This is a genomic window from Ruminococcus sp. YRD2003 (genome assembly GCA_900109435.1).
GTDB lineage: Bacteria > Bacillota > Clostridia > Oscillospirales > Ruminococcaceae > Ruminococcus > Ruminococcus flavefaciens_G.
The window spans coordinates 1-57671 of record FNZT01000007.1 but is presented as its reverse complement, the minus strand read 5'-3'; the positions used below and the strand labels follow the sequence as shown (position 1 = coordinate 57671).

44 protein-coding genes and 2 pseudogenes (1 of these 46 running past the window's edge) are annotated in these 57671 nt (G+C 47.9%); 22 read left to right on the top strand and 24 right to left on the bottom strand.

Annotated elements, in window-relative coordinates; genetic code table 11:
* The 4 genes from BMX22_RS06555 to BMX22_RS06540 all read left to right on the top strand — a co-directional run.
* Window positions 1-3239, top strand: partial view of a hypothetical protein gene (locus tag BMX22_RS06555; protein WP_074741683.1) — the 3' portion only. The gene continues 2731 nt to the left of window position 1, outside the view; only the last 3239 of its 5970 coding nucleotides appear in the window; the start codon falls outside the window, past its left edge; the stop codon is at window positions 3237-3239.
* A 365-nt stretch (window positions 3240-3604) separates the two neighbouring features.
* On the top strand, window positions 3605-4678 hold the full coding sequence (locus tag BMX22_RS06550) for a hypothetical protein (RefSeq protein ID WP_074741682.1): 1074 nt from the start codon (window positions 3605-3607) through the stop codon (window positions 4676-4678).
* A gap of 3 nt (window positions 4679-4681) precedes the next feature.
* Window positions 4682-6052 (top strand): DNA repair protein RadA, encoded by a 1371-nt coding sequence (radA, locus tag BMX22_RS06545; RefSeq protein WP_074741681.1) that lies wholly within the window; start codon window positions 4682-4684, stop codon window positions 6050-6052.
* 372 nt (window positions 6053-6424) lie between these two features.
* Complete coding sequence (locus tag BMX22_RS06540) at window positions 6425-8137, top strand: phospho-sugar mutase (RefSeq protein ID WP_074741680.1); 1713 nt, start codon at window positions 6425-6427, stop codon at window positions 8135-8137.
* 169 nt (window positions 8138-8306) lie between these two features.
* Here the strand turns inward: BMX22_RS06540 and BMX22_RS06535 are convergent, their stop codons facing one another.
* The 15 genes and pseudogenes from BMX22_RS06535 to BMX22_RS06465 form a co-directional block, all read right to left on the bottom strand.
* Window positions 8307-9920: a recombinase family protein gene (locus BMX22_RS06535; RefSeq protein ID WP_074741679.1), complete on the bottom strand. Its 1614-nt coding sequence runs from the start codon at window positions 9918-9920 to the stop codon at window positions 8307-8309.
* Window positions 9921-10017: 97 nt separating this feature from the next.
* Window positions 10018-10179 carry a hypothetical protein gene (locus tag BMX22_RS16390; protein WP_177172980.1) on the bottom strand — a complete coding sequence of 54 codons (162 nt, stop codon included), beginning with the start codon at window positions 10177-10179 and terminating at the stop codon, window positions 10018-10020.
* A gap of 423 nt (window positions 10180-10602) precedes the next feature.
* Entirely contained in the window at window positions 10603-11592 is a 990-nt protein-coding gene (locus tag BMX22_RS06525; protein WP_074741677.1) for a sensor histidine kinase, read from the bottom strand.
* A complete protein-coding gene (locus BMX22_RS06520; RefSeq protein ID WP_074741676.1) occupies window positions 11589-12263 on the bottom strand; it encodes a response regulator transcription factor in 675 nt (224 codons plus the stop codon). The genes BMX22_RS06525 and BMX22_RS06520 overlap by 4 nt, the downstream gene beginning before the upstream one ends.
* Before the next feature lie 83 nt (window positions 12264-12346).
* Window positions 12347-15739, bottom strand: coding sequence for an FtsX-like permease family protein (locus tag BMX22_RS06515; RefSeq protein WP_074741675.1), 3393 nt, complete (start codon window positions 15737-15739; stop codon window positions 12347-12349).
* Window positions 15726-16439: an ABC transporter ATP-binding protein gene (locus BMX22_RS06510; protein ID WP_074741674.1), complete on the bottom strand. Its 714-nt coding sequence runs from the start codon at window positions 16437-16439 to the stop codon at window positions 15726-15728. Before BMX22_RS06510 ends, BMX22_RS06515 begins: the two co-directional genes overlap by 14 nt.
* A 313-nt stretch (window positions 16440-16752) precedes the next feature.
* Window positions 16753-17916: a S41 family peptidase gene (locus BMX22_RS06505; protein ID WP_074741673.1), complete on the bottom strand. Its 1164-nt coding sequence runs from the start codon at window positions 17914-17916 to the stop codon at window positions 16753-16755.
* A 378-nt stretch (window positions 17917-18294) separates the two neighbouring features.
* Window positions 18295-19650, bottom strand: a complete 1356-nt coding sequence (locus tag BMX22_RS06500) for a murein hydrolase activator EnvC family protein (protein ID WP_074741672.1) — start codon at window positions 19648-19650, stop codon at window positions 18295-18297.
* 788 nt (window positions 19651-20438) lie between these two features.
* The gene (locus BMX22_RS06495; RefSeq protein WP_074741671.1) at window positions 20439-21344 is read right to left on the bottom strand and encodes a permease-like cell division protein FtsX; all 906 of its coding nucleotides are present in this window, start codon (window positions 21342-21344) and stop codon (window positions 20439-20441) included.
* 152 nt (window positions 21345-21496) lie between these two features.
* A pseudogene (ftsE, locus tag BMX22_RS06490) lies at window positions 21497-22165 on the bottom strand (cell division ATP-binding protein FtsE); the annotation flags it as partial.
* A 453-nt stretch (window positions 22166-22618) separates the two neighbouring features.
* Window positions 22619-23704 (bottom strand): helix-turn-helix domain-containing protein, encoded by a 1086-nt coding sequence (locus BMX22_RS06485; RefSeq protein WP_031559540.1) that lies wholly within the window; start codon window positions 23702-23704, stop codon window positions 22619-22621.
* Between the two features lie 276 nt (window positions 23705-23980).
* Window positions 23981-25747 carry an arginine--tRNA ligase gene (argS, locus tag BMX22_RS06480; RefSeq protein WP_074741670.1) on the bottom strand — a complete coding sequence of 589 codons (1767 nt, stop codon included), beginning with the start codon at window positions 25745-25747 and terminating at the stop codon, window positions 23981-23983.
* Between the two features lie 137 nt (window positions 25748-25884).
* On the bottom strand, window positions 25885-26301 hold the full coding sequence (locus BMX22_RS06475) for a DUF1934 domain-containing protein (RefSeq protein ID WP_074741669.1): 417 nt from the start codon (window positions 26299-26301) through the stop codon (window positions 25885-25887).
* Entirely contained in the window at window positions 26301-27374 is a 1074-nt protein-coding gene (locus BMX22_RS06470) for a D-alanine--D-alanine ligase family protein (protein ID WP_074741668.1), read from the bottom strand. Before BMX22_RS06470 ends, BMX22_RS06475 begins: the two co-directional genes overlap by 1 nt.
* A 381-nt stretch (window positions 27375-27755) precedes the next feature.
* A complete protein-coding gene (locus BMX22_RS06465) occupies window positions 27756-28775 on the bottom strand; it encodes a glycoside hydrolase family 130 protein (RefSeq protein WP_074741667.1) in 1020 nt (339 codons plus the stop codon).
* 435 nt (window positions 28776-29210) lie between these two features.
* Here BMX22_RS06465 and BMX22_RS06460 point away from each other — a divergent pair, with 435 nt between their 5' ends.
* The 5 genes from BMX22_RS06460 (at window position 29211) to BMX22_RS06440 (ending at window position 36128) form a co-directional block, all read left to right on the top strand.
* Window positions 29211-30497, top strand: coding sequence for a galactokinase (locus BMX22_RS06460; RefSeq protein ID WP_074741666.1), 1287 nt, complete (start codon window positions 29211-29213; stop codon window positions 30495-30497).
* Window positions 30498-30679: 182 nt separating this feature from the next.
* A complete protein-coding gene (gene cls, locus BMX22_RS06455; protein ID WP_081349110.1) occupies window positions 30680-32248 on the top strand; it encodes a cardiolipin synthase in 1569 nt (522 codons plus the stop codon).
* Window positions 32249-32363: 115 nt separating this feature from the next.
* On the top strand, window positions 32364-34439 hold the full coding sequence (gene glgX, locus BMX22_RS06450; RefSeq protein ID WP_074741665.1) for a glycogen debranching protein GlgX: 2076 nt from the start codon (window positions 32364-32366) through the stop codon (window positions 34437-34439).
* A gap of 376 nt (window positions 34440-34815) precedes the next feature.
* Window positions 34816-34995, top strand: coding sequence for a hypothetical protein (locus tag BMX22_RS06445; protein ID WP_074741664.1), 180 nt, complete (start codon window positions 34816-34818; stop codon window positions 34993-34995).
* Window positions 34996-35027: 32 nt separating this feature from the next.
* Window positions 35028-36128, top strand: coding sequence for a M15 family metallopeptidase (locus BMX22_RS06440; RefSeq protein WP_074741663.1), 1101 nt, complete (start codon window positions 35028-35030; stop codon window positions 36126-36128).
* 44 nt (window positions 36129-36172) lie between these two features.
* Here BMX22_RS06440 and BMX22_RS06435 read toward each other — a convergent pair whose 3' ends face one another.
* Window positions 36173-37681, bottom strand: coding sequence for a YdcF family protein (locus tag BMX22_RS06435; RefSeq protein ID WP_074741662.1), 1509 nt, complete (start codon window positions 37679-37681; stop codon window positions 36173-36175).
* Between the two features lie 362 nt (window positions 37682-38043).
* Between BMX22_RS06435 and BMX22_RS06430 the strand changes: the two genes are divergently transcribed.
* Window positions 38044-39123: a GGDEF domain-containing protein gene (locus BMX22_RS06430; protein ID WP_074741661.1), complete on the top strand. Its 1080-nt coding sequence runs from the start codon at window positions 38044-38046 to the stop codon at window positions 39121-39123.
* A 69-nt stretch (window positions 39124-39192) separates the two neighbouring features.
* On the opposite strand, the gene BMX22_RS06425 is transcribed toward BMX22_RS06430, so the two are convergent.
* The 3 genes from BMX22_RS06425 to BMX22_RS06415 form a co-directional block, all read right to left on the bottom strand.
* On the bottom strand, window positions 39193-39828 hold the full coding sequence (locus BMX22_RS06425; RefSeq protein WP_074741660.1) for a manganese catalase family protein: 636 nt from the start codon (window positions 39826-39828) through the stop codon (window positions 39193-39195).
* Window positions 39812-41275, bottom strand: coding sequence for a recombinase family protein (locus tag BMX22_RS06420; RefSeq protein ID WP_074741659.1), 1464 nt, complete (start codon window positions 41273-41275; stop codon window positions 39812-39814). Before BMX22_RS06420 ends, BMX22_RS06425 begins: the two co-directional genes overlap by 17 nt.
* A 229-nt stretch (window positions 41276-41504) precedes the next feature.
* A complete protein-coding gene (locus BMX22_RS06415) occupies window positions 41505-43829 on the bottom strand; it encodes an NACHT domain-containing protein (protein WP_074741658.1) in 2325 nt (774 codons plus the stop codon).
* A 331-nt stretch (window positions 43830-44160) separates the two neighbouring features.
* On the opposite strand from BMX22_RS06415, the gene BMX22_RS06410 reads away from it, so the two are divergent.
* The 8 genes from BMX22_RS06410 to BMX22_RS06375 all read left to right on the top strand — a co-directional run bounded on the left by BMX22_RS06410 (window position 44161) and on the right by BMX22_RS06375 (window position 49598).
* Window positions 44161-45300 carry a tyrosine-type recombinase/integrase gene (locus BMX22_RS06410; RefSeq protein WP_074741657.1) on the top strand — a complete coding sequence of 380 codons (1140 nt, stop codon included), beginning with the start codon at window positions 44161-44163 and terminating at the stop codon, window positions 45298-45300.
* Window positions 45301-45524: 224 nt separating this feature from the next.
* A complete protein-coding gene (locus tag BMX22_RS06405; protein WP_074741656.1) occupies window positions 45525-46460 on the top strand; it encodes an ATP-binding protein in 936 nt (311 codons plus the stop codon).
* Between the two features lie 13 nt (window positions 46461-46473).
* Entirely contained in the window at window positions 46474-46824 is a 351-nt protein-coding gene (locus BMX22_RS06400; RefSeq protein WP_074741655.1) for a hypothetical protein, read from the top strand.
* Window positions 46825-46839: 15 nt separating this feature from the next.
* Window positions 46840-47217 (top strand): hypothetical protein, encoded by a 378-nt coding sequence (locus BMX22_RS06395; RefSeq protein ID WP_074741654.1) that lies wholly within the window; start codon window positions 46840-46842, stop codon window positions 47215-47217.
* Window positions 47214-47636: a hypothetical protein gene (locus BMX22_RS06390; protein WP_074741653.1), complete on the top strand. Its 423-nt coding sequence runs from the start codon at window positions 47214-47216 to the stop codon at window positions 47634-47636. Before BMX22_RS06395 ends, BMX22_RS06390 begins: the two co-directional genes overlap by 4 nt.
* Window positions 47637-47640: 4 nt before the next feature.
* Window positions 47641-48027, top strand: a complete 387-nt coding sequence (locus BMX22_RS06385) for a hypothetical protein (RefSeq protein ID WP_074741652.1) — start codon at window positions 47641-47643, stop codon at window positions 48025-48027.
* Between the two features lie 26 nt (window positions 48028-48053).
* Entirely contained in the window at window positions 48054-48953 is a 900-nt protein-coding gene (locus BMX22_RS06380) for a hypothetical protein (protein ID WP_143055489.1), read from the top strand.
* Window positions 48954-49391: 438 nt separating this feature from the next.
* Window positions 49392-49598 carry a hypothetical protein gene (locus BMX22_RS06375; RefSeq protein WP_074741650.1) on the top strand — a complete coding sequence of 69 codons (207 nt, stop codon included), beginning with the start codon at window positions 49392-49394 and terminating at the stop codon, window positions 49596-49598.
* A 42-nt stretch (window positions 49599-49640) separates the two neighbouring features.
* Here the strand turns inward: BMX22_RS06375 and BMX22_RS06370 are convergent, their stop codons facing one another.
* From BMX22_RS06370 to BMX22_RS06355, 5 genes are all read right to left on the bottom strand, one after another.
* Window positions 49641-50153, bottom strand: a complete 513-nt coding sequence (locus BMX22_RS06370; RefSeq protein ID WP_074741649.1) for a hypothetical protein — start codon at window positions 50151-50153, stop codon at window positions 49641-49643.
* Between the two features lie 268 nt (window positions 50154-50421).
* Window positions 50422-50580 (bottom strand): hypothetical protein, encoded by a 159-nt coding sequence (locus tag BMX22_RS16385; protein WP_177172979.1) that lies wholly within the window; start codon window positions 50578-50580, stop codon window positions 50422-50424.
* A complete protein-coding gene (locus BMX22_RS06365; protein WP_074741648.1) occupies window positions 50573-51091 on the bottom strand; it encodes a hypothetical protein in 519 nt (172 codons plus the stop codon). The genes BMX22_RS16385 and BMX22_RS06365 overlap by 8 nt, the downstream gene beginning before the upstream one ends.
* A 616-nt stretch (window positions 51092-51707) precedes the next feature.
* Window positions 51708-53018 carry an MATE family Na+-driven efflux transporter gene (locus tag BMX22_RS06360; RefSeq protein ID WP_081349107.1) on the bottom strand — a complete coding sequence of 437 codons (1311 nt, stop codon included), beginning with the start codon at window positions 53016-53018 and terminating at the stop codon, window positions 51708-51710.
* Between the two features lie 22 nt (window positions 53019-53040).
* The gene (locus tag BMX22_RS06355; RefSeq protein WP_074741647.1) at window positions 53041-54219 is read right to left on the bottom strand and encodes a hypothetical protein; all 1179 of its coding nucleotides are present in this window, start codon (window positions 54217-54219) and stop codon (window positions 53041-53043) included.
* 483 nt (window positions 54220-54702) lie between these two features.
* Between BMX22_RS06355 and BMX22_RS06350 the strand changes: the two genes are divergently transcribed.
* From BMX22_RS06350 to BMX22_RS06335, 4 genes and pseudogenes are all read left to right on the top strand, one after another.
* Window positions 54703-55641 carry a WYL domain-containing protein gene (locus BMX22_RS06350; protein ID WP_177172978.1) on the top strand — a complete coding sequence of 313 codons (939 nt, stop codon included), beginning with the start codon at window positions 54703-54705 and terminating at the stop codon, window positions 55639-55641.
* 69 nt (window positions 55642-55710) lie between these two features.
* A complete protein-coding gene (locus BMX22_RS06345; RefSeq protein WP_074741645.1) occupies window positions 55711-56235 on the top strand; it encodes a hypothetical protein in 525 nt (174 codons plus the stop codon).
* A 181-nt stretch (window positions 56236-56416) separates the two neighbouring features.
* Window positions 56417-56893, top strand: a pseudogene (gene tnpA, locus BMX22_RS06340) (IS200/IS605 family transposase).
* Window positions 56894-57292: 399 nt separating this feature from the next.
* Window positions 57293-57671: hypothetical protein (locus BMX22_RS06335; protein ID WP_143055488.1), on the top strand; the 379-nt coding region annotated here is incomplete at its 3' end.

Below are 57671 nucleotides of genomic sequence, written 5' to 3'. Positions count from 1 at the left end.
CGCTTAAAGCTACAATAGGCGATACAATAGAGGTCAAAGGCGGAGTAAAGATCGACGTTACACGTAAGATAACAGACTATATGTTCAAGCATTCTGTCACTGAGGGAGCTCCCAAGTTCAGCGAAGATTTCAAAGACATCTTTACAAAGGAGGAACTCAAGCACAAGGAAGTACAGGAATATGTCAAGAAGCTCAACGAAACATTCCTGTTTGAACCCGACGGAAAAAGAACACTCGAATACGGCAAGATAAATGTCAACAAAAAGGAAGTAAGCGTAGAAGAGCTCAGCGACAAGCTTATCAATTACGCCAACAAATTCTGCAAGCCCGATAAGAGCGGTAAGATACACATTACCGAGTATGACAACGAAAAGGGATTTGACGGATTCTTTGAAGAAAACGGCTTCACAAAGGAAGATCTCGAGGATTCTATCTTAGGAGACTTCGCCACGGCTATCAAGCGTAACCTCAAAAACGCAGGCTTCTGTAAGGAGGCAAAGATGCGGAATGATATCCCCAGCGGCTATAACGAGGGCATCGCGAAGGATCTTGTCTACAAACTGGCTCCGGGAGTATATCCCAAGGTAACGGTATATGACGACATAACCCTGCCTTTCTATATGGGTCAGGCTCAGCCCGACCAGCTTTCTCACGTAAAGGTCGCACGTGTTGACAACAACTTCAACCGCGTGCTCAATTACAAGATGAAAGATAGATATTACAAAGAGGTAAAAAACAAGGAAACCGGAAAAACAGAAAAAGTGCCCGTTCCTGTGGTGTACGACAAGGACGGCAAACTGTTGACTGACCTCAAAGATGTCAAGAAAGAACAATATGCGGAAGGTCCGATGGTACATACCACAGTCAAGGACTTCCGAAAGAGTGCATTCGTCGGAGATCTCCCCAACAGGAATAAATTGGCGAATCCTAAGAATTTTGAAGGCAAGTCCGATGCCGAGATAGATGAAATGATAAGCCAGGGCCTCGATCAGAGCGACAACAGCGCATCTCCCCGTACCAATAATGTGCGCAGCTTCAAGTCGTTCGATGACCCCTCAGTGCTCCAGACAGCTGCCGACATTCAGGTAATGGACTATCTGCTCGGTATCCCCAAGCGCGGTGTCGATGATCTCCGTATAGACTTCTCTACCAATGTCGTGAACGGGAAAATCGAGCCCTCTGTCGAAGGCATAAGTGCCGCCGACAACGGAAAGCTTCCCTTTACCGCAAAGGACGATAAAGAGCTCATTGACCCCATGGAGATGCGCATTATTACACAGTCGATGGCGGACAGGGTAGAAAGATGGGCTCAGGGAAAGCTTGCCCCTGATGAAGCGGAAAAGTTCAATCAGCTCCCGAAGGTATGCTATGATAAATTCGTGCAGCACGCCAAGATCCTCGATGAGGTTATCCGGAAATCCAAGAATGTACAGTGGAGTGACCCGCCGATAAATCCCGAGACCAACGAGATAATCCCGTACAGTATCTACGACGTTCATAAGGGTCATATCCGTATACTCAATGAAGATCAGCTCTACAAAATGAGTATGGACGACCTTGCCGCTGCAAGAAATGAAGCCAAGACCAATGAGGAAAGGGAGAATTGCGAGCCTAAGAATATTTTCGATACTCTCGCAAAAATGCCCAAGGCGTGCAATGAAGCGCTCATCGACAAGGCTCTCCACCACCTTGACATATCAAACACGAGCGAGGAGTACGGCTCATACAGCCGCGGCACAGAGACATTCCTCGGCAAGAATAGCGATGACAAGACCAGAGACGTCCTTACAAGACGCTTCAATAAACTTGAGACCGAGCGTCTGTTCAACAAGATCCACCGTCTCAATCCCGAATTCTGGATAATGGACAAGGACCGCTCAAATGAATACCTTGGTCACAAGATCCTGGGAAGCAGCCGCGAATACGTTGAGGTCAGAAGTTCTGTCTATGAACTGAACAAACTGATACACGACGAAGTACAGTTTGCAAAGAAGGAAGAGATGTATGACGCAGGCAATCAGTCGAAGCTCAAGCCGAATGAGATCGCTGAAATAAAGCAGAGAAAAATTGAGCGTCAGGAATTAAGGAATAAGCTTGCTGCCGAAAAGGGCAATGATAAGGTATTGAGAAATGTTCCCGCAAAGGAAGACCCGCTCATCTACTACAAGGTGCAGCAGAAGGCTGTTGATACCATAAAGAAGATCGAGGACTACCTTGACAAGGACAAGACCGTATCGAGCAGATTCGGTAAGCAGAGACGCGAAACGATGGTCAGCATTTACAACAAGCTCAACAAGCAGCTTGACGAGTATGCTCAGCTCACGGGAGATACCTCCTATGCTCCGAAGCAGATAACGCTCGACAAGAAGACGTACGCTGTCACTTACTCGAATATGTACGAAAACCGTCACGACTTTGAGATGTCCCTGCCCATTTCCGTAAACCGCGAGTATCAGGAAAACACAATTGAGCGCAGAAAGCGGGACGAAGAGATCCGCGATCCCCAAAAGGGTGCTGCCGCGCAGCTGAAGCAGATGCGTAAGGCTTACGAAAAGGATATAAAAGATAAGATAGACGAGGTTGAGAGCCGTCCCGAGAAGTACGTAGAAAACGGAATAGAAAAAGAGTCGGACAGATCACTGTATGCCAATGTCAAGCATGATCCGAATGCAAAGGGCGAAGATAAGGTCATGTATGCAGAAATCCCGATCAACGGAGGAGCAGAGACGCGCAAAGTTCCTGTTGTCAACGACAGTCTCAAGAATGCAAAATATTATATAGACGAGATGAATAAAAATATCGACACCACAGGCAAGACAAATGAGCAGATCAACGCAGAAAAGAAAGCGAACGAACTGCATTTCGGCAATGAGTTCACTGTTCTCGATGCTGCGGCAAAGCGTCAGTTAGCACAGGATGAAGCAGAAGCATACAACAATGATCCCAAAAACAAAGGAAAAGAGAAGAAAGTGGTTCGCAAGACAGATTCCGATCTGTATAATAATATAGATATCATCACCGGTGAGGAAGCACGCAAAATGACCTCCAAGTACGCTGACCCCAATACCAAGAAGGGCAGAAATGAGCCGAATCCCACTTTCGTCAGCAAGAAGAGGGTGGAAAAAGCAGCTAAAAAAGCATCTCAGATCAAAGAAGCAGAAAAAAAGCGGAAGCAAGAAGAATATGAAAAGGCATTCGATCCCAAAAAGAAAGTGAAAAAAGCTCCGGGTAGGAACTGATCTTGTTTCTCGGAAGTTCTGCAAATAACCTGTTTTATCTGCACAGAGTCAATGTGGGATAATAATTTCGGGAGACCATGAAATGGTCTCCCGAAAACTTTTTCAAGATAAAAAAGGCAGTGCCCGAGGGGGTTCCTCTCCGTCACTGCCTTTTGAACTGTTTACGTGAAAGAGAAACGGTGTCTGTCCGCAGGCTCGGTCATTTGCTGCGCGAAGGAGCTGTCCCCACGTACTGTCAGCAGATATCCTTATTCGCTCGGCAGAAGAAAATGCGAACTGTTCATATAATCTCATTGACTAAATAAGCATAATATGCTAAAATAAAAGTTATGATATATACAGAACAAAAAACGGAGGTCTTAACGTTGAAATCACTGAAAGCACTAATTCTTGCGGCTGTATTCACTGCCACGGCGGCAGCGGCGGGCTGCTCGGAGTCAAAGACGAGTTCCTCTTCCTCTCAGACGGACGCGCCAGAGCAGGCGATATCCCCCGAGAGCATATCGTTTGAATGGCAGAAGTCCTATCAGAGCAAGCTCGACGAGTTCAAGGGCTCGGAGAAGTTCAGCTCCGACTCCGCATTTGACCTGTACGACATGACCGGCGACGGCAATCCCGAGCTCATCATCTCAGAGGGTACGGATAAGCAGGCAGTCTGCGAGATATATTCATATTCGGGCGGAGTCCTCTCAGAGCTCGGCACAGCAGGCTTTGACGGGGAATTCGACTATCTTCCCGAGTTCGGGCTCACTCGCGAGGAATACCACGGCGACGGCTTTCTCCTCGGCAAGTTCAGAAAGTTTGAGGGCAGCGAGCTGACCGATTTCCTTACCTACAGCGATAATTCCGAATCCGCCTCATCGGGTGCTTCGATAAAGCATGAGATAAACGGCAAGGAGGTGCTCCTGCCCGAGTACGAAGCCGAGCTCGCGCAGTACATCGGCACACTGACCATGCACCTCGGAAGAAAGTACACATTCGGCGACGACTCGCTCAACTATGCGATACGCCGCTCCCAGAGCTGGGGAGCTGTCCTCGGCTCGGGCAGGAAGCAGCTTTGCAGGAAAAAGCTGCTCGAGATAGCGGACGCAATGGGAGAGGACAACAAAGACGCCGCATTCGAGCTGTGTGACCTTAACGGCGACGATGTTCCCGAGATAGTCGTATCATCGGGCTCGGCAACGGATTCTGCCTGCACGATATACTACCTCAGCGGTGACACTATAGAGCAGCTCGACGGCGAGTACGGCAGATACGGAAGACTTCTTTTTGATATCGGCAGCCTCGTTTTCTACTCTGAAAACGAAACGGGCATGACCTACTGGAGCCTCGCAGACAGTGAATTCTCGGCAGACAGCTACAACAGCTCGGGCAGCATAATGGAGGTCGGAAGAGAATTTGCGCTCAACGGTGTCGGCATAGACGCCTCGCTGGTATGAGCCATGGCTAAGTCGAAATACGTTTACACCTGCAACCAATGCGGGTACGAGAGCTCGAAGTGGAACGGGAAATGCCCGTCATGCGGCGCATGGAACAGCTTTGAGGAGGAGCTTGCGGATACATCTCCCGCAGGGGGAGGAAGCTCGCTCGCGAATGTCCCCGACCTGTACGACAGTATAGTCGAGCTCGCGGATATAGGTGCGGACAGCGACGTCCGCTACGATACGGGTATCGGCGAACTAAACCGCGTGCTCGGCGGCGGGCTTGTCAAGGGTTCGCTGGTGCTGCTCGGCGGCGAGCCGGGCATCGGCAAGAGCACGCTGCTGCTGCAAATATGCCAGTTTCTCGGCGAGGAGCATTCGGTCCTCTACGTGTCGGGCGAGGAATCGGCGCGTCAGATAAAGCTTCGTGCGAAGCGTCTCGGCGTGGACACCGAGAATCTTTACCTCCTCATAGCCAATGACGCAGAGGCTATCGCCGCGACGATAGCGGGCAGCAACATCGACATCGTTATCATCGACTCGATACAGACGATGAGCATAAGCCGCATAGGCTCGAGCCCGGGAAGTCTGACGCAGGTCCGCGAGTGTACGAATCTCTTCATGCGCACCGCCAAGTCGCAGGAGATCCCCGTCATCATCGTCGGACACATCAACAAGGACGGCGCTATCGCAGGTCCGAAGGTCATGGAGCACATAGTAGACGCGGTGCTCTATTTCGAGGGCGAGCGTCATCAGAGCTACAGGCTCCTGCGCGCCGTGAAGAACCGTTTCGGCTCGACCAACGAGATAGGCGTGTTTGAAATGCTCGACAAGGGGCTCGCGGAGGTAGCAAATCCCTCGCAGATGCTGCTCTCAGGCAGACCGCACAATGTCTCGGGCACCTGTGTCGCCTCTATTATGGAGGGCAGCAGACCTGTACTTGCAGAGGTGCAGGCTCTCGCCGCAAAGACGAGCTATTCCGCACCGAGGCGAATGGCAACGGGCTTTGATTTCAACAGACTGAACATAATCATAGCAGTGCTGGAGAAGCGTCTCGGCATAATAATGGGAAGCCTCGACGTGTACCTTAACATCGTGGGCGGCTTTCGCCTTGACGAGCCTGCGGCGGATCTGTCCGTGGCAATGGCGCTTTACTCGGGCATAATGGATAAACAGGTAAACGAAGAACTCGTGGCATTCGGAGAGATAGGTCTCGGCGGAGAGGTACGTTCGGTCCCTCACGCCTCACAGCGAATACGTGAAGCCGAGCGAATGGGCTTCAAACAGGCAGTGATACCGAAGCAGTGCATATCCTCGCTCGACAGGGACAGCACCGACATCGAGCTGATACCCGTATCGAACCTGAAACAGGCGTTTTCGGTCATAAAGTAAGTTCGGATATGCCGCATGGGAGGGCATATTGCGGCAAACGGGAGGCAGAGAAGCCCTTGCAATAAACAAGAACGGAAAAAGTGAGATACCGAGCCTGAAAACACGGGCTCGGTATTCCTTTGCAATGGAATATCGTGGCAGCTGTCTCAGCAAAGTCTCCTACGGAGCAATCATAATTGGATAAATTTGAGAGTAAATAAGTTGTCAACAGCTAACAATTTTATAAATTATAGTTAAATAAACAAAATATATCCTTTCCCCCTTTTCAACATAGGGAAATCGTGGTATAATTAATATGTGTATTTGTAAGAACATAATTACAGTCTGCTATAGCACGGCAGACTTGAAGGTATATTATTGGAGGGTATTGACATGAATGAAAAAGAGCTCTATCGCGTATGGTGTGAAAATGCCACCGCTGACCCCGACCTTGCCGCAGAGCTTGCGGACATCAGGGACGATGAGGAAGCGATAAACGACAGATTCTACCGCGACCTTGAATTCGGTACTGGCGGTCTGCGCGGTGTCATTGGCGCAGGTACTAACCGCATGAACATATACACCGTTAAGCGCGCTACTCAGGGCTTCGCAGACTACCTCAACCAGGAGTACAAAAACCCAAGCGTCGCTATCTCTTACGACAGCCGCATCAAGAGCGATGTCTTCTCGAAGGCGGCGGCAGAGGTGCTCGCGGCTAACGGCATCAAGGTGCATATCTACAGCGAGCTCATGCCTACTCCCTGCCTGTCGTTCGCAGTTCGCAGGCTGAAATGTCAGGGCGGTATCATGGTCACAGCAAGCCACAATCCCGCCAAGTACAACGGCTACAAGGTATACGGCGAGGACGGCTGCCAGATAACACTGCGCGGCGCTGAGATAATCCTCGACAAGATAAACTCCCTCGACATCTTCAATGACGTAAAGTCCTCGGATTTCGATGAGGAGCTCGCTAAGGGCAATATAAGCTACATAGGTCAGGACGTTATAGAGGACTTCTATCAGCGCGTCCTCGCCGAGGGCATCAACACCGACCTTTGCGCTTCAAGCGGCTTAAAAGTCGTTTATACACCGCTCAACGGCACAGGTAACAAGCCTGTCCGTGAGATACTCAAGCGCATCGGCATCACTAACGTGACGATCGTAAAGGAACAGGAGAACCCCGACGGTAACTTCCCGACCTGTCCCTACCCCAACCCCGAGATACGTGAGGCTCTCGAAGTAGGTCTGAAATACTGCCGTGAGGTCAAGCCCGACCTCCTGCTCGCGACCGACCCCGACTGCGACCGCGTTGGTATCGCCGTTCCCGACGGTGACGACTACGCTCTCTTCAGCGGCAACGAGGTTGGAGCACTCCTGCTCGAATACATATGCAGCCAGCGCAAGGCTAAGGGTACGATGCCCGAGAACCCCGTCGCTGTAAAGACAATCGTTACCACTGATATCGTCGCTTCTATCTGCAAGGAGTACGGAGTCGAGATGATAGACGTTCTCACAGGCTTCAAGTTCATAGGCGAGCAGATAGGCTTCCTCGAGGCTAAGGGGGAGGAAAAGCGCTATATCTTCGGCTTTGAGGAGAGCTACGGCTACCTTTCGGGCGGGTATGTCCGCGACAAGGACGCTGTTGATGCTTCCATGCTCATCTGTGAAATGGCGGCTTATTACCGCACCAAGGGAATAACGCTCCTTCAGGCGCGCGAGAATATGTACAAGAAGTACGGTATGTTCTACCAGACTCTCTACAGCTTCACTTTCGAGGGCGAGAGCGGTATGAAGAAAATGGACGAGATAATGACCACCCTCCGCAACACTCCTCCCACGGAGATAGGAGGACTCAAAGTCGTTAAGTTCGAGGACTACAAGACCTCTGTCCGCAAGGATATCATCACAGGTCAGGAATCCGAGATCACTCTGCCGAAGTCGAACGTACTCGCGTTCTACCTCGAGGGCGGCTCGAAGGCTATAGTACGTCCTTCGGGTACCGAGCCCAAGATAAAGACCTACCTCACCGCCAAGCAGCCCAACCTTGCTTCGGCTCAGGCGCTCGAGAAGAAGCTCTGCGAGGATTTCTCCAAGAACTTCAAGTGAGCAGAGGATTGTAGATAATAACGAAGCCCGATACAGTAAGGACTGTATTCATACAGAAGCAATACTGATATTAATTGCTCACGTTCCTTAACGAACATTAATATGTATGGTATCTCCGAGGGATTGTCCCTCGGAGATTTTGTTATTAAAGGGTTATAATTTCACCATTCTAGGATATCATCCTGTCAATAGCTATTGCCTTGTCGGGCATGAATGTGAAGTAGATGACTATGTGATTACCGCAAGTCCTTGAATGCTTGACTGCCTTTTCGTAGACCTCGATGCGCCAGATAAAAGTTTTCAGTATCTCAGGAGTGAGCATATGTATCTCTGTGTACTGCTTGGCGTTGTTAATGAAGTCTCTGACACACTTCTCTCGCACTTTCATCTTGTCCATCTGAGAATCGAGAGTGCTGAGCTTGGCTTTTATCTCTGACTGCTCCTTCTCGAAGTTAGCGGAGAGAATATCGTAGCGCTCATCCGTGATCTTTCCGTTTGACCTGTCCATGAATAGAAGCTGTATCGCATTGTCGAGCTGACTAATTTTGGATTCATATTCGCTTCTAAGCTTTTCATTCTCCTTAAACTGCTTTTGAGCTTCAACCTCACCATTTGCCATTGCCATTGCATAAAACTCATCGGATTTGTCTCGTGCGTATCCGACTACCTGTCTCAGATACCGAAGTACAATACTGTCAAGCACCTTTTCTCGAATGTAGTGAGCGGTACAGTCCGTGACACGGCTTTGATAGCCGCCGCACATATAGTTATTCTTCTTCGGGTCAAGCGTTCTCGCTCGGTGTAGGTAGAGCTTTGAACCGCACTCCGCGCAGTAAAGGAAACCAGCGTACTTGTCGGTCTCGCCATACTTGTCCGATTTCTTTCTACCCTCATAGTGCTTCTGTACGACATCAAACAACTTTCTCGAAATGATTGCTTCATGCGTGTCCTCAAAGATAAGCATATTCTCAGGCTCATTCTTGAGCGTCTTTTTGAGCTTGTAGGACTTTGTGTATGTGCTGAAGTTGACCGTGTCGCCGCAGTAGATTCGATTCTTCAGCATCTCCCTGACCGTTTTCAGCGACCAACGGTACGGCGAGCTTGTTTTCTGCTTACCCGACTTTCGTGCCGCATACGCGCTCGGAGTAAGAACCTTATCTGCGGTCAGTATGTCACATATCTTTCGGACACCTTTACCCTCAGCACTCATTTCAAATATCCGCTTGACGACAGGTGCGGTCTCAGGATTTGGCATCAGATGTTTGTTCTCGTCCTTCATATAGCCGTATGGAGTTGTTGTTCCGACGCGCTCTCCTCGCTCACCTTTAGCTCGCTGCACTGCACGTATCTTCTTCGAGCAGTCACGGGCATACATATCGTTGAACAAGTTTTTGATACCTGACATCTCATTAAACCCGTTCGCGCTATCAACGTTGTCAGTTACCGCAATGAAACGAACATCATAAGCGGGGAACACCAACTCCATGAGCCTGTCTGTCTCCAAGTGATCACGTCCAAGTCTCGACTGGTCTTTCACAATTACAGTTCCGACCAATCCATTCTCAACATCGCTTAGCATATGAACGTACTCGGGACGTGTGTTATCGGTGCCGCTGTAACCGTCATCGACGTAATACTGACAATTGCGGAAGCCGTTCTTGTCTGCGTATTCCTTCAGCATAAGTCTTTGATTTTCAATTGACAGCGACTCTCCTGCACGCAAGTCCTCCTGACTGAGACGGCAATAGAGCGCTGTTATCTGTTCCGTGTTTGATTCTCTCATCATATCCTCCTGTTCCGAAGCGGCTGCTTCTTGGAATCAAACCGAATAGGATACACCCACAGTATATCACTACTCGGCTTGAAAGTCCAGAACTTTTTCAGCAGATCCTGTCGCCGTTTATCAAGTGTTTGATCTTATCCTCAACGGTTTCGCTCGGCTTTTCAGGAGGTTTGAAAACAAGCGTCACGTCAAAGGTTTGTCCGTTAATGGTAATCTTCTTGTCAACGCAAAGATTTTTTTCATTAGTTTCAGATTTCATATGAACTCCTTTCACGTCACACTTTTTCAAACTTACTATTCAGTTTTAAAAGAATCTCTGACTCCGGTCACACCTCCCTGATTATAGGCGATAATTGTAGTTTTTTCTTTTTCTGACCCCAAGATTTTTCTCGTTTTCTTATTTTGACCTCAATTTGCAAATACTGTAAGTTCCGATTTTTCGGCGGGCACTGCCCGTCCGAGGTGAATTGGATGGCGATTTGACGCCAGCCTTTTTCCTGCAAACCAAAAATGGGCACGGGTTCTCCCGTTTCAGCGGCAGGGTGGAATGCCGTCTGCGATGCTTGTCTTCCCAAAAGGGAAGACTTTTTGTCACCGCCGCCACTTTTTCTTTGCCAATAGTATTTGTGTGGTAACTGTAACAAAACAGGCAGATATTTCTCAGAATGAAAATCTGCCTGTTTTATATTGTCGTTTTGTAGAAATGAATATCAAATACCGCACCGTGAGGCTTGCGGTTGGATGCTTTCAGGCTTCCGTCCTGTGCTGAGATGACCTTTTTTGCAAATGCAAGACCGATACCGAATCCGTTTTTCGTGTACTCGGAAGAACGATAGAAACGCTCAAATATATGCGGCAGTTCCGCTTCAGGTATGCCTTCGCCTGTATCGGTTATCGTGATCTCTGTCGCTATATTGCTGCCCTTTGCGCTCACAGTGACCATGCCGCCTTCGGGTGTATGTTCGATCGCATTTTTCAGCAGGTTCACGACTGCCTCGGATGTATAATGCATATCGCCGATGAATTCGGGGTCTTCATTGATTTTTGTCCTGATCTCCACGCCTTTCAGTTCTGCCATTACCGATACCATTTCAACAGACTTTTCTATTAGCTCGCGGCATGAAACCGTGTTCTTTTCGAATTTTACCGCATTGGCTTCTATGCTTGAAATGCTCAGCATGGTTTCTATGAGCCATTTCATGCGTGCCAGCAGCTCATACAGGTCGCGCAGATACTCAACGCGTTCCGTGTCCGTCAGGTCGGAGGAGCGCATAAGTCCGAGTATCATCATGACGGAAGTAAGCGGTGTGCGCAGCTGGTGAGAGATGTCCTCCAGTGCTTCTTTTGCGAACTGCTTTTCGTTTTTCAACTCTGCATTCTGCTCGCGCAGACGAATCGTCATTTTATGAATTTCCGCAGAAAGCACACTCAGCTCGCCCTCTTTGTATTCGTCAAACGAGATGATGTCATCGCTGCGAAGGATACGGTCAATGTTATCGCACAGCTTCATAACCTGATCCCGTCTTTGGGAGAGAATCACCTCATAGAACAGCATAAAAGCCACCGATGTGATGACGACTGTAACGGCGCACGGGATACTGAAAAATGTGCAGATTGCGGCTCCTGCGGCGGTCAGGAGAATGTTGATAAGCCTGCGTTTTTTATCTCTCATTCATCCACCGCCTTGTAGCCGAGACCTCTGACAGTGACGATGATATGCGGATCCTGTGGTTCTGTTTCGATTTTTTCACGAAGACGGCGAATATAAACGCTCAGTGTGTTATCGGAAATGAACTCCTTTGTCAGCGACCAAAGCTCCTCCGCAAGCCTGTCACGGGAAAGCAGTTGATTCTTGTTGGAGAAGAATACCAGCAGCAGACGGTATTCGAGCGCGGACATTGCTATCTCGCTGCCATTTTTTCGGACAATGCCCTTGATCGGGTCTATCGTCACATTGCCGCAACGCAAAAGCGGAGAGGTCTTCTGTGCCCTGCGCATGACATTTTTCATACGTGCAAGCAGCTCGCGTGTGCCGAATGGTTTTCCGATGTAATCGTCTGCTCCTATCTCAAATCCGGCGACAGTGCAGGCTTCGTCTGCTGATGCTGTTATGAATATTACAGGGGTATCGTTCTGCGCCTTTATCGCAGCACAGACTGAGTATCCGTTGCCGTCCTTCAGAGAAATATCGAGCAGCACGCAGTCATATGCGTTTTCTTCAAACAGGCGCATGGCGCCCTTTTGTCCGTTTGCATAATCTGTGGTATAGCCCTCAGAATTGAGGAATCTCATAAGAAATCTCGCAAGCTGTTCATCGTCTTCTATAAGCAGAATTTTCGGCATTTCCGTCACCTCCGATCATGTTATATTATATCATTAAACTCTTATGAATGCAAGCGGACGGCAGGAAAACCGTCCGCTTCGTGTTATTCTGTTGTCTCTGCAAGGAAGCCGAGTATGGAGTTTGCTATTTGTTCAGGCTCCTGTGCGTAGAAAATGCCATGGTCACCCGCAACGTATTCCAGCCTGCAATTACCGATCTTATCCATAAAATCGTCCTCTTCTGTTTGGGCTTGTTCTATCTCCCATTCTATCTGTTTCCATTCTGCTCTTGCGGCAGTTTCAGGATCAGTATTAAACGCCTTGCCTTCTGCCTCATGATCCGCCTTCATGCGTTCAAGTGAAGCACGTACATCTGCTTCGCAGGTGTAGAGCGTGGAGAAATAGAGCTTCGGGGTGTCGGTCGGGTGCAGGATCTCTCCCATATGCGTTACCTCCTGCTTTTCAAGGAATATTTCTGAAGCAAAGGCGGCAGTCCAGAAGCGGTTATTGCATAGCTTTGAAAGTCTGAGCTGCTCTTCTGAAAATGTCGCAGCGCCCTGTGTTGCTCCGCCGTCGTAGTTCCTATCGGGAAAGAGTCTGTTCATCCCGAGCCATGTACGCAGGACCAGTCTGCGCATAGCTGTACGTCCTGCATCTTCGGAAGGGAATTCCTCCTCGACGGTATAGGTTTGCCAGAGTTCGCTTTTCGGCGGAATCGAGCCGTCAAGAATGACTATCGCTTCCACTTCATCGGGGTACTGCATTTCCCAGTACAGCGCATAAAAATCGGCGATGGAATGTGCCATCAGCACATAAGGTGCTTCAAAGCCTGCATTTTTCAGTCCCGTGCGGTAATCCTCGACTATCTGTTCCACGGTCCGCGGTTTCAGAGAATCGCCGCTGAATCCGTAGCCTGCTCGGTCGGGATAAACGAGAGTATTCTCCTTGCCGAGCAGCTCGTTCAGCTCAGCCGTCTCAACAGGAAAGGCATAACTTGCCTGTCCTGCAAGCCCGACAATAGTATGCCTGCCGTGTTCCGCACCAGTGGAGTAAACGTTCATCTTAAAGCCGTTTGAGTCCACAAGGTTGAGATAGCCTGCCTTTTCGTATTCTTTCCTGTCCTGCAAATACGATACAACAGAATAGGTACGCAGTCCTGTGATAGCGATAACAACTGCACTCAGAACTGCTATCACACTGTTTCGGAGAATATGCGATCTCTTCGTGTCGAGCTTTAGCTCCGAACCTCTGATCTGGTCGGAGAGGCTCTCTGTGTTCTGCGTTCTCAGCATCACAAGCGATGTGACACAGCCTGCTGCAAATGCGGCAATGGAAGAGAGGACAATCCGGACAAACGGCTTGACAGGATCGATCTGAACCATAGAAATCAACATTTTTCTGGTTCCCGCACTCTCGTCAACCATGGAAGCATTGATGAGTGCAGTCATACCGAATTTCGTGCCAAAAATGATGATTGCACAGATCAGAGCCGAGATGATCGCTGCCGCTCCCGTAAATTGCAGACATTCGATCATCGCCATGCGGTCAAGCTGTCTGTCTGTCATGCCCATGCATTGCAGGGATGCCAGCTCACTGCGGCGGTTTGCAATGCCCGTAGAGATAATGTTCAGCAGATTGATGAGTGCCGCCAGCGCAATGAGCACATTCAGTATCATCACACCTGCTCTGACGGACGCCATTAAATTTTGCGTTTTCCACCTTGTTTCGTAGAGATCGGCTTCGAGGCTGACCGTATCGGAATGCTCCTTGAACCAGTCCAGAGCTTTTTTGTGGTCGGCAGCATTGTAATTGCCCTTGCCGTTGTAGGAAAACGCAGCGGAAATTCCGTAGATATTATCCCCGTACCACTCTTCGGCAATGTCTTGGTAGGTTTCGATCGCACCGAACAGCACAGCACCGTCCTGCTTGCGGTTTACATTCCCGAGCACGCTGACTTCATGTGCCTGCGGTTCGTCATATTCACAGACCTTAGAAAGCTCATTGTTCATCATACCTGATGTGTCCAGTCCGGCAGGAAGCGTTCTGCGCGAGGTATTGATCTGCAAGGTGTCCTGCATTATCGCTTCCGATACTTCCGACGAATCCTTGCTTTCCTGATTTAACACATACCCGCCCGTGCGGACAAGCTCGTCATAGCTGACAGATGTACTGTTGCCGAAATATTCCGCATAGGCTTCTCTGTTGAGATAGCGGACAATGAGCTTCTGCTTTGAGTCTTCAAGCGAATACTGTTCCATGACTTCCACGCTGATATCCTTGAATAATCCGCTGTCTGCAAGCTGCTGCACGGAGTCCTCAAACGATATGTCGCGGTTGTTATTTCCGATGTCTGCGGAATAATCATAACTCATATCCTCACCGTACAGATAGCTTGTCTGATAGGTGAGGAAGCTCTTTTCAACAGTGTTTGCGATAGATGTGAACAGCGCAAACATTGTGATAGAAACGGTCAGCGTCAGCACCGTGATGACAAAGCGCTTTTTCTGCCGCCTTGCATTTCGGGAAGCTATACTGCCTGAAACGCCGAACAGCAATCCCGAAAGAGAGTGCCGCTTGACATTCTCCACATTGTTTGCACGAGTCGTAATTGCTTCCATAGGTGTCTTTTTGATGATGCGCATTCCAACGCCGTAAGCGGAGAGAAATACCCATACCACGCCGACTGCTGCTGCAACAAGCAGCATTTTCCAGTCAATGCTGAACGGCAGATAGATCTTAGCATTTGTCATTCCCTGAAACAGATCGGAAAGTCCCGATGCAAGCAGTACGTTATACATCAAATATGCAAGCCCGATACCCGCCATTAGTCCGAATGGTACACCGATGATACACAGCCGCAGTCCTTCGTAGGTGATGATCCTGACGATCTGCTCGGGCGTTGCGCCGATGGACTGCAAAACGCCGTAGTGACGCTCACGCTCCTTTGACGAGACTTCAAACGCCGTGTCGATAATGAGACGAAGCGCAAATGCGATAAGCACGGCAAAAATGAAGAAGATACAGAAGATTCGCAGCTTGAAGAGGTGTGCGCCGTCACCAATACCGTCTATCATCATGAGGTTGTCGTTCCATTCATAGGCGCCGTGCATACTGTTGTTTTTGCTTCTTTGATATTGCTGAGACGCGCCGATCTGCTCGGCTGCATTCATCAGCCATGTTTCGCGATTGCCGATATCGCTGCCGAATAACACAGCAGCCCTAACAGTGCCGTCCTGTGTGCGGCTGAGCTTCACAGAGCGGACTTCCTCGAAATCCGCCATTGCTTCGCCCTGTTCTTCGGTCAGCTCGCTGAAAACCAGATGATACGGCGCACTGCTGTAAAAGGCGTTTTTGAGACAGTTCATACACACGCCGTAAAGAGTAAAGATCATCGTAATGACCGCCACAGCAGCGATGATGCTGACACAGGTAAATACCGACTGCCGCTTTTGCACTTTGATATATCTGGAAGCAAGCAGGCTTTCATATCTCATCATTGCTGTCAGCCTCCCCATGTGTGGAATTGCCCTCGTCCGATATGATCTTGCCGTCACTCAGTACAATGACCCTGTCGCATTGCTCGGCTATTTTCTCATCATGCGTGATAATGATGATAGTCTGCTTTAACTCCTTATTAGAGCGGCGAAACAGTTCCATGATCTCAGCGCTGTTCTTGCTGTCGAGGTTGCCTGTCGGCTCGTCAGCGAGAATAACCTGCGGCGAGGTGAACAGCGCTCTGCCGATGGAGACACGCTGCTGCTGACCGCCTGACATCTGCGAAGGAAGATGATCTCTGCGTTCTTTCAGTCCGAGCATATCGAGTGTTTTTTCGAGGTGTTCCTTGTCCGGCTTTCTGCCGTCCATCATAATCGGAAGCGTAATGTTTTCTTCGGCAGTCAGAACAGGAATCAGATTGTAGAACTGGTAGATCAGCCCGACCTGCCGTCTGCGGAAAATTGCAAGTTCACGGTTGTTCTGCTGAAATACATCCTGCCCGTCAAGATAGATTTTGCCGGAGGTCGGGCGGTCAACTGCACCGATCATATGAAGGAGCGTGGACTTCCCCGAGCCGCTCGCTCCGATAATTGCGACCATCTGCCCCTTCGGAACACTGAACGACACACCGTCCACCGCTTTGACTTCATTTTCACCTTTACCGTATACCTTGTAAAGATTTTCAACTTTTAACAGTTCCATAACGATACCTCCTGTTCTTTTGATTCTATTATAGCACGTTTATATGACAAAGCCATTATCTGAATCTTACAGTTTTGTCATCTTTACACAACAGTTCATTTATTATACTGACAAAGAAAAATCCCGACACTTACTGTATCGGGATTGTTGTCCTATTCGGTTTTAGTATGTTTTCTTCGTTAAGGACCGTGAGCATTGAGGAAGAACCCTTTTTCAAAAGGGTTTCCCTCAATAAATATCCGTATTGCTTCTGTATGAATACAGTCCTTACTGTATCGGGCTTTTTCATATTCTGAGCGGAGCTGGCTTAAAATCATTCACTTGTAAGAAGGAGCTCCACAGCCTTGTTGTACTGGGCGTCGACGTTTTCGTCCTCGTTCTCGACCTGATAATCAGGCGTAAGACCGATACCGTCGTAGCAGTCGGAAACAGTCGTTCTGTAGCGAGCCACAGTGAGTATGACCGCACCGCCGTTCTCCATTTCGTTTGTTTCCTGCATAACGCCCTTGCCGTAGGTCTGCGAGCCCACGACGGGAGCCTTGCGGAAATCGCGCAGGGAAGCTGCAAACAACTCTGCAGCGCTGGCTGTATCGGAGTCCACGATAGTCACCATAGGAAGGTCGAGCTCTGATTCGTCGGAGTAGATTATAGTTTCGGTGTGGCCGTCCTTGTACTCGGCCTCAGCGATAACGCCCTCTGGGAGGAGCGGGTCGAGGCATTCCTGAAGTGCCGTCATAAGTCCGCCGCCGTTTCCGCGGAGGTCGAAGATAAGCGATTTAGCACCGTTTGTAGTGAGCCGTTCAAGAGCGTCTATGAACTGCTGAGGCGTATTCTGTTTGAAGCCTGTTATCTTTATATAGCCAATCTGACTGCCGAGCATTTCCGCTTTGACAGTTTTTATCTCGATAGAGCGGCGCACGAAGGAGTATTCCTGCTCCTTGCCATCGCGGCGGACGGTCAGCGTCACGGGCGAGCCCTCGGTGCCGCGCATAGCGTCCATAGCCTCGCTGAAGCCTGCCTCCTTGACGTCGAGCCCGTCGATAGCAGTGATGATGTCGCCGTCGAGCAGACCGGAATCGAAGGCAGGGGAGTCCTCCATTATCTCGGAGATACGCATATAACCGCTCGCGTCCTCGGCGAGTGTAAGACCGAGACCGACGAGCTCACCGGAGTTCTCGTTCTTTTCGGTGAGGTATTCAGCGGCGGTAAGGTAGCGGCTGTACTTGTCGCCGATACCCGAGACATAGCCCTTCATGAGCCCGTCGCTGAGCTTGTTTTCGTCGATATCGCCGTAGTAGTTCTCGCGGATATAGCCGTCGAGTGTCTGCAATGAGGTATATTTCTTTGATTTCTCGGTAACGTCGACGACCTTCTTGTTGAAGCTTTGCAGCGAGAAGAAGGAGGTAAGTATGAAGGTCACCGCCATTGAGACTGCGATAAGGCTGAGCGCAAGACCGAGGCTTATCTTTTTATTCATAGGTTATCACTTTCTTTGTGGATTTGAACATCGAAAAGGAACGCCGAAGGCGGCGTTCCCTAATAAATGTCCGATAAAGGTGTTTGTGTAGGGGCGCCCTTCGGGCGTCCGCAGGCATACGCGAAACTATCGGACCGCCAAAGGCGGCCCCTACAAAATGTCTGATAAAGGTGTTTGCGTAGGGAACGGCGTCCTCGGCGTTCCGCTCGCCCGAATATGCGCGTTCGTTTTCTTTTGCGGGCGCTCGGAAAGCGCCCCTACGGAATATCCGTTGATACGCATTGTGTGTAGGGGCGAGTTCCGCTCGCCCGAATCATCACATTTTCGGTATTTCCTTGCGGGCGGCGGGACGCTGCCCCTACGATTCATTTCAGAGCGTTACGGGCTGACGTAGCCCATCGGGTCCTGACGGACGCCGTTGACGTATACCTCGAAGTGGAGATGCTCGCCTGTAGACCAGCCTGTCGAGCCGACGTAGCCGATCACTTGTCCCTGCTCGACGTAGTCGCCGACCGAGACTGCCGCAGACGTGAGGTGACCGTAGAGGGTCGAGTAGGTGCCGTCGTGGGATATGGCAACGTAGTTTCCGTATCCGTTTCCGCAGCCGCAGGAACTTGATTTTCCGTAGTTATGACTGCATGAGTTGTTCATTCTTATGACAGTTCCGGAGCGTGCAGCCACGACAGGAGCTCCCATGATACCACCGTCGCTTATGTCTATGCCTCCGTGTAAAGTACCCCAGCGGTAGCCGTAATAGCTCGTTATGCCGCTGTGACCGGGAACAGGCCAGGCAAGACCTGCCGCACCGGAATTGACAGTAAAGTTCATAGGGCCTGTGTAATTGCTGGTATAGCCGCCGCTCTGCTGCTGGAGCGAGCGAAGCCTTTCCTCCTCAAGGCGCTGAGCCTCGGCAGCCGCAGCTGCTATCTCAGCCTCTATCTCAGCCTGCTCGGCTGCGAGAGCAGCGTTATCGGCTTCGACAGCGGCTTTGTCGCGTTCGAGGTCAGCCTGCTCGCGTGCGAGGCGGTCTATCTCGGACTGAGTCTTCATTAGCTGTGTATTGAGGACAGCCACCTCGTCCGCCTTTTCCTTTTTACGTTTTTCCTGCTCTTCGAGCTTCATCTCGAGTGAGAGCTTTTCGGTTTCCATTTCGCTCTTGGACTGTTCGAGCGCATCGATCTCGCCGAGGATATTCTCGATGAGCTCGTCATCGTACTCGGCGATGCGGTTTATCATCTGTACGCGCGACATCATGTCGTAGAAGCTGTCAGAGCCGAGGATAACGGACGCAGACGACTCGTTGCTGCTGATATACATAGCGCAGAGACGCTGCTTGAAGAGTTCGATATTGCTGTCTATCTCCTCCTGCTGAGTATTGATGTCCTCGTCGAGGAGGAAAATGTTGCCCTGAGTGGCGTTGATATCGGTAGCAATGGTATCGAGCTCCTGATTGAGGAGGTTGATATTGTCCTGAATGCAGCCTATCTGCTTGTTGAGGCTTTCCTGATAGGCACGCTCGTTGTTCTTGTCACCTTCGAGGCTGTCTATCTCCAGCTGAAGAGCGGCGATCTTCTCATTATTAGCCTTGCGCTCCTCCTGTATCTCCTGTATGGTCTTAGCGGAGGCGTCCTGACAGTTGTCCGTCACAGCGGGATATGCTGCTACAGCTCCGACCGATACGGCAGCACAGCACAGGAACGTGAGGATCTTCTTTGTTACTGTAAGCTTTCTCATATCTGATGAACTTACTCCCTTTCGTATTTTTATGTAGGGGACGGCGTTCACGGCGTCCCGTATTTTCGGTTTTCTGACGTATTGCACGTCCGCCGACCACGTACCTCGGTACGTGATTCGCGGATATGTAATGGTCGTTGGATATCATATTGTAGGGAACGCCGCCCTCGGCGTTCCGCAAGTTTTTCTTTAGCTCACGGACGCCCAAAGGGCGCCCCTACGGAATATCCGTTGATACGCATTGTATGTAGGGGCGAGTTCCGCTCGCCCGAAATGAAGTCGTCTTTATGCGGGTGCTCGGAAAGCGCCCCTACAAAATGTTCAATGACCGATTGCGTAAGGAACGCCGCCCTCGGCGTTCCGCAATTTTTTCTTTAGTTCACGGACGCCCAAAGGGCGCCCTACGGAATATCCGTTGATACGCATTGTATGTAGGGGCGAGTTCCGCTCGCCCGAAATGAAGTCGTCTGTATGCGGGTGCTCGGAAAGTGCCCCTACAAAATGTTCAATGACCGATTGCGTAGGGAACGCCGCCCTCGGCGTTCCGCAAGTTTTTCTTTAGCTCACGGACGCCCCTACGGAATATCCGTTGATACGCATTGTATGTAGGGGCGAGTTCCGCTCGCCCGAAATGAAGTCGTCTGTATGCGGGCGCTCGGAAAGTGCCCCTACAAAATGTTCAATGACCGATTGCGTAGGGAACGCCGCCCTCGGCGTTCCGCACGAATAATTAACGGCATTTTATTACGCGGGGCGATGTAAGCATCGCCCCCTACAAAAAAGTTCGTTTAAACGTCGATATGACGGCGTGTGCTGACAACGCTTCCGACAGCGCCGACGAGCGAACCTACCACAAGGTAAGCGATCGCCACCCAGAGCTGGATCCTCTCGAAGGGGATGATGCTTCCCACGCCGAATGCACGCATGAGCGTGCCCTGCTCCATAAGTATGCGGAATATGGAGCGGTAAACAGCCATAGTGATAAAGAACGCACCTGCACCTGCGAAGAAGCCCGTCACCATACCCTCAACGAAGAAGGGGAACCTGATGAAGGAGTTCGTTGCACCAACGTACTTCATTATCTGAATTTCCTCGCGGCGTGCGAAGACGCTCGCCTTGGTGGTATTGGAGATCATTATCATCGAGACAGCCGACAGCGCGATGATGACAGCGATAGCGATCACCGAAACTACTTTTCTCAGCTCGCGGAGGAATTCCGCTACCTGCGGTGACGAACTTGCGCTCTGGACCTCTTCTATCCTGCCGATATCGAGAGTAGTCTCTTCAATGTGGTCGTTGTTGAGGACAGTCACCTTAAAGCCGTCGGGCATGAACTCGTAGCTGTCTATGTAGTCGAAGATAGCCTTGCCCTGCTGTATCTGGTTCTGCATACGGTTGTATGCTTCCTCCTTGGAGATATATTCAACAGTGTCAACGTTATCCATATTCTGGAGCTGCGCCTGTATCTGCTGAACTCGCAGGACTTCCGTAGCTGGGTCGAGGTAAACGGCAATCTCGTTCTGATTGCCGAGGCCGAGTATCATCGAGTTCATATTGAAGTAGAACAGAGCCGAGCCACCGACGAGCAGGAGGGAAATGAGCAGTACGCAGAACGTCGCGAAAGCCATCATTTTATTCTTCCAGATATTCTCGATACCCTGATTTGCGAGGTATTTGATACCGCTTATCTTCATTGCTGAACACCTCCGTTTCCGTTGGTGTCTGCAAATCCGCCGCTTGGAGTCACTATCCTCTGGTCGGGGAGAACGATATTACCCGTATTGCTGACTGCGGCGGCTTCCGACATAGCCTGAGCGAGCTCCTCCTCGGGGAGGACTTCGTCCACGCCCGAGATGACCTCGTCGAATACTATCTCGCCGCCCGTGATATTGATGATACGTCCGCCGAAGTGACGAACGAGGTCATGCTCGTGAGTGACCATGAGTATCGTAGTACCCTGGTCGTTAATGCCTTTCAGCAGCTCGACTATCTCGTAGGAGAGCTCGGGGTCGATATTACCCGTAGGCTCGTCCGCGATGATGAGCTGAGGGTCATTGACGAGCGCGCGCGCGATAGCGACTCTCTGCTTTTCACCGCCCGAGAGCTCGTCGGGGTATGAGTTGGTCTTGGAGTGGAGCCCCACCAGACTGATAACGTATGGGACTCTCTTTCTGATATATTTGAGCGGAGCGTCGATGACGCGGAGAACGAAAGCGATGTTCTCGTACACGGTCATTGACGGGATGAGGCGGAAGTCCTGAAAAACGAAGCCGAGAGTGCGGCGGAATTCGGGGATCTTCCTCTTTTTGAGCTTGCCGAGATTGTAGCCGTTGACGGTGACAACTCCGCTCGTAGCGTCTATCTCCTTGAGGAGAAGCTTTATCATGGTACTTTTTCCCGCGCCCGATGAGCCAACGACGAAAGCGAAGTCGCCGTCGTTGATTTTCAGGCTGACGTTGTTCAGTGCGTCAACGCCGCTTGAATAGGTCACGGACACGTTCTGAAGCTCTACCAAAGGTTACACCTTCCTTATTGTTCATGTGTCTGTTTGAAGCCATTAGCCTTTAGCTATTGGTATCGCCTTGCGGCGATAATTTTTGTAGGGGCGCCCTTCGGGCGTCCGTGCCATACAATAAAATGGCTGCAACAACGTGTAGGGGCGGATACTATCCGCCCTTGCGTATGTTTTTGTTTTGTAGGGGCGAGTTCCGCTCGCCCGTTTATTAGTGTTCATTTTCTTTCGCGGGCGCACGGATAAGCAGCACACCAAATCTTTGATTTGGATTGTGATGCTATATGCAGCTTTGCTGTAATGCGCCCCTACGATGGTATTGTGTAGGGAACGCCGCCTAACTGGCGCCCGTCCCCTCTGTCAACTTCGCTGACATCTCCCCGCACTGCGGGGAGTCACCCTCGGCGTTCCGTGAATATGCGTGTAATTGTCGGGCGGATGATATCCGCCCCTACATCAGAACTTAACAGGGTTAGCCGAGAGGTACTTCTTGACCATGAGCGCGATCTTGAAGATGATAGCGTGGTCGAACTCGCGGAGGTCGAGACCTGTGAGCTTCTTGATCTTTTCAAGTCTGTAAACGAGGGTATTTCTGTGAACGAAGAGCTTTCTCGAAGTCTCGGACACGTTGAGGTTGTTCTCGAAGAACTTCTGTATAGTGAACAGCGTTTCGTGGTCGAGCGAGTCGATAGAGCCCACCTTGAACACCTCATGGAGGAATGTCTCGCAGAGAGTTGTCGGGAGGTGGTAGATAAGGCGAGCGATACCGAGGTTATCGTAGCTCACGATGACCTTGTCGGTGTCGAATACCTTGCCGACTTCGAGAGCCATCTGAGCCTCCTTGAACGAGCGTGCGAGGTCCTTTACGCCTACAACGGCAGTACCGATACCAACGTTCACGCGGGTATAGAACTCGCTGCTGAGCGTATCGGCGATAGAGCGAGCGAGCTTTTCGAGGTCCTTGGAATCGACGGTGCTCTTGAGCTCCTTGACGAGAATGATATCGGACTCGGTGATGTTGAAGACGAAGTCCTTGTTCTTGTCGGGGAAGAGGTTCTGGATAACGTCATAAGCGGAGATATCGTTTGCCGAAACTATCCTGATGAGGAAAACAGCGCGGCTTATCTCGGCGTTGAAGTGGAGCTCTCTTGCCTTGATGACGATGTCACCTGGGAGGACATTGTCGAGGATAACGTTCTTGATGAAGTTGTTGCGGTCGTACTTCTCGTCGTAGTACTGCTTGATATTGGAGAGGGTGATAGCGAGTATCGAAGCATACTTTGCAGCAGCGTCGTCAACGCCCTCTACGAATACCGCATAGTCGGGCTTGACACGGGAGCCGAAGGGCTTGTAGGTGAAGCCGTCGCGGATGAAGATATCGTGTGAATCGCTGAGGTCGAGAGAAACGAACTCATTGGTAGTGCCCACGCGGGTAAGGTCGCTGCAGGCGATGATAGTGGCTGTCTCGTCGACAACGCCGATAGTAGCGTCGATAGTATCGCGCATCTGATGAACTAAGCCCTGAAATAATCTGTTTGACATAATTTGCACCCTTCTTTTAATTTTATGATTGTTTCCGCTTTCAAAGGTATCGTTCAAACTGCGAGCCTGTAGAGACAAGCTCCGAATATATTACAAATTGTAACATATGAAGATGAACATTCAGTTAATAAATTGTTAACTTTTCTTTAAAAGCCTGAAATATAAACAAGAATTATGTGTTAGCATTGTGATAAACTGCTAAACGAGCGAAAACATTTGTAACCGAAATGTAATTATTGGTTCTAAGCTGTCAGCTATTAGCTGAAGGCGTCTGCTTCACATCTTCTCGGGCTGTTCTATCTTGAGGATAGTCAGCACGTTGCGGAGTGTCTGCCTTACCGCAATACTGAGAAGTATACGCGCATTCATGAGCTCGTCCGAGCCTGCGTTCTTTACGCTGCAAGCGTCATAGAAGCGGTGGAAGAGCGTCGCGAGGTCTATCGCGTACTTCGTGAGCTTGGCGGGGTCGTAAGTCTTTGCCGCGAGCTCTATCTCATGCGGGAGCGACGCGATGTGGCGGATAAGCTCTATCTCGCGCGGGTCGCTGAGGAGCGTGAAGTCCGCGCTCTCGGGAACAGTGATGCCCTCTGCTTCGAGGTTTCGGAGCATACTGCATATTCTTGCGTGAGCGTACTGCACGTAGAACACGGGGTTCTGCGAGGACTTCTCCACCGCAAGGTCGAGGTCGAACTCGAACTGCGAGTTTGCTTCGCGGAGGTTGAAGTAGAAACGTGCCGCATCTATCGGAATCTCATCGAGCAGCGTGACGAGAGTGATAGCCTTGCCGCTTCTCTTAGAGAGCTTTACGGTCTCGCCGTTTCTCACAAGGCGTACCATCTGCATAAGAACGACATCGAGCTTGTTTTCGTCAACTCCGAGAGCATTCAGCGCTGCTTTCAGACGGGGCACATATCCGTGGTGGTCGGCTCCGAGGACGTTTATCGCCTTGTCGAAGTTTCTCGTCACGAGCTTGTCGTAGTGGTAGGCGATGTCGGGGACGATATAAGTATAGAGCCCGTTGCTGCGCTTGAGGACGAAGTCCTTGTCCATGCCGTAGTCGGTGGCTCTGAACCATATCGCGCCGTCCTGCTCGTAAGCCTTGCCCGCCTCCATGAGCTTGTCCACGACGAGCTTGGTCTCATTCTTGGCGTGTACCGTGCTCTCGCGGAACCAGTTGTCGTACACGATACGGTACTTTTTGAGGTCGCGTTCGAGCCCCGCGATATTTATCGGGAGAGCGTAGTCAACGAGAGCCTTGCGTCTCTCCTCCTCGGAAACGCCTGCGAGCGAATCGCCGTGCAGGTCGTAGTAATTCTTGGCGTGTTCAATGATATCCTGTCCGAGGTAAACGTCCTCGGGCATCGGGAAGTCTTCGGAGCTTCCCTCCTCGCCGTAGATAAGGCGGCAGACCTCCTCGGTGTCAGCGGCTTTCGCGAGCACTTCCTGTCCCTTTTCGGAGCAGATGTGCATATAACGGAGCGAGAGCGACTTGCCGAACTTTTCTATCTGATTGCCTGCATCGTTTACGTAGAACTCGCGTTCTGCGTGGAAGCCTGCCCAGTCGAGCACACTTGCGAGGCAGTCACCGATAGCGCCGCCGCGGGCGTTTCCGATGTGCATGGGACCTGTCGGGTTCGCGGAGACGAATTCAACGAGCACTCGCTTTCCGCAGCCGTAGTCGGTGCGTCCGTAGCTGTCCTTCTCGGAGAGCACAGCGCTCACGGTATCGGCGAACCACTTCCTGCTGAGAAAGAAGTTCATGAAGCCTGGGCCCGCAATTTCAGCTCTCTCGAAGACGGAGCCGCCGAGGTCTATCTTCTCGAGGATGAGCTCGGCTATTTTTCTCGGCGGGAGCTTGAATGCCTTCGCGCACACCATAGCGGTGTTTGCGGCGAAGTCGCCGTGTGACTTGTCAGCGGGTATCTCGATGACGAATGAGGGGAGCGGTTCGGCGGGGGCAGTACCCTCTGCGACGAGAACTCCCAGTGCGTCGTTTATGAGCTTCCTGAGCTCGAGCGACGCCGATTTGATGAGGTCTGACATTGGTGTTATCCTTCCTTTTATATGTATGTGATTTTGGTGCTTGTGCAGGGGCGAACGTTGTTCACCCGATTATATGTTCAGAATCGTGAAAGCGAGCTTGCGGGCGTCAACGCGGATCAGCGGCGCGGACACCGCGCTCAGCTCTTGATATTCATAATTATCTCGTTGTCCGAGAGGTAAGACGAGTTGAGGTCGAGGGTATACTTCATGTACAGCCGACCGTCCTTTTCGATAGTGTTGTCGATAGCGTGGGTGTAGACGCCGATGCGCATATCACCGAAAGGGGTGCCGTACTGGCAGTAGTGCTTTCTGCCTATCTCGAGCGAGAGCACCGAGTTTGCCGTGCCTCGCCTTATGATAGAAGCGGAATCGTTGCCGCTTACCGTAATTGTGGTGACCGACCCATCAAAGCCCGTAGCCGAGGTATCCTCATAGGATATCACGTCCTTATCGCCCGACCGCGAGAGCGAAGCGCGCGTGAAGAGCTCGGTCTCGTTTTTTTCGTTGTCCTGCCACTGTATGCTTGTCAGCGAGATGAGAACGTCCTTCTTCATCAGTACGCCCTTTCCGAGTTTTCCAGAGCCTGTTCGAGGAGCATATCCACGAGCTCGGGCATATCGATGCCGAACTGAGCCATAAGCTTCGGGAAAACGCTGTTTAGTCTGAGTCCTGGTGAGGTCACGACCTTGTTGAGCAGGAGCTCGCCGTCCGCAGTGAGGAGGAAGTCCACTCTTGCGAGACCTTTGCAGCCGAGAGCCTTGAATGTCTTGACAGCGGTCTCGCGGATGCTTGCCGCAGTATTGTCTGGGAGGTCGGCAGGGATAGTGAAGTCGTCGAATGAATTCTTTCTGACCTCGGTCGGGTCGTACTTCCTGCCGACGGAGAGGATCTCTCCGACATTGGAAGCGAACGGTGAATCATAGCCGAAAACGGCAACTTCTATCCTGCGTCCCCTGATATATCTTTCCGCGAGGACTTTGTTATCGTTTGAGAAAGCGACCTTGACGGCGGATTTGAGCTCGTCGATATCGTTCGCGAGAGTCGTACCCGCGCTGCACCCGCTGTTGGCGGGCTTGACGATGACGGGGAATCCGAGAGAAGAGGCTATCTCCTCACAGCGCTTGTCGATGTTGTTGATATCACGCTGAGTGATAAGCTTCCAGTCAGCGGTAGGGATGCCGTAGTCGTCGAGCATCATGTGCGTGTGGGATTTGTCCATGCAGGAGGCAGCGGCGAGGTGACCGCTTCCGACGTAGGGTATGCCCGACATATCGAGCAGAGCCTGTATAGTGCCGTCGGCGCCTTTCTTTCCCAGAAGCACGGGAAATACCACGTCTATCCTGCGGATAGTAGCGTCGCCGTCCTCAAGGACAACGATACCGCGGTGGAGCGGGTCGGGGGAGAGTATCGCGGACGTATTGTCGGAGTTCATCTCCCAGCTTCCGTCGGCTATTTCCTCCACGTCCCCGGGGAAGTAGAGCCAGCGGCCTTTTTTGGTGATGCCGATGCAGGTAACGTCGTACTTGTCGGCGGGGATATTGCGGATGACCTCTGCGGCAGAGGCGAGTGACAGCTCATGTTCCTGAGCAGTACCGCCGAAAATAACGGCAGCTTTTATCTTTGCCATATCTTTCTCCTTTATAAAAGTGCTGAAAATAAATATCGTCAATTTCAAGTATTACTATATTTTATCACATTACACAAAAAACTGCAAGTATTTTTTGCGAAAATGAAAGAAAAATTGCAAGCTGAGTACAATGCGGACAAGTTTTAACACTCACGTTTGTGCAATATGACGAGAGCAGCAAAGGATATACGCACATATGTTCGGAAAAACGTTGGTGAAATTGACGGAGCATAAAAACGCAGGCAGCAAATTCGGCTCGGTTTGTGGATAATGAACTAAACGGATATGTCTGCTGCGGTGACCTGTATAAGGGGCACATACACCGAGCGGGAAGCAGGGGTTTTGCTGCAAGTGAAAAAGCACCCCGCAGGGTGCTTTCGGTCATCTTCTTCCGAGGGATCTGTCGTCGTCGGAGGCGTGGTCGTATTTGAGGATATAGTCATATATCTCCTGCGCAGTGGTATATGCCACGCCGACGTAGCTGTCCGCGCAGCCGTAATACAGCGCTATCCTGCCTGTTTCCGAGTCGTGGAGGGTAGCACACGGGAAGCACACGTTCGGCACAAAGCCGCGCTCCTCGTACCATTCCTCGGGCGTGAGCACATAGCTCGCACAGCGGTGCAGGACTTTCGACGGCTCGTCGAGGTCGAGCATTGCCGCACCGATGCTGTAAACGTAGCCGTTGCAGGTGTTGACCACACCGTGATAGAACATCAGCCAGCCCTTATCCGTTTCTATGGGAGCAGCACCGCCGCCGATCTTCAGACCTTCCCACCAGCAGCTCGTTCTGCCCATGACATGGCGGTGACGACCCCAGAACTCCATATCGGGGCTCTCGCTGAGGAAGATGTCACCGAACGCGGTGTGCCCGTTATCGCAGGGGCGGGAGAGCATCACGAAATTGCCGTTTATTTTTCTCGGGAAGAGCACAGCGTTCCTGTTGTACGGGAGGAAGGGGTTCTCGATACGTGTAAAGCGCTTGAAATCAGTGGTTTTCGCGATACCGATAGATGCGCCGTACATATCCTGACACCATATCGCGTAGTAAGTGTCCTCGACTTTTACGAGGCGGGGGTCATAGGCATATATCGGCTGGAAGGGCTCGCCGTTCTCATCGAAAAACGGTATTTTTTCGGGCTCGAAGTCCCAGTGGAGAGCATCCTTGCTGGTGCCGAAGTAGATATGGGAGACACCGTCACGCTGCTCGCCGCGGAAAACGCCCACAAAGCCGTTCTGATAGGGCATAACGGCGCTGTTGAAGACGCGTGCCACGTTAGGGACAGGGTTCCTGCCGATAATAGGGTTCTCGGTGTGCCGCCACATCGGAGCCGTACAGCCTGCTGGCTTGTCCTGCCAGGGCATATTCGGGAGAGGCGGGCAGATGAGCTTGATATCTGACATAAAAAGCACTCCTTAAACAGCTTAAATAAAGTTAATTTATCACTTTGTGTCCTGATACGTTAAGTATACATTTATTTTGCGGACTTGTCAATAGCTGCGGTGCCATTTCGCCAACTTTGTAGAGTTTACCGAATATAGAAGCAGCTTTTTGTATATCATACGCCAAACCCGACTTAAATTATCGAGCTGGCAGCTTAAATATCGAGTGAAAAATTATTTTGTAAAAAATAGTAGATTTTTTTTGCAATATAGTTTATAATAATGTGTATGAAGGCTTTGTAGGGGCGCATTACGGCAAAGCTGCTTATCCGAGCGCCTCCGATAAATACCGACAACTGACGGGCGAGCGGAACTCGCCCCTACGATACGAACAGCAGAATTCGCTTCAAAACGTCGGCTATCCCCGCGATTCTCATTAACGAAAGGACCTCCACCATGACCATACAGGAACTCTGCTCCGCTCTTTCCTGCGGACGACTTGACGCGCGGTTCCGAGAGCTTTACGGCTTCGGCGAGCGTGAATACCTCCGCCAGCGAGCGCGCTATCTGAGTGCTGCCGAGCACTTTTCGCGTCTCTGTCCCGAGTGCAGCGATGTGCGCGTATTTTCCGCCTCGGGACGCACCGAGATAGGCGGCAATCACACCGACCACCAGCACGGCTGCGTGCTTGTGGCGGCAGTAGACCCCGATATCATAGCCCTCGCCGACTTCACGGACGACGGCATTATCCGCATATATTCCGAGGGCTGCGAGCCATGCGAGGTAGACCTATCCGACCTTGAGATGCGCGAGTCCGAGCGCGGGACTTCCGCGTCACTGATACGCGGCATCGCGGCGCAGTTTGCGGCTGCGGGTGCAGAGATTGGCGGATTTACGGCGTATTTGAGCTCTGACCTGCTGATAGGGGGCGGTCTGTCGTCCTCGGCGGCATTCGAGACGCTCATCGGCATTATGATAGACCTCGGCTGCAATGAGGGCAGGGCAGGGGCGATTAACATCGCCAAGGCAGGGCAGTTTGCCGAAACGCAGTATTTCGGCAAGGCGAGCGGTCTCATGGACCAGACTGTCAGCGCAGTCGGCGGATTTGTCGCCATAGACTTCGCCGACCCGTGCGCGCCCGTGATAACTCCCGTGCGTTTTGATTTCACGGGTGCGGGCTACAGCCTCTGCATAACGGATACAAAGGGCAGCCACGCCGCTCTCACGGACGAATATTCGGCTATCCCGACGGAGATGAAGACAGTCGCCGCGTGTTTCGGGGCGGAGTATCTTCGCGATGTGGACGAGGACGAGTTTTACGCAAAGCTCCCCGAGCTGAGGGAGAAGTGTTCGGACAGGGCTATCCTTCGCTCCGCCCACTTCTTTGCTGAGAGCAGACGTGCCGAGCTTGAAGGAGAGGCTCTCAGCGGAGGCGACCTCGAGGAATTTTTCCGTCTTGTAAACGAGTCGGGTGAGTCATCGGCGGAGCTGCTCCAGAATCTTGTCCCTGCGGGCGTGTCGGAGAGGCAGGAGCTTCCCCTCGCGATAATGCTGAGCAAGCGTGTGCTCGGCGGCTGCGGAGCAGTGAGAGTACACGGCGGCGGCTTTGCGGGGACCGTACAGGCATTCGTCCCGACCTATCTTGCGGAGACCTACGCAGCGGAAATGGACAGGGTGTTCGGGCTCGGAGCGTGCCGCATAATGACGATACGTCCTGTCGGCGGGACTGAGATTGTGCTTTAGAGCTCAGATTGCAGGGGTGACTATCGGACGTCCGCATATATACAGGGATTTGCGGACTGCCAAAGGCAGCCCCTACATTGGTATTTACGTAGGGGCGAGTTCCGCTCGCCCGTAATTCTTTAACTATTTGCAGGCGCACGAAACGCCGCCCTACAAAATACACCAGCAAAGGACGTGAAAAAATGGACGACAAGGACATAATTCGGCTGATACCCAAGCGCAAGAAGAGCTTCTGGAGGCTCATATTCAGCCGCGCCTTCCTCATACTTGCACTGCTCATCGTGCAGATAGGCATACTCGTCTCCATTTATTTCCTCTTCACCGAGTATCTCCCGCAGGCAAAAGTCCTGCTCGTGCTCTTCTCGGTGCTGATGGTGTTCTACCTCTTCAACTGTGAAATGGACTCCGCCGCAAAGCTGACGTGGCTCGTTCTCATCACACTGTTCCCTGTCCCTGGAGCTATCCTCCTCTTTTTCACGAAGCAGGACATAGGTCACATCAGAGTCAAGAAGCTCGTCATCAGCACGATAGCCGAGTCAAAGGAGATGCTTCCTCTGCACAGCGAAGTGCTCGGCGCCCCCGAGCTTGCAAAGTCGGGTACCGATTCGCTCTTCTGCTACATCAACCGCACGGGCTGCTTCCCGATATACAACAACACCGACGTGACTTATTTCCCGATCGGCGAGAAGAAGTTCGAGGCTCTCCTCGCGGAGCTTGAAAAAGCCGAGCGCTTCATCTTTATGGAGTATTTCATCATCGACGAGGGCTATATGTGGGGACGGGTTCTCGATATCCTTGCCCGCAAGGCGAAGCAGGGCGTGGAAGTGCGCGTGATGTATGACGGGATGTGCGAGATGTCGACCCTCACCTATGACTACGCCGAGCGCCTCGCAAAACTCGGTATCAAGGCAAAAGCCTTTGCCCCGATACTGCCTTTCCTGTCGACATACTACAACTACCGCGACCACCGCAAGATACTTGTCATAGACGGCAAGGTCGGTTTCACGGGCGGAGTAAATATGGCTGACGAGTACATCAACAGGCGCGAGAGATTCGGTCACTGGAAGGACTGTGCCGTCATGCTGCGCGGAGAGGCAGTCCGCACATTCACGCTGATGTTTTTGCAGATGTGGAATGTAGGCGAGAGTTCACCTCAGTGGGACGAGTGGCTCAGTGCTCCCTACGGCGATGAGCACAAGGACAGCGGATTCGTTCTGCCGTTCGGCGACTGCCCGCTCGACGACGAAAAGGTCGGTGAGACGGTGTACATGGACATACTCAACCGAGCGACCCGCTACGTCCACATAATGACGCCGTACCTTATCCTTGACGGCGAAATGGAATACGCTCTGCGGTTTGCAGCGGAGCGCGGGATAGACGTGAAGCTCATTCTCCCTGGCATCCCCGACAAGAAGGGAGCGTACGCGCTCGCGAAAACGCACTATGCGGGACTGACGAAGGCAGGCGTGAAGATATACGAGTATACCCCGGGATTCGTACACTCGAAGGTGTTCGTCTGCGACGACGAGAAGGCAGTGGTCGGGACGATAAACCTTGATTACCGCAGCCTCTACCACCACTTCGAGTGCGCGGCGTATATGTACAGGACAGGCTGCATACCCGAGATAGAGGCTGATTTTCAGGAGACACTCGCGAAGTGCCGCCCCGTTACCCCTGATACCATCAAGCACGAAAAGGTGTTTTATAAGGTCGCGGGAGAGCTGCTGAAGCTGGTCGCGCCTTTGTTCTGAGTGTTGAGAGCCGAAGGAGCGGCATTCCGTACAAAGCTTTGTGCGGTATTGCCTTAACGGAAGCGCTGATTTTTTCACTGCGGTGACTTGTAATATTTTTCACGGAGGTGCTCAGATGAAACGACTTGATGACTATCCCACCCATGAACTAAACGGCATCAGATACCGCTGCGGCAGGGTCAAGCCCTTTGGCGCGAGCCTTATCGGAGACGACACGGTCAATTTCTCGGTATTCTCCAAGTATGCGGAGACGTGCGAGCTGCTGCTGTATCATATCGGCGAGCCCGAGCCGTTTGCGGTTCTGCCGTTTCCCGACGACTTTCGTATAGGCAACGTTTTTTCCATGATAGTATACGGGCTCAACTATGAAGACCTCGAATACGGCTACCGTTTCAGCGGACCCTGTGTCCCCGAGCAGGGACACCGCTTCGACAGCACGAAAATACTTCTCGACCCGTACGCGAAGCTTGTCGGCGGGAGCGAAAAATGGGGCGAAGCCCCCGCTGCCGATGAGACCTTCCGCCACCGCGGACGCGTCATTCCCGAGGACTACGATTGGGACGGCGACAAGCCTCTCGAGATACCGATGAAGGACCTCGTGATATACGAGATGCATATCCGCGGCTTCACGCGTGACGAAACATCGCGCATCAGGCACAGGGGCACATTCGCGGGCGTGATAGAGAAGATACCGTACCTGAAAGAACTCGGCGTGAACTGCATAGAGCTGCTGCCCATATTCGAGTTCGACGAGCTCGAGAACAGCCGCGTCATCGACGGCGAGCGCCTGTACAACTACTGGGGCTACTCGACCGTGAATTTCTTTGCTCCCAAGGCAGGCTATGCGGCGTCGGCAGCTTTCGGACTGACGGCGGAGGAGCTGAAAAACATGGTCAAGAAGCTCCACAAGGCAGGGATAGAAGTGCTGCTTGACGTAGTGTTCAACCACACCGCCGAGGGCAACGAGAACGGTCCCTGCATATCCTACCGCGGCATCGACAACAAGACCTACTACCTGCTCACGCCCGAAGGCTTTTATTACAATTTCAGCGGCTGCGGCAACACGATGAACTGCAACAATTCCGTCGTCCGCAACTTCATACTTGACTGTCTGCGCTACTGGGTATCAGACTACCACATCGACGGCTTCCGCTTTGACCTTGCGGCGATAATGTCCCGTGACAGCAGCGGAGCACCGATGGCGAGCCCGCCTCTGCTTGAGCTCCTCGCGCATGATGCCGTCCTCGGCAAGACCAAGCTCATCGCCGAGGCGTGGGACGCGGGCGGACTCTATCAGGTGGGGAGCTTCCCCGCATGGGGGCGCTGGGCGGAGTGGAACGGCAAATACCGCGACTGTCTGCGCCGCTTTGTCAAGAGCGGAGCTGAGTACGGTCCCGAGCTCATAGCGCGCATACAGGGCTCGGCGGACCTCTACGGCAACCGCTCGGCTGAGGCATCTATAAACTTCATCACGTGCCACGACGGCTTCACGCTGTACGACCTTGTATCGTACAACGAAAAGCACAACCTTGCCAACGGCGAGGATAACCGTGACGGCTGCGACGGCAACGACAGCTGGAACTGCGGAGCAGAGGGCGACACCGACGACGCGGAGATAAACTCGCTGAGGAGGCGCCAGATGAAGAACGCCGCAGCTCTTCTGCTGCTGAGCAGGGGAGTACCGATGCTGCTCTCGGGCGACGAATTCATGAACACGCAGTACGGCAACAACAACGCCTACTGTCAGGACAACCGCATCTCGTGGCTCAACTGGGACAGGCTTGATTCAAACCGTGATATGTTTGAGTTTTTCCGCCGACTGATAGCATTCAGAGCAGCTCACCCCGTACTTCGCAGAACGGACTTTTTCACAGGCTATAACAGCACGGGCTACCCCGAGCTCTCCTTTCACGGCGAGAAGCCGTGGCAGCTCGATGTAAACTCGCCGTTCCTGACATTCGGCTTCATGTACACGGAATCGGCGAAGGACTACGATGTCCCCGCGGATACGTTCATTTACTGCGCGGTCAACGCCCACTGGGAGCCTCATACGCTCGAGCTCCCGATAATACCTGCGGGAATGGAGTGGAGCGTGGCTGCCTATACGGGCGACCCTGCCCGCGACGGAGAGAAGGTCATAGGCAGCGCCGAGCTCATGCCGAGGAGCCTGATGCTTCTCACAGCACAATGATACAGTACCGTCTTGTGAACGGGGGACAGTACATAAGCTCAGCGGATAAGCGGCATAAAAAATCAAATAGCAGAATAACTCTGTTTATGTTGCATTTTTAAAAAATATGATATAAGCGGCGTGTCGCCGCAGCCTGTGTCGCGGCTGAGTTCTCCGGAACGGAAGTATACCGCCGCGCATCCTTGCTATTCCAGACATAATATGATATAATATATCAGGGACCGTTCTGAAGGTTCGACTGTCAGAACGGTCTTTTACTGTGAATTTCTGTGCAAAACGCCGAATAAGATAAACTGATGCAACTCGAACTTGAATCAAGGGGTATTATAGTTGCGGCTCCACACGGGAGCATAAATTGCCCGAAAGGTAATACGTAATGAATGAAAACAGAATAGACGGAGCTCTCAGAGCTCTTCTGGGGCAAACACCCAAAACTCCGGGATCGCTGCTCGAGAGCATGATAAAGAAGGCGCAGCAGCTTGAGAAGGAGCGCAAAGACAGTGCGGACGGACATCCTCCCGACGACAGCTCGGATGACGATGAGCCCGAAACATAAGTGATAAAGACGAGATATAAAGGAGAGTAGATATGAGAAAGATCATCTGTACCGCAGCCATGCTGGCAGTGCTGTGTTCAGCGCTTGCAGGCTGCTCCAAAAAGGGTGACGCGTCGGTAAGCTCGGAAGCTTCAACGACTCAGCCCGCCGCATCAGCCACGACTTCAGCTGCCGAGGACGAGACCTCCGAAACGGCAGCTCCCGAGTATCATCAGGAGGGCTTTGATTATATGGCGCTGGTAAACAAGAGAGAGCCGCTGCCCGAGGGCTGGGAAGAGTCGCTCGAGACAGTACATATGACGAATTCCGTCGGCGACGATGTAGAGGTCGAGAAGAAGGCTTATGACGCATATCTTGAACTCAAATCGGAGCTGGAGGCTGAGGGCATATACGTCGACCTCGATTCCGCGCGCCGCAGTATAGCCGAGCAGCAGAGGATAATGGACGACTTTACAGAGACCTACGGTGCCGACTATGCCGCAAAGACTGTAGCCCAACCGGGCTATTCCGAGCACCACACAGGACTTGCGCTCGACCTGTACCTCATCATCGACGGCAAGGACGTAGTCCTCAACGAAGAGATGATACAGTACCCCGAGATATGGTCGGTGATACATTCCAAGCTTGCCGACCACGGCTTTATCCTGCGCTATCCCGAGGGCAAGGAGCACATCACGGGCTACGGCTATGAGCCGTGGCATATCCGCTACATCGACGATGTTGAGAAGGCGAAGGAGATAACCTCGAAGGGTATGACATTCGAGGAATACCTCGGTATCATTACCGACGGAAGACCTGCTGTTGACTGCGGCAGCTCCGAGCTCTTCTCGGAGGAGGAGCTGAATGAGGCAGCTGTTCAGGTAAAGTGCAGCTTTGCTGACTTTGACCGCTGTGTTCTCACGAAGCTGAGATATGCGGGCGACGAGAAGAACAACGCCGATGATCTGAAGCTGGCGAAAGAATACGGCAGAAATGATGAGTATACGCAGGTCATCGCGTTTCTGGCGGATTTTACAGCCTCCGAAAACTCCAACCGCTTTGAAGCAGGCGAGTATAAGGATTATCCCTGTTGGCTCGCACGCACGGACAGCGACGGCTGGGAGATAGTCATCTGGGGAGGTATGACCGAGTAATAAAACAGGCTCAAAGCTTCATTCGGAGCTTTGAGCCTTTTGTGTTACAGGAGATATGAAAGAAATACGACCAGTTCTATCGGCAGCATCATTGCGATAATGATCAGGACAGCCCTGATATGTGACTTTTTTTCATAGTGGAGCGCGGCGATGAACTCTCTGATAAAGGCGTTTATCCAGAAATACGTCTTTGTCTTTGCGCCGATGCCCTCCGCGGGGATACCGTCCTCATAAGCCATACATCCCGTGCGGAAAACGTGGTAATTGGTAGTTGAAAAAGCGATGTTGGCGTTTTCGTTTCTCTCTTTTATCAGGTCATAGGAGAAGCGCAGGTTCTCGCGTGTATTGACGGACTTGTCCTCCATGAGTATCCTTTCCTCGGGGATACCTTTTGAAATGAGGTAATTATGTATAGCCTCAGCCTCGGAGATGACCTCGTCGCTGCCCTTTCCGCCCGACGGCACGAAAACGATGTCCCTGCCCGTTTTTTTCTTCTGCATATCGGCGAATTCCACGGCTCTGTCCGCACGTGAGCGGAGCAGCTTTGTCAGACCGCCGTCATCAGTTATCTGACACCCGTGAATGAGGATGAAGTCCTTGTTGAAAGCGGGGATATGCTTGGCAGCTCTGACCGCAGAGACCGACGTGCCGATGAGGATGCATTCAAAGTAAGCCATTATCACGGATATCATATCCTCGATGATGGTTTCGAGCAGCAGAGTGAGGCTCGAATACCTGTGGACATCTATGCCGAGCGAATCGAAGAGCGGGTAGATGAAATACGGGATCACCGTACCGACGCAGAGAACGATGCCGAGGAAGAATCCGAGCATATTTTGCAGACATACCCCTTCATGCTTCATGAGAACCAGGTTGCTGATACTGATAGCGAGCGAGATCACCAGAGCGATCGGCAGCAGCAGCGAAGTGAACAGCCGAGCTGAGGTCAGCGTGCTCTCGATGAGATCGGTTATGGACTGATTATCGCCGTTTATGCTCAGCCGTACCAGCGAGAGCAGCTGGAAGCAGAGTGCAAAGGCAGCGAAAATGATGACACCGAGGAGCCACGCGTTCGAGTATCTGCAAAGCGAGACGCTTGTGTCCCGCCGATATTTTCTGACGAGCCTGATGAGTATGAGCGTCAGGATAAAGATGAACGAGACAGGGAAGAAAATATCGCCTCTGCATCGTCCGAAGTACTGATCGAGAGTGATAATGCCCGTGGAATGCACATACAGAATGCGCTCCTGATAAGTGGCACCGCCGTCACAGCTGACCATAACTATCGTACTGCCCGTGTTTACGGAGCGGAAGTCGAGCAAAAGGTCGTTCCCGTCGATGGCATGAGCGGTAGACTCGACGATATTCTCGTCAAAGGTAACGATGATATCGCTGTCGGGCTCAACGTTGAACTTCAGCGAGCAGTTCTTTCCGAACAGGAAGATGCTAATAAAAGAAATGCTCAGCAGGAGAACAGTGAGAGCGGCGATGATGATGAAACCTCGTGAAGTTTTAAATTTTGTCTTTGAGTTCATACAAGTTACAGAGCTCATTTTCCCTCCTTGCCATGTTGGTTTTTGACACACAATATGATTATATATCATTTTTTGGAAAAAAGCAATTTGTTTTGAAAAATGTATTCTTTTTATTATTAACTATTGCTATTTTGGTTGTTTTGTGATATAATTTATATACAATAAGATATAAGGCAACACCGCACAAAGCCCGCCAGAAGGCTTTGTACTGGATATGCTTGCATATTTTCCGTCATCTTGCACAGAAATTCCTTGACATACGTCAGTATGCCTGCGGAATTTCTATACAATCTGACGAATAATCTGTCGGCGCATCTCCAGCACAAGCTTTGTGCGGTATTGCCATAATGCGATATTCTGATAAACGGAGGTGACGGGATATGAGTGTAACAGGATATCTTTACGATCACTGGGGACTTCTGGTCATTGTTATTGGCATTGCAATAATCATTCATTCCGATATCCACCTTGAGCGCAGAATGACATTTCGCATATTGTTGACCATTATGATGCTTTTTGGGTATTCTGTGTCCTGTCATGTTGAGAGTTACCTCGCGGAACAAGCCGAATACACGATACTCAGACCTATCCTGTCGGCTTTGAACTACAGCCTCATCGCATTCATACTTGTCAACATCGTGATGATAGTATATCCGATGCAGAAGCTGTATCTGTATATCCCTGCCCTGCTGAATGCCGCACTTTGTTTTATCTCGATACCGACGGGCATAGTGTTCTACATCTCGGAGGATAATCATTTCGGGCGAGGGATGCTCGGATACCTCACGTATTTCATCTGTGCGCTTTATCTGATATATCTGATATGCAACCTTTTCAAAAACAAGACGTATCAGAAGGAGGATATACACCTTCTGGTGTTCATGTCAGTGACATCGGTGATGTGTCTGGTGATGCCGCTCATTATGGACAGCATGACCGAGCACTGGTTCAATGTCACGATAGCGATAGATCTGCTGCTGTATTATGTTTTTCTGCTTCAGCAGTTCACAAAGCGCGACCCGCTCACCAAGCTGCTGAACCGCCAGAGCTACTATGCGGACGCCGAAAAGATGTGGGATCACATAACAGCTATCGTCACAATGGATATGGACGGCTTGAAAACGCTCAACGACAGCGAGGGACATACCGCGGGCGATACGGCACTGAAAGCCCTTGCGGACTGTTTCAGAAAGGCGTCACAGCGCAGTCAGCGCGTATACCGCATAGGCGGCGACGAGTACGTGATACTGTGCATAGGATCATCCGAGTCGGAGGTAAAGGCGCTTGTCGGACGAATAAAGCAGGAAGTAGCGAAAACGCCTTATACCTGTTCGGTTGGCTACGCGATGAAGGAAAAGAACAATACGATAGACGATATGTATAACAGCGCGGATTCGATGCTGTATGTGGAGAAGGAGCAATTCTATATCACATCGGGAAAAGAAAGGCGCAAGCAATGAGAAAGATAAAGAGCCGTAAAGGAGCATGACGCTTCATTACGGCTCTTTTTGCAGTCTGCGCGAAAGCGGTTATTTACCGCAGTTCTTATCGAATGACGGATTGCAGGCGTAGAAATTCTTAGAGTTGAGCTTATCCTGTGTTATGCGGAGAGCTTCACCAAAGCGCTGGAAATGCACGATCTCGCGCTGTCTGAGGAAGCGGATAGGGTCGCGCACATCTGGGTCATCAGCGAGGCGGAGGATATTGTCGTAGGTGGTGCGAGCCTTCTGCTCGGCAGCCATATTCTCGTGCAGGTCGGTGATGATATCGCCCTTTGACTGGAAGTAAGCCGCAGTGAACGGCGCACCCGAAGCCGCGACAGGGTAAATGCCCGTCGTGTGGTCGACGAAGTAGGTGTCGAATCCGCTTGCCTTTATTTCGTCAATAGAGAGGTCTTTCGTGAGCTGATAGAGGATAGCTGAGATCATCTCTACATGAGCGAGCTCTTCCGTGCCGATATCGGTCAGCAGACCTTTTACCTCGGCATACGGCATAGCGAAGCGCTGATTGAGGTAGCGCAGGGAAGCTGCGAGTTCACCGTCGGGACCGCCGAGCTGCGAAATAATGACCTTAGCCATACGAGCGTCGGGGTTCTTGATATTAACGGGGTACTGAAGTTTAATGCAATATCCTTGTTGTACATAAAGCTTATAAGAAATCCGCATTCAGTGAAAGGTCTGAATCCGGTTTGTTTTTGCACATTCTCTCGGTCTTATAGTAGTATATCTTCCTGACGACCGTGTGCAGCAGTCTGTTCTTTTCCTCGGCGTCCGAACCATAGAAGTTGTCGATGACGTATTGCAGTCTTCTGATTGCCTCATCTGGCGGAAGCTGCGGAGGCTTCTGTTCGCTATCAATTTCCTTTATAGCCTCTTCCAACGACTTTATCTTGTCATTGACTATCTTGGAGCGTTCAAGGAAAGTGTTCGTATCGTAGACCTCCTGTTCAAGCAGGTCATACAGCCTTGAGAGCTGACGCTTTGCCTTTTCGAGCTCTGCCACAAGCGGAGCTTTTTTGTCGGGTTCGCTCTTGAACTCGGTAATGCCTTTGCGTTTGAGCTTTTCGAGCTGCTTGATACGATAGCGGAAAGCGGCTGTAACAGCTTCGTCAACCGCTTCCATGCTGGAGCTGACTATCTTACCGCGGCACTCCCTATAGACGCATAACATATGCTCGTGACCGCTGCTTGCTATGAGACGGCGCTTCAGTTGATGTCCGCAGTTCTTACAGTAAAGGATATTGTGATAGTAATTGAGCAGCCTGTCATTCGGGTGGAGCTGAGCGGCAGGATTTGTACGCTTTTTCTGTTGTGCAGAGTTGAAAACATCTTCACTGATTATCGGTTCATGAAGTCCCTTGTAGAGCGTGTCGCCGTTGGACTTTGTCTTCCAGCCGACCATTCCGCAGTACAGAGGATTTGCAAGTATTTTCTTGATGCTCGGAGGCTCCCAGAATTGGCTTTTCTGCGGACTGATACCCATTCTGTTCAGCTCATTTGCGATGAACTTCGCACCGTGTCCGTCGAGATAGAGCCTATATATCAGCCTGATTATTTCGGCTTCCTCGGGGATTATTTCGAGGGTATGAACTTTTGGTTCGGGATTGACCTTGCGATATCCGTAAGGAGCAGTAGTGCTTATGTAGTTACCTTCTTTAATAGAAGCAAGTCTGCCAGCCTGCATACGGCGCTTGATGGTCTTGTACTCACGTCGGCTCATAAACAGCGAGAACTCGAAGTATTCTTCGTCGAACTCGTTATCGGGGTCATAGGTCTTGGTGGGAGTGACTATTTTAGTCGAGGACTCTCGGAATGCCTGAGCGACTATGCCTTGGTCAATGGTATCACCACGGGCAAGACGTTCAACCTCTACAACGAGAACTCCAGCATACTTGCCCTCGGTAACGTCAGCAAGCAGAGCCTGCATTTGCGGTCGGGCAGCTATACTGTCTCCGCTGACAATCTCCTTGTATATCTTGACTACGTTGAGCTTCTGTTTTTTTGAAAGCTCCATAAGCATATTCTGGTGACGGGTGAGAGTTTCGCCCTCACCGCGAGCTTCAGCTTCAACATCAGCTCTTGACTTTCGCAGGTACATACAGTATTCATTCATCTTTTTCCTCCTTTTGTGCTGGAGTATTGCCGATGACTCAAGTATATTATAGCACATCTGAAAGCATATTTCAAGGCAGCAACGTGCTGTTTTGCAGGTCACCGAGTATATGCTGATATATTACGGCTCAGTAGCTAACATTTTTTGCAAATAAAAGCATTTGAAAGTGGGCATTATGATAATTCTCTCTATAATTCACTGTCTGGTACACTTATCCTAAACGCATCTATTATCCTGTGAAAGTATACCTGCTGCGCGGAATCGGTTTGATCCATGGAAGTATCATATCACGGTAATTCTCATCCATGAAGCTGTCATCCTCAAAATCAACTATACCGCCAAGCTGATGTATCTTTTCCTTTATTTCCATATCGAGGAAAACAGCATCTGCAAAATCACAATTCCTGAAGATATTATCATTGACATTGTCGCTGTCAGCAACACGGTATATCCTGCAACCATAGAAATCACACGGATATTCTCCGTCTAAACTGTACGTAACGTCAGACGGGAGCAGCAACGGTGTATTTAGCCAGCCGAAATCCGTATGAAAGACCTTGTTATTATGTATTATTTTTCTTACAGTGATGATATTTTCAACGTTATATCCGCTTTTTAACCCTCGGCAGATATCAAGGAATCTGTCAAGTTGATTCTTTGTGTAGAGTTCCTCACTTCCGGCTTTCTTGGCATATTCCCGGCAAAGTTCACCGATAAGCCTGTAAATATTGCGTTTCTCAGGGAATAAATCTATATTGTCGAACCACATTCCGGAAAGACCTATCTCCTCAAAGTATTTCTCATTATCGTGTGCAATAATGCAACCGTCCTCAAAGATACCTATGGCATTGATGATGTGTTTTGCAGCAAAAAAATCGCGGAACGATCTGTTTACAAAAGAAAGATCATCTGCAACATCTTCGACCATAAGTCCGGTGTTTTTCAGAAGTATATCTATCCAGTTATGATTCTTCCTGCTTTCGAGCAGGATTTTTTTATCTATGCCTTTAACTGAAATACAGCTCTGATAAACATAATCATTCTTGATGTATATTCTGACAGCTGTATTGATGAGCTTTATTACCTCCGCTCTTGAAAGCTTGTCAAGCGAGGAATCCTCAAGCATTCTTTTAGCGATCATTGGGAGAGCAAACTGAACAAGAAAGCGTACAGTATCGCTGCCCTGCCATTCAGAAAAAAATGTATCAAGCAGCTCACCCTGTGTTTTTATACTGTCGCTGTTGTTTTCGTAAATATCAAGTAATGCCGGCATTTTCAGCATTTCTCTAAGCTCAGTGCTTATATTACTCTCAGCAAATCTCTCATTTATGTAGTCCGACGGTATACCGATAATTTCAGCTATGATGAACTCATTGAAAATATCATTCTTCGGAACAGCACACCCCGAAACAATGATACGGACATTGCTCCAGTTCTTATGAATAAACTCCAATTCACTGATAAATGCCTCTTGATTGCTGATATCTATGTCGTTCAGTCCGTCAAGCAGCAGTGTCCAGCTGCGGCTGTGAACAGGCTTATTACTGAATTCATTGCTAAGACTTGTGAGCTGCTGTAAAGCGGTATCCCTGCCTTCGGATAAGACAAGCATTTCAAATGACCGATATTCGTCCTGATAATGGTATTTCATCAAAGCGTTTAAGAGTACCCCGCATGGCTCATTGCTGAATTCTCTGTGGAATTCGGAAGTATAGCCTTCGAGCGGAATATAGATAAATGCTGAATCGTCGGAGTTTATGATGCTTTTCAGAAGCGATGTTCTGCCCGAGCCGTGAACTCCACATAGGAAGATATAGCCGTTTTTTGGCAGTTCTCCAGTTACTTCTCCGTCAACACATAATTCAAGTGGATAGCGCAGTTTTTTCTGTTGCTGACGTCTGGCTGCTGCAAACATATTTTCAATAACATCGACCTTGTATTCAAGGTCAAATGAAGTACTATCAGAGAATCTGACGGTGAAAAAAGTCCTTTTTCCCACATATTCCAAAAGTTCTGTTTTTGGGGATATATCAGCAGTTTTATGGCATAGATAGAGCATTCCAAGGAGCAGCGCTTCTACGCATATACGCTTCTGATGTGCGCTGCTACCAAACATTTCATCTTTGCAGATATATCCACTTCCGTAAACTATTTTATCGACATTCCGGTCATTTCTCAGAAGCTCGAGAAGTGTAAATACAAGCGACTCTGTCTTCTGCTCATCTATAAAACTGTCAAGGACTGTTCTGAGCTTTCGACAGTATACCGCCATTTTATCGGTACTGCCGATACAGCTTTCAAATTCTGAAAAGCTTATCAGATTATACGGATACCCTTTTCCATCCCTGAAAAAACGACTTAAATATCTTTCGAGCTTTCTGTTTGCTTCTTTAGGAACGACCTCATTATTGAAGCATTTCAGGAGTTCGTTTTCACACGAAAAGTCCGAAATACAGAGCATAAGCATAGCATAAACAGTCCCGTTTGAAAGAATGCCCTTACCTTTTCGCTTCGCCTGCATTATAAGCGATAATAAAACATTCAAGGAAAGCATATCACACCTCCCGATATTTGCGGCAAATCATACTGTTTTTGCGGCAGATTCTATTCTCCGTCATGATATGATTTAATTGACGTAATAAGTGTACCATATCTGAGGCTCATTGTCAAAAAAATACGCCGCAAATTTCTGCAATTTACGGCGATCATACGTTGAACTTTATATGTATGATTTTAACACAAAAAGAAATATCATTCAACAGATTTTGATAATTGTTCACTAATAAGAAATAAAAATCAGCAGTTTCGACAATCAGAACCGGTCTGCTTTGTTATAAATAACAGTTTTAGTGCGTCAGAAATATGGTCAAGGAGGAGGAAGAGCTATGGCTCGCCGCGGAGAAAACATTTATAAACGCAAGGACGGACGCTGGGAGGGACGGTATAAATGCGGATATAATGGCTATGGAAAGGCTAAATATCGCTCTGTATACGGATACTCCTACACAGAGGTGCGTTCAAAGCTTGTTCCATTGAAGGTGAATGTCACCGCTCCTCAAACTACTTGCCGCCTGACGGTAAAAGAGCTATTTGACGAGTGGCTGTCAGCAGTAAAGCTTCGAGTGAAGCTCTCAACCTACGCAAACTATCAGATGAAGGTCGAAAAGCATATCATGCCTGAATTTGGCGGACTTCGCTATGATTCCCTGACGGTGCAAATGATTAACAGCTATATTCAGAAAAAGCTAGATTCCGGTCTTTCTGCTAAATACGTTTCCGACATCATAATCGTTTTCAAAACTATGGCTAAGTATATATCTAAGATTCACGGATTTCGCAATATATTGGCAGATGTGGCACTTCCTAAAGTGCAGAGAAAAGAGAAGTCCTTGCTTTCAAATACTCAGCAGTGGCAGCTATGCAAGTTCCTTACAAAGAACCTAAGTCCGACAGCTCTATGTATACTCCTGAGCTTGTATACGGGACTTCGTGTAGGTGAGGTCTGCGGTCTGATGTGGGGAGATATTGACTTTGAGAAAAGCTTAATAACCGTCAGACGAACAGTTCAGCGTATACGTACTGAAAGCCACAAAACACGCATTATAGCAGATACTCCGAAAAGCCGCACATCACGTCGCACTATTCCTATACCACATTTTATTACGAAGCTGCTGCGGGAATCCCGCAGCGCTGATAATCATTATGTTTTATCGAATTCTGAGATAGTAATTGAACCAAGAACCTTGCAGAGACGTTTCAAACAAATACTGAAAAAAGCAGATTTACCGTCAGTCAGCTTTCATAGCCTTCGCCACGCATTTGCTACGAATTGTCTTCAAGCAGGGTTCGATGTGAAGACGCTCTCGGAGATACTCGGTCACGCGAGCGTGGAAACTACGCTAAATCGCTATGCTCATACCTCTATGGAGCGTAAGATAGCGTGTATGGAGCTGCTTGAATCAAAAGTATATTCGCCGTCAGAATCATCGTCAGGCATTGCTGTAAAACTGCCTATATATCGTTGAAATCGGCACTAATGACAGAAAGTGCAGAAATCTATGGCAATTCTCAAATAATTATACCATTTTCGCAGACTTCTGTCAGCAAAGGAGGAAGCATATGCTCAAATGTTTGAAATGTCCCTATAAACTCGGGCTCATAAAATGCGTGATTGATCCGTGTCCGCAATGCAAAGAGAGTAAATGTAAGAAACCTCCGTTTCCGGCGGTCGAAATAAAGGAGGATAAAAATGCCGTTGATACCAAATTCAAATAAAAACAATCAGAATGATCAAAACAAAGCACCTGTACAGCAAGGTGTTCAGTTCAATAAATCAGCACCGATCTATACTTTTTCTGATCTCATTCTTTCTGACAAGACAATTGACGAGTTAAAAACTGTTGTCAGCGCCCAGAAGAATTGGAAAAAGGTCTTCGTGGACTGGGGGCTCAGCTCCGTAATGAAGGAAAGAAAAAACCTGTTCGTCAACCTTTACGGCGAATCTGGTACCGGCAAAAGTATGTCAGCTCATGCAATTGCAGATGCACTCGGCAAAAAGCTTATCTGTGTCAATTACGCTGACATTGAATCCAAATACGTTGGCGAGACCAGTAAGAATCTCTCAAAGCTTTTCAGCGATCCCACCAATAAAGATGACATAATATTCTTTGACGAAGCAGACGCTCTGCTCAGCAAGCGTGTAACGGATATGAGCAGCGCAACAGATGTAAGTGTAAATCAGACTCGTTCAGTATTGCTTACACTCCTTAATTCCTATGAAGGAATGGTCATTTTCGCTACTAATTTTATCAGTAATTATGATTCAGCCTTTATGCGACGAATACATTACCATATACGATTTGAATTACCAAATGCAGAACTTCGCGAGAAACTGTGGAAGCATTATATTCCCTCTCAAATGCCAGTAAATGCAGATATTCATAAGCTTGCGGAAGAACATAACGGTTTGAGCGGAAGTGATATATCTACTGCTGTTTTGAAGGCTGCCCTTAATGCCGCAAGAAACGATTCTGCGGTCGTATCAGAAAAGGATTTCACGCTTGCTGTTGAGAGCATTATCGCAAGTAAAAAAGCTAATAAATCCGCATCTAATACTGTTGTAACAAAAAGCGAAATAGTTGATGAAAAGGATGTTCCTCTATCAATTCGAAATAAAATAATATAAAGGAGAGATTTCAATGCTTTTATTTTCCATAATAAAAAAATTTGCCATCGAAGCTGTTGCATTTGGTATCATGACACTAATTGAGCAATTCCGTGCTTCTTTTCTTCAGTGGCTGCAATCTATACCTGCTATGATAATGGATAAAGTTGATGGTACAGTAATTGGCTGTAAGACTTTTGTGGGCGAAAAACTCGGCGTAAATAGTGAAATATCTGATAATTATTCTTATAACGGAAAACAATGGCAAAAAACTACTGTTTCACGAGAAGTTTCTTCATCAGAAATTCCAGATGAGATCAAATCGCGTATGGTAAGCGGCTCACAATTGGATATGACGGAAGAATTGGAAATGGCGCTCAAATAAAGCGAGGTGGATAATATGGGATTAATCAATAAAAACAAAGCAGCTCCACAGCTGTTTACATGGGAATCATTCTTAAAATACTATAATGGTTTGGTCGATAACGAGATCATTACATTCCGCAAGAAAAACAAATGCGCTTATCATGGTGGGAAATGTACTATCTCTTCAATGGTCGAATCCGATGAATTTACAAAGAATACGTTTTTAACTGTTGTTTCAGTTCTTTATTATCAAGAGGATCCAACAAAAAAGATCATAGAAAGAACTATAAAAAGCAAATTCAATTATCAGGAATTCAGTAAAGACGAACCAACTCTTTCAATACTCCGAAAACTGCTGAAAGAGAAAACAGAATTCAATATCGCCGCTCCAGGCAAAGGAGGGATAAGATGAATATTCTGCCATTTCTTGGCATAGGTACAGCTGTAGCGATTGGAACAGGAATTATTGCTTTCTTTTATCACAAGGGTAAAAGTCTTGAAAAAACCCCTATATCATTTAGTGAGTTTACCAATCAGCTTGGCAAGCAGATAGACCGCTATATGCTAGATGAAGAAAAGCGAAAAAATGTTGATATGTATGGTGGGGAGTGTACGTTAAGCATACATGAAAACGATCCCGAAAATGTCGTAATGGATATCGTTCTTTATGGAAAAAAGAAAGATAGCAGCGATGAAAAATGGATTAAAAGCAATATAACTCAACGTCTAAAGCTTTCAGCATTTACTGACGATTCTGAAACACTTTCCAGACTCGAAGCATTAAAAACCACACCAGAAAAATTCAAGGTAACAAGACCAGAAAAGGAGTAATACTATGTTAGGTACGTTATTAGTTATAGGAGCAGCCGCAGCTTTAGCTGCAGGAGCAGGAGTTTTGATTCACGCATATTGGAAAAACATTATTCAATGGCTAGCTAAAGCTGCAGAAAAAATCAAAGCGGTTCTTAATGTAGCCGTAGAAGGTTCCCAAACATTTATTAAGCGCGTTGGTAGCGGTTTCAAGAATATGTCTGAGAACTATTCAAAACTTCCAGAAGGAAAATGGAGAAAAGATACTGTTATTGAGCAAAAGTATATTGACGAAAATGAAGTTCCAGATGATATAAGACAACTGATGAATCAATCATTAGGAATTGAGGGTGAGAAGATAGAAATCACTTCTTATGTTGAGAAACAAGTCTTAACACTTAAGAATGCGTAGAAGGAATAAAGGAGCGAGGTGGTATCATGTGTTGTTGCTGTTCTTCTTTAAGTTTGATTATATACTTCGTTTTGCTTTTGCCGACCACAAGTATTAAGTATGATGAAGAACGTAAGAAAGGGGTCCCCTATAAAAAAGCAGCTATGAAGTCTCTTTTGATCCCTTTCGTTTTTATGATAATCTATTTAGCTATACTGTTTGCTTTATACGTATTTAGTTTTTTGGGGGCATCTTCTGATCCAGAATTATATGATGGATCCACTCTGTTAACAATGCTATTTTCCGGAATAATTGATATGATATGTGCAACTGTTCCTTTTTTTGTTATAGTAATATATGCCTTTGTGACTGCGAAAAAAGACCAGAAAAGACAAACTGAGCTGGATGCAATGCCGGGCAGGATCCAAAGATTCATTGATTCACATGGATATGCTTCAACCCAGGATTTTATTTCATACTGTATGAATTCGCCTGATTTTGAATCTTCAAGGGGAATCGATTATATCAATCCGGAATACGAACGTCAGCAGAAGATAAAAGAGCAGACTCAATCTAATGAGCCGATAAATGTACCACATTACATTGGTCTTTCCGAATATATTCCTATTCCGTATAAGGAGTTCGTGGAAACAAGAACCAAAGAAAAGTTAATAGAATTAATCCCAGGTTTTTATATCTTTGATGTAAACGACCTTTATGAGAAAGCCGCTGTTTTCCATTCATACTATAAGTTCGAAAATACATTTCCTAGTTTAGTTCACGATTTAGCATACGCTGAATTTAGAGATAAGTATGTAATACTAAAGAAGGATGATGGGACAAAGTATTACATATCAAAGCTTAGTCCGGAAGAATTTGAATTAGCATCAGGATGTGAAAGCAATATGGTTGAAGGGGAAACACTGGAAATCAGTTTAGATGATTGATTGCATATTCCTTTTACCGAAAAGGCAATGGAGTCGAAAAAAATGAGGAAGAAGCGAATAGATTATTGCAGCTCTCTAAAGAATATGGAGCTTCAATTAACAACGATTATTTCAATAAATTCTTGTCGGATTTATATGATGAATATGAATGAAATAACAGGCTGAGAATCATTAGTTTAGGAGGTCATAAATATGGCAGGGATCGGAGCAAACGGAAGCGTTACTACATACCCTAACACAGGCGAAAAGCTATGTGCTGGCTGTGAATATTGGACAGGAGCTAGAAATGCAGTTCAAATGAGTACCGCAGCAGCAACCACAAACGGCAGCGCAGCAATATGCAGAAAGAAGAATTCATCAACATTCCCACAGCAGCCTTGCACTTGCAGTCCCAATAGTTTTACAAAGTGGTCACGTCTGAAATAACGGTGCTTATCAATGGGTAAAGTGGTTGTAAACATTAAAGGCGTAAAGTGCTGTGCATTCTGCAAATACTGGTGGGACCCGTCCTGCAGATATATCCAGCCCTATCAGCGCGACCAGTGGAGCTATGATAATGCCGCAAAATGCAGATGTATCAAAAGGAGCGTTGACACGCTCGCCTACGCTTCCTGCGGTAATTATAAGTGCAAAATCGAATTATAACAACAACGGCTTCCCGTAAAGGAAGCCGTTCTATTTTGACCATTATATGATATACCTGAATTCCCAGTATTTAGCGAATCTTTTCCTGTCTCGTTTAAGACTGCCGGACGAAAAATAAAGCATACTTTTGAATTCAGCGAGTAGATAAAACTCCAGCTCGGTCAGGGTGAACTCCTCAACATCCTTGAAATACGGGACGTGCTCGATTATCTGGTCTACAACAGGCAGCCCGTTTTCTCCAATATGCGCGACATAATACGATGCCGGTATATCCCTTATAAGTAGCATATTGTTTTCATACTTAACTTCGCATTCTTCAGCGTTGAATACTCGAAACCAATTCTTGTTAAGAGCCATAACCGCCAGAACGACATTGAATATCGGCTTAGTGCCGGAAATATGCCTGAAAGTGATAGTCTTCTCCAGTTTGTTCACGATGATCTGTCCGTGACATTTATGGTCGCCGTTATACTCGTATTCGTCAGGGTCATAAGGCGCGACCTCGAAATCGCTGACAACGAAATTTCTGCCCGTGTACTCATTTTTGTTTCCCATAATAATACTCCATTCTCCCTCTATACTGCTGAGGGGCGGTCAAGCGGAACTGTGTTCCTGAGTTTTTGATGCTTGTGAAAAACAGCAACGCCTTGCCGCAGAGAGCCTGAGTGGAAAAGCTCTGAGAACAACAAAAGGGCAGCTGTGAATCAAGAAGACACAGCACGCCCCTTATAAGCGATACCATATTTTCTTGATCCACAGCTGCCCTACCTTTCAAATATTATCTGCATTTACTATATCACTCACTTCCTCATTTGTCAAGTCCTCACGCCTTAAAATACATAGTATTGCAGTCCGTGAACTTGCAGTTCTGATTCTGAGAGCCCTCGCAGCAGAGATTGCTGTTGATGAAGGTGCAGTTTATGAACTCGCAGTTTATCCAGTCAGTGTGTTCGGCATATGTGCTTGTTATACTTTTATACAAAGTCAATACAGCAATCCAGTATATCCCGATGACGAACATATCTGAATCCGCTGTATTTCTGAAGGTTTTTAAGAAGACTTTTCCTGTTAAAATCCGCAAGCCCTGCCCAAAAAGAACCTGCACATTGTTTGGCTACGAATAAAGCGTCAATTGTAAAGAAATATCTTGAGTGCATAATAGTATAAAACCATCCGCGTTCATATTCAGCATATTCGGAAATATCATATACTGGGAAATCACATATGGATTTATTGACCTTTTGTTTTTTCACGAAAGAAGTAACGCTTTTATCACCTGAAATACGCTCAACAATTGAATATTGAACAGATTGGTCAGGCTTGTGATCCTTGAGAAGCTGCCTTACTCTCTTTGAGCACCCAAGAATAGTAAATGAGTCGATATTACTTATTCCTTTATTGGGATCCGATGATCTTATTTCCACACCTTTGTCAGAGAACACCATCATACCTGATATACCTCTGATCTCAAAATAGCTTACAAAATTTTTCATTTTTACTCCATTTCTGACAGAAAACACTGCCATTCCGTGGGTTTACCGATCCTGTAAATAATTGAGACTTTGTTTTTGATTCACTCCGCTCGGCGTCTGCTGTGCAGACATTGGCTTACAGGTACGCAAGTCCGGGAAGATCCCGAACCGCAATGCATACTTTCTATAAGCACCGATTTACAGACGGAGATTGGATGAAGCAGTCTCTTGCTACGTCCTGCGCGCCTCCCGGCGCTCTATGCAACGTCTCCCGACGCGGTTTGTCAAGCTGCTGACATAACAAAAAAGGCATTGAATTTTGAACACAGTACACCCATAGGTGTAACGTGCCTAAAATTCAATGCCTTTGATTTTTACTGTACTTAGTATATCACGGAAGCACACGAATGTCAAGTGTTCTGAATAATTATTTTGATTTGACAAACAGCTCCTCCTAATAACGGGGAGACATTTTTTTACGTCTATTTATCGATGATTGCACATACCGAGATATTACTCAAATAAATAATATCTATTTCAGAAGTCCAAAAAATAGGCAAAGAATACATAAACAGAAGCACCGCCCGAAGGCGGTGCAGTACATAAAAAATGATTTTGTGAGTCTATTCTAATTATGTCATTTCATAGCATTCTCCTTTTTAAGGAAATGCCGGTATGCAATATAGGAAACAACTGAATCAAAGGCATTTCCGCAGCCGAACATCAGAGCTATGCCAATGAGCGTAGGATGCCATATTCCACATAGGTACAGAACGAAGAACGTTCCGTAGTATATGCTGTTTGTCACTATCGACTCGAACAGCATATAATTCGTCTTGCCTCTGCCATAGAAAGTCGCATCGAAAACGTTCTGGAAGGCGTACATCACATAGAACACGAACAATACCATTACAAGCTTGAACAGTTTATCTACGTCGTTATATCCGAGAATATGAGACATAAACGGTTTATACAGCGGAATTGTTATCACCCATATCAGGCATGTTACAGCCGTTATCGTAAAATAGCCAAGGGTATTATTCTTTACTGCATTCTTGTCCTTGGATGTCTCTTGCTTTATAAGCTCTCCAAGCTGAGTTATAGGCAGCAGCATCCATCCCCATATAAAGTTATTTGCCACCCAATATGTCCCTTGCTCTCCGACCATATTCACCATACGCGAGACCATGAGCATATACGCAATATTCCTGACAAAAGATTCAAGTCCTGAGATACCGCCAATTTTAAGGAAGTCCTTCATCCACGCAAAGGACAGCTTTCCCTTTTCAAATATATGATAACCACATCTGCTAATAAGTACAGCAGCAATGATGAACAAGATGAGGTTTGAGATTATGTTGGAAATACCTATGCCGTTAACGCCACAATTCAGTGATACAGGTTGTGTTGAGACGAGTAATGTATCAAGGAGCAGGCTGAGTATCAGCTTTGCTGCCGTTATAGCGTAAACAAGCTTATCCTTTCCGATTGTAATAAGAGCTACGCAGATAAAGCTATACAGTATACCGAAGATATTGGCTATACACTCTATCCTGATATAGCTTGCGGATTCCGATAATATATCAGTAGATACAGCCATGAATCTTAGCAGTGGGTGTACAAATACCATTACAAGAACAGAACATACCGTATATATTCCCAGTGATACAAGCAGTCCGCTTCGTATCCTGTTAGTGAATTCTTTTTTATCAGACACAGCCTGTCCCATGAAAAAGTACAGAGGGAGAACTATTGCTTCGTTTATGACCTCATACAGCAGATTCACCCATGAAAGCTGTCCTGCTATTGAATACGACCATTCTCCGGGAAGCTGTCCGAGGAAAAAGGTTCGCAGCGTTGTGTACAGCGTCGGACAAAGTCCCATGACCAATAGCGACAGAAACAATCTTCCGTTTATATTCTTAAGTGATCTCATTATTCTGTCCATTATATTCTCCTATGTATGATAATTATTCACCATCCGCCCAGTAATCCTTGGCTATATCTGCAAGATAGTCATCACCGCAGATAACATAATCAATGAATATCTTTTCAGTCTCATCATCTTTATAGTTCATCAAACTCCTGAGAGCAGCAGCTATCTGAGGCTTTGTATAGCCGTTGACCGGAAGTGCTACAAATTTCATAAGCAGTTCTTTTGCACGCTTGTCATTCGTTCGTACTAATCTGCTCATAAGTACCCGTGCATAATAATCCGGATCCTCCTGCTGAAAAACATAGTCATATACCTCTTCGGCAGACATATTTTCAATAGCACTGTAATCACAGGCTAATTCACCTGCAAACTGATCTGCTGTCGGATAATAATAAACAGCGTCTGTATAGCATTTTTCCCATTCGCGTTTTGCAAATCTGCTTTCAACAGGCAGCCCTTTATAAAGTACAGGTGACGGCTGTTTCTTTTTGGCGTAAAGATCAGCCATTTGCTCTGTGTATTGTTTGTAAAGTTTTGAAGGAAGACCACTTGTTTTATCTACTGCTATATCGTACTTGGCATCAAGGTAAAAGCCGAACTGTATGTTGATATTATCTTTGCTTCCTGACAGATGTCCCTTTGTAATTACTATCGTATCAAGAGGGACATGGAGCCTTGCAGCTGCGCAAGCCTTGTGGTGCCCGTCAAGCAAAGCACTCATTCCGCCCATTGCGTTATATGCTATTGCACGAGGCTTTTCTTTTCCGCTGCTGAATAAGTCTATATAATGCTTGACACGGCTCTCATCATACCTGTCTCGCGATTGCGTAGGATAAAGGAAAATACCTTTTAATTCACTTAGTCGCATAAGATCGGTGATATAATATGCGTCTGTATATGAATTATAGTATTTAAGCTCGTCAGGAACTGCCCAAAAGAAGTGGCTGTCACCGTCAACAGGAAAAGTCTTTGTATCTCTGATAAGATATACTCCGTCTTCAAATAGTCCGATAAGAGGCTTTATAGTTTCAAGAAAATCATCAACGCCAGTAAATCCACTGTTGATTTTATCTGATATTTCGGTAAGTTCGTTGCATTTCGCATTATCAAGTCCATAGCCTGTTGCAAGTAATCCGCAGCAGGTAGGACAATAACTCGGATGCATCTCCATTAATGGAGTACCGTTTAACGTCATTACCATAGGATATGTCATATCCTTCTCGTTCTCTTCAAGACTTATCAATTCAGATTTAAGAGAAGCTTTTGCACCTGTTACCGCAACAACGATACCATCGGGTACTTTTTTATTATATTGATCTTAGTATTACTGAATAATCCCATTCTTTCACCACCTATCAGCATTTATTTCATTATATCATGAGAATATGTATTTTTCAATATCAGGAAATAACGACAAACTTATTAGTGACTCGTTTTCAAAAAAATGGACTAAAATGAAGCACCGCAATAAATGCGGCACAGATATTTATAATATCTTCACAATATTCGCTTGACTTGTGCAAATAAATGATATATAATTAATATAATACTTAAAAGTGAGGTGCCAACTATGCCAAATGATCAGCCTAAAAAAGTTATAATACTTGATATTCTTCATATTTTACAGAAACACTCTGATGTTGATCACAGACTTTCTCAGCAACAGATACAAAAACTGATAAAATCGGAATATGGAATGGAGGTTGCGCTAAAGACCGTCAAACGCAATCTGTCCAAGCTTATAGAATTTGGCTTTCCGGTAAGATATCGAGGAAGCGAATATGAAGATGATGCTATTATCCGTAAAGGTAAGAATGGAAAAGATGAAGTAATATTGACAGACTGGTATTACGTTCATGAGTTTATGGACGGAGAGCTGCGTCTGCTAATTGATAATGTCCTCGCTTCTGACGGCCTTTCAAAGAAAGAACGCCTTAGCCTTATAGGACGTCTTGAAGGCTTATCAAGCAAGTTTTTTCTCTCGACAATTAAGAATACCGATATGGAGGTATTTGATAAGATCATTAACAGAGAGATCTATATCACACTTGAAAATATCGGTAGTGCTATCGCTGATGGCAGACAGGTGTCATTCCACTACTGCGACTGCGGGATAGACGGTAAGCTGAAAGAAAAAATTGACTCCAATGGAAAAAAGAAGCTGTATATGGTCAATCCATATCAGATAGTCTCCCGAAACGGTCACTCGTATCTGATATGCAATCTTCCGGAATACGACGATCTGACGCATTTCCGCATTGACCGAATCAAAGGCTGCGTAAAGAACGATGAACCTGCAACTCAGCTTCGTACACTCAAAGGCTTTTCAGCCGGTATCAGGCTTTCAGATTACATAAAAACGCATCCTAATCTGTGGAGCGGTACTCCGGTACATATCTCATTCCAGTGCAAGCGTTATATGATGAACGATATCGCGGATAGTTTTGGTACAAATAACAGAATTGAAACGCTGCCTGATGATATGATGATAGTTCACGTTGAAGCAAGCGAAGCCTCAATGCTGCATTGGGCGATACAGTTCGCAGATGAGGTAGAGGTGCTGTCCCCTAAGAGCCTGCGCAAACAGATAGCAGAAACACTGAGGAACGCTCTCAAAAAATACGAAAACGAGTAAGACAATAATGTCGCATACTACGTGATATTATAATAAAGGATATTCTATAATCAATGAGGAGGAAAACTTATGACTACGACTTTTTTATCAGAGAATATGGCAAGATACTATGAGGATATGTGGATTGCTCACCAGCTGGAAACATTATCAAATGGGAAATACCGTTTTCCCAACGGTTTAAAACTAGGAAATTATAAAAAAGAATTCTGGAGTATTATTTCTGATGATGAATGGTCTAATATCAGTTTTCATTTTGAGTTGAATTGGAGACGAGAAAGTGGAGCACCAATAACCAAAGTCACTAATATAGATATACCTATTCATTTGGAAACCAAAGCAGGACATGAAGAATTATATCGTAAGGCAAGAGAATGCTTTGAAACTCATGGATATAGTTTTAGGGGCGAAAGAGAAGGGGCTATTCTCGCGTCAGATGGTACTAAGTTTCATGTGTCAATAACTCCTGATTTTTCTTCCGAAGATGCGGCAAAGAATACCATTCTTGAAATCATAAAGATTCTTGATTCGGCTCCATATCAAAAGTGTGCTCAAATCATAAATGAGTTTATCCGTGAGCGACAGAATAAAAATTGAGATTATAATTTGCTATAGGACATAGGGCGGAAACGCCCTATGTTTTTTGTTGTATCCCGAAAACCCCTGGCTCTGCCAGGGGTTCAAAGAAGCTTTAGCTATGAGTAGAAAAAGAAAACCTCCCATGTTATAATAGTAATGGTCTGCCAACCGAACTGAAAATAACAAAGGAGGTATCGTCATGAAACGAGACGATATAAATAGTTTAGCACATTCCAAGTGGAATTGCAAGTATCATATAGTGTTTGCACCAAAGTATAGACGAATGGTGATTTATAGTCAGATAAAAACTGATATAGGAAAGATACTAAGAAGGTTATGTGAACAAAAATGAGTAGAAATAATAGAAGCAGAAGCATGTCCGGATCACATACATATGCTGCTTGCAATTCCGCCGAAGTACAGTGTATCGCAGATAATGGGCTACTTGAAAGGAAAAAGCTCATTGATGATATTTGAGCGACATGCAAATCTGAAGTATAAGTACGGTAACAGACATTTCTGGTGTACAGGATATTATGTTGATACAGTAGGAAAGAATGCTAAGAAAATTGAAGAGTATATAAAGAACCAGCTGCAAGAAGATATTATGACAGACCAGTTAAGTTTGTTTGAAACAACAGACCCATTTACTGGAGAAAAGTATAAGAAGAAGTAAAAACCCCTTAAGGGGTAGCTGAGAATGAAATGCAGTTGGCAGACCTTTCTCAGCCCACTTAAGGGGCAGTGTCCGTATCAAGCCCTTCTAGGGCTTCCTCAAACCACCCGTTTTACGGGTGGTTTTGATTATAATATGGAAAAGAATAAAAGTGCGAAAACTATTATTATACCATACAGACATACGCGCTTTTGTACTCATTCCCCTGTGTTATAATATGACTACAGCAGAAGCAACGTTCACTTCACAGAGCGCTTATACATACTGCATATTTTGAGCACCATCAATTTGTGCAAAAGGGAGATTTTTCTGTTTGCCCCTCCGAATCTTCGGAATTCAAATTTTTGAGTAGTATAATGAAGAAAACATAAATCACGACTTTCTTTCAGGAGGTAGCGTATGGAGTATTATTCAAGACGTACATGGGTAGATGTGTCTCAGAAATTCTTCGAGGCGTACGTCAATTTCCGAATTGAGGGCACAACAGAGCATTGGATAGAACACAATGGCAGAGAAATAAAACTTTCTTTTTACGACGAATCCGATTATGTTTTAGTCATAATCGGCTGCTCTAAAATTTTTCGGGAAATGGATGCGCGCTACGACGGTTCCGCTCGTAATACAGAAGAAATAATAAGGAAGATCCTCTGGTTTGCACTTGATGCAGAGGAACTGGAGGTTTATACCGTAAAAGCATCAAATACCGAAGAAGAAAATAAGGAGTTAAGCGATTTATTAGCAGAAAAATATCGTCGTTGCTACGATCGTTATTGCTGTT

What these genes read in the sequence shown, in the direction of transcription:
- BMX22_RS06510 (WP_074741674.1), bottom strand. Translation starts at nt 16,439, where the DNA reads ATGGAACTGTTAAAAGTTGAAAATCTTTACAAGGTATACGGTAAAGGT.
- BMX22_RS06410 (WP_074741657.1), top strand. Translation starts at nt 44,161, where the DNA reads ATGGCTCGCCGCGGAGAAAACATTTATAAACGCAAGGACGGACGCTGG.
- BMX22_RS06355 (WP_074741647.1), bottom strand. Translation starts at nt 54,219, where the DNA reads ATGACATATCCTATGGTAATGACGTTAAACGGTACTCCATTAATGGAG.
- BMX22_RS06390 (WP_074741653.1), top strand. Translation starts at nt 47,214, where the DNA reads ATGAATATTCTGCCATTTCTTGGCATAGGTACAGCTGTAGCGATTGGA.
- BMX22_RS06485 (WP_031559540.1), bottom strand. Translation starts at nt 23,704, where the DNA reads ATGTCAAACAGATTATTTCAGGGCTTAGTTCATCAGATGCGCGATACT.
- BMX22_RS06460 (WP_074741666.1), top strand. Translation starts at nt 29,211, where the DNA reads ATGACCATACAGGAACTCTGCTCCGCTCTTTCCTGCGGACGACTTGAC.
- cls (WP_081349110.1), top strand. Translation starts at nt 30,680, where the DNA reads ATGGACGACAAGGACATAATTCGGCTGATACCCAAGCGCAAGAAGAGC.
- BMX22_RS06520 (WP_074741676.1), bottom strand. Translation starts at nt 12,263, where the DNA reads ATGCCGAAAATTCTGCTTATAGAAGACGATGAACAGCTTGCGAGATTT.
- BMX22_RS16390 (WP_177172980.1), bottom strand. Translation starts at nt 10,179, where the DNA reads ATGAAATCTGAAACTAATGAAAAAAATCTTTGCGTTGACAAGAAGATT.
- BMX22_RS06350 (WP_177172978.1), top strand. Translation starts at nt 54,703, where the DNA reads ATGGAGGTTGCGCTAAAGACCGTCAAACGCAATCTGTCCAAGCTTATA.
- BMX22_RS06540 (WP_074741680.1), top strand. Translation starts at nt 6,425, where the DNA reads ATGAATGAAAAAGAGCTCTATCGCGTATGGTGTGAAAATGCCACCGCT.
- BMX22_RS06415 (WP_074741658.1), bottom strand. Translation starts at nt 43,829, where the DNA reads ATGCTTTCCTTGAATGTTTTATTATCGCTTATAATGCAGGCGAAGCGA.
- BMX22_RS06425 (WP_074741660.1), bottom strand. Translation starts at nt 39,828, where the DNA reads ATGCGGATTTCTTATAAGCTTTATGTACAACAAGGATATTGCATTAAA.
- radA (WP_074741681.1), top strand. Translation starts at nt 4,682, where the DNA reads ATGGCTAAGTCGAAATACGTTTACACCTGCAACCAATGCGGGTACGAG.
- BMX22_RS06430 (WP_074741661.1), top strand. Translation starts at nt 38,044, where the DNA reads ATGAGTGTAACAGGATATCTTTACGATCACTGGGGACTTCTGGTCATT.
- BMX22_RS06435 (WP_074741662.1), bottom strand. Translation starts at nt 37,681, where the DNA reads ATGAGCTCTGTAACTTGTATGAACTCAAAGACAAAATTTAAAACTTCA.
- BMX22_RS06445 (WP_074741664.1), top strand. Translation starts at nt 34,816, where the DNA reads ATGAATGAAAACAGAATAGACGGAGCTCTCAGAGCTCTTCTGGGGCAA.
- BMX22_RS06470 (WP_074741668.1), bottom strand. Translation starts at nt 27,374, where the DNA reads ATGGCAAAGATAAAAGCTGCCGTTATTTTCGGCGGTACTGCTCAGGAA.
- BMX22_RS06405 (WP_074741656.1), top strand. Translation starts at nt 45,525, where the DNA reads ATGCCGTTGATACCAAATTCAAATAAAAACAATCAGAATGATCAAAAC.
- BMX22_RS06525 (WP_074741677.1), bottom strand. Translation starts at nt 11,592, where the DNA reads ATGAGAGATAAAAAACGCAGGCTTATCAACATTCTCCTGACCGCCGCA.
- BMX22_RS06495 (WP_074741671.1), bottom strand. Translation starts at nt 21,344, where the DNA reads ATGAAGATAAGCGGTATCAAATACCTCGCAAATCAGGGTATCGAGAAT.
- BMX22_RS06505 (WP_074741673.1), bottom strand. Translation starts at nt 17,916, where the DNA reads ATGAATAAAAAGATAAGCCTCGGTCTTGCGCTCAGCCTTATCGCAGTC.
- argS (WP_074741670.1), bottom strand. Translation starts at nt 25,747, where the DNA reads ATGTCAGACCTCATCAAATCGGCGTCGCTCGAGCTCAGGAAGCTCATA.
- BMX22_RS06370 (WP_074741649.1), bottom strand. Translation starts at nt 50,153, where the DNA reads ATGGGAAACAAAAATGAGTACACGGGCAGAAATTTCGTTGTCAGCGAT.
- BMX22_RS06535 (WP_074741679.1), bottom strand. Translation starts at nt 9,920, where the DNA reads ATGAGAGAATCAAACACGGAACAGATAACAGCGCTCTATTGCCGTCTC.
- BMX22_RS06395 (WP_074741654.1), top strand. Translation starts at nt 46,840, where the DNA reads ATGGGATTAATCAATAAAAACAAAGCAGCTCCACAGCTGTTTACATGG.
- BMX22_RS06420 (WP_074741659.1), bottom strand. Translation starts at nt 41,275, where the DNA reads ATGAATGAATACTGTATGTACCTGCGAAAGTCAAGAGCTGATGTTGAA.
- BMX22_RS06500 (WP_074741672.1), bottom strand. Translation starts at nt 19,650, where the DNA reads ATGAGAAAGCTTACAGTAACAAAGAAGATCCTCACGTTCCTGTGCTGT.
- BMX22_RS06515 (WP_074741675.1), bottom strand. Translation starts at nt 15,739, where the DNA reads ATGATGAGATATGAAAGCCTGCTTGCTTCCAGATATATCAAAGTGCAA.
- glgX (WP_074741665.1), top strand. Translation starts at nt 32,364, where the DNA reads ATGAAACGACTTGATGACTATCCCACCCATGAACTAAACGGCATCAGA.
- BMX22_RS06360 (WP_081349107.1), bottom strand. Translation starts at nt 53,018, where the DNA reads ATGGACAGAATAATGAGATCACTTAAGAATATAAACGGAAGATTGTTT.
- BMX22_RS06365 (WP_074741648.1), bottom strand. Translation starts at nt 51,091, where the DNA reads ATGAAAAATTTTGTAAGCTATTTTGAGATCAGAGGTATATCAGGTATG.
- BMX22_RS06400 (WP_074741655.1), top strand. Translation starts at nt 46,474, where the DNA reads ATGCTTTTATTTTCCATAATAAAAAAATTTGCCATCGAAGCTGTTGCA.
- BMX22_RS06475 (WP_074741669.1), bottom strand. Translation starts at nt 26,301, where the DNA reads ATGAAGAAGGACGTTCTCATCTCGCTGACAAGCATACAGTGGCAGGAC.
- BMX22_RS06380 (WP_143055489.1), top strand. Translation starts at nt 48,054, where the DNA reads ATGTGTTGTTGCTGTTCTTCTTTAAGTTTGATTATATACTTCGTTTTG.
- BMX22_RS06375 (WP_074741650.1), top strand. Translation starts at nt 49,392, where the DNA reads ATGGGTAAAGTGGTTGTAAACATTAAAGGCGTAAAGTGCTGTGCATTC.
- BMX22_RS06465 (WP_074741667.1), bottom strand. Translation starts at nt 28,775, where the DNA reads ATGTCAGATATCAAGCTCATCTGCCCGCCTCTCCCGAATATGCCCTGG.
- BMX22_RS06385 (WP_074741652.1), top strand. Translation starts at nt 47,641, where the DNA reads ATGTTAGGTACGTTATTAGTTATAGGAGCAGCCGCAGCTTTAGCTGCA.
- BMX22_RS06345 (WP_074741645.1), top strand. Translation starts at nt 55,711, where the DNA reads ATGACTACGACTTTTTTATCAGAGAATATGGCAAGATACTATGAGGAT.
- BMX22_RS06440 (WP_074741663.1), top strand. Translation starts at nt 35,028, where the DNA reads ATGAGAAAGATCATCTGTACCGCAGCCATGCTGGCAGTGCTGTGTTCA.